The 57,369-nt window shown below is 69.5% G+C and carries 52 protein-coding genes and 1 pseudogene (1 of these 53 only partly in view); 35 read left to right on the top strand and 18 right to left on the bottom strand.

What is annotated here, in order from left to right; genetic code table 11:
- From BHU15_RS04515 to BHU15_RS04480, 9 genes are all read left to right on the top strand, one after another.
- A protein-coding gene (locus BHU15_RS04515) for a cell division protein FtsK (protein WP_069625960.1) crosses the window boundary here: on the top strand, positions 1-1,441 show its 3' portion. The gene continues 752 nt to the left of window position 1, outside the view; 1,441 of the gene's 2,193 nt are visible here — the last part of the coding sequence; its start codon lies off the left edge, out of view; it ends in the stop codon at positions 1,439-1,441.
- Between the two features lie 142 nt (positions 1,442-1,583).
- A complete protein-coding gene (locus BHU15_RS04510; RefSeq protein ID WP_069625959.1) occupies positions 1,584-1,835 on the top strand; it encodes a hypothetical protein in 252 nt (83 codons plus the stop codon).
- Between the two features lie 41 nt (positions 1,836-1,876).
- Positions 1,877-2,071, top strand: a complete 195-nt coding sequence (locus tag BHU15_RS04505) for a hypothetical protein (protein ID WP_069625958.1) — start codon at positions 1,877-1,879, stop codon at positions 2,069-2,071.
- Between the two features lie 33 nt (positions 2,072-2,104).
- Positions 2,105-2,767, top strand: coding sequence for a hypothetical protein (locus BHU15_RS39980; RefSeq protein WP_069625957.1), 663 nt, complete (start codon positions 2,105-2,107; stop codon positions 2,765-2,767).
- Positions 2,767-3,069 (top strand): DUF6303 family protein, encoded by a 303-nt coding sequence (locus BHU15_RS04495; RefSeq protein ID WP_069625956.1) that lies wholly within the window; start codon positions 2,767-2,769, stop codon positions 3,067-3,069. Before BHU15_RS39980 ends, BHU15_RS04495 begins: the two co-directional genes overlap by 1 nt.
- Complete coding sequence (locus tag BHU15_RS04490) at positions 3,066-5,066, top strand: DUF3987 domain-containing protein (protein ID WP_141726764.1); 2,001 nt, start codon at positions 3,066-3,068, stop codon at positions 5,064-5,066. The genes BHU15_RS04495 and BHU15_RS04490 overlap by 4 nt, the downstream gene beginning before the upstream one ends.
- Entirely contained in the window at positions 5,056-5,292 is a 237-nt protein-coding gene (locus BHU15_RS39650) for a hypothetical protein (RefSeq protein WP_141726763.1), read from the top strand. The genes BHU15_RS04490 and BHU15_RS39650 overlap by 11 nt, the downstream gene beginning before the upstream one ends.
- Before the next feature lie 5 nt (positions 5,293-5,297).
- Complete coding sequence (locus BHU15_RS04485) at positions 5,298-5,489, top strand: helix-turn-helix transcriptional regulator (RefSeq protein ID WP_255293018.1); 192 nt, start codon at positions 5,298-5,300, stop codon at positions 5,487-5,489.
- Positions 5,483-6,895 (top strand): tyrosine-type recombinase/integrase, encoded by a 1,413-nt coding sequence (locus BHU15_RS04480; RefSeq protein WP_069625954.1) that lies wholly within the window; start codon positions 5,483-5,485, stop codon positions 6,893-6,895. The genes BHU15_RS04485 and BHU15_RS04480 overlap by 7 nt, the downstream gene beginning before the upstream one ends.
- Positions 6,896-6,977: 82 nt before the next feature.
- Here the strand turns inward: BHU15_RS04480 and BHU15_RS04475 are convergent.
- Positions 6,978-7,631 (bottom strand): annotated as a pseudogene (locus BHU15_RS04475) (transposase).
- Between the two features lie 271 nt (positions 7,632-7,902).
- On the opposite strand from BHU15_RS04475, the gene BHU15_RS38015 reads away from it, so the two are divergent.
- Positions 7,903-10,737, top strand: a complete 2,835-nt coding sequence (locus tag BHU15_RS38015) for an NACHT domain-containing protein (protein ID WP_079127896.1) — start codon at positions 7,903-7,905, stop codon at positions 10,735-10,737.
- Positions 10,738-11,379: 642 nt separating this feature from the next.
- Here BHU15_RS38015 and BHU15_RS04470 read toward each other — a convergent pair.
- The 4 genes from BHU15_RS04470 to BHU15_RS04455 all read right to left on the bottom strand — a co-directional run bounded on the left by BHU15_RS04470 (position 11,380) and on the right by BHU15_RS04455 (position 14,301).
- A complete protein-coding gene (locus BHU15_RS04470; RefSeq protein ID WP_069625953.1) occupies positions 11,380-11,913 on the bottom strand; it encodes a TetR/AcrR family transcriptional regulator in 534 nt (177 codons plus the stop codon).
- A 22-nt stretch (positions 11,914-11,935) separates the two neighbouring features.
- Positions 11,936-12,772, bottom strand: coding sequence for an alpha/beta fold hydrolase (locus tag BHU15_RS04465; protein WP_069625952.1), 837 nt, complete (start codon positions 12,770-12,772; stop codon positions 11,936-11,938).
- Between the two features lie 69 nt (positions 12,773-12,841).
- Positions 12,842-13,444 (bottom strand): dihydrofolate reductase family protein, encoded by a 603-nt coding sequence (locus tag BHU15_RS04460; RefSeq protein WP_069625951.1) that lies wholly within the window; start codon positions 13,442-13,444, stop codon positions 12,842-12,844.
- Entirely contained in the window at positions 13,441-14,301 is an 861-nt protein-coding gene (locus BHU15_RS04455; RefSeq protein WP_069625994.1) for a metalloregulator ArsR/SmtB family transcription factor, read from the bottom strand. Before BHU15_RS04455 ends, BHU15_RS04460 begins: the two co-directional genes overlap by 4 nt.
- Positions 14,302-14,516: 215 nt before the next feature.
- Here BHU15_RS04455 and BHU15_RS04450 point away from each other — a divergent pair, with 215 nt between their 5' ends.
- Positions 14,517-16,247, top strand: coding sequence for a hydrogenase maturation protein (locus BHU15_RS04450; protein WP_069625950.1), 1,731 nt, complete (start codon positions 14,517-14,519; stop codon positions 16,245-16,247).
- A gap of 27 nt (positions 16,248-16,274) precedes the next feature.
- Here BHU15_RS04450 and BHU15_RS04445 read toward each other — a convergent pair whose 3' ends face one another.
- Positions 16,275-16,724 carry a GNAT family N-acetyltransferase gene (locus BHU15_RS04445; RefSeq protein ID WP_069625949.1) on the bottom strand — a complete coding sequence of 150 codons (450 nt, stop codon included), beginning with the start codon at positions 16,722-16,724 and terminating at the stop codon, positions 16,275-16,277.
- Between the two features lie 183 nt (positions 16,725-16,907).
- On the opposite strand from BHU15_RS04445, the gene BHU15_RS04440 reads away from it, so the two are divergent.
- The 3 genes from BHU15_RS04440 to BHU15_RS04430 are packed head-to-tail and all read left to right on the top strand — an operon-like array spanning position 16,908 to position 19,208.
- Positions 16,908-17,534 (top strand): dihydrofolate reductase family protein, encoded by a 627-nt coding sequence (locus BHU15_RS04440; protein WP_069625948.1) that lies wholly within the window; start codon positions 16,908-16,910, stop codon positions 17,532-17,534.
- 23 nt (positions 17,535-17,557) lie between these two features.
- On the top strand, positions 17,558-17,896 hold the full coding sequence (locus BHU15_RS04435; protein WP_069625947.1) for a YciI family protein: 339 nt from the start codon (positions 17,558-17,560) through the stop codon (positions 17,894-17,896).
- A 22-nt stretch (positions 17,897-17,918) separates the two neighbouring features.
- The gene (locus tag BHU15_RS04430; RefSeq protein WP_069625946.1) at positions 17,919-19,208 is read left to right on the top strand and encodes an RNA polymerase sigma factor; all 1,290 of its coding nucleotides are present in this window, start codon (positions 17,919-17,921) and stop codon (positions 19,206-19,208) included.
- On the opposite strand, the gene BHU15_RS04425 is transcribed toward BHU15_RS04430, so the two are convergent.
- Together BHU15_RS04425 and BHU15_RS04420 are read right to left on the bottom strand one after the other, a co-directional pair.
- The gene (locus tag BHU15_RS04425; protein WP_069625945.1) at positions 19,205-20,326 is read right to left on the bottom strand and encodes an asparaginase; all 1,122 of its coding nucleotides are present in this window, start codon (positions 20,324-20,326) and stop codon (positions 19,205-19,207) included. The two genes, BHU15_RS04430 and BHU15_RS04425, sit on opposite strands and share 4 nt — an antisense overlap.
- A gap of 213 nt (positions 20,327-20,539) precedes the next feature.
- Positions 20,540-22,006 carry a S1C family serine protease gene (locus BHU15_RS04420; protein WP_069625944.1) on the bottom strand — a complete coding sequence of 489 codons (1,467 nt, stop codon included), beginning with the start codon at positions 22,004-22,006 and terminating at the stop codon, positions 20,540-20,542.
- Between the two features lie 270 nt (positions 22,007-22,276).
- Between BHU15_RS04420 and BHU15_RS04415 the strand changes: the two genes are divergently transcribed.
- From BHU15_RS04415 to BHU15_RS04405, 3 genes are all read left to right on the top strand, one after another.
- Positions 22,277-23,098, top strand: a complete 822-nt coding sequence (locus tag BHU15_RS04415; protein ID WP_069625943.1) for a glycerophosphodiester phosphodiesterase — start codon at positions 22,277-22,279, stop codon at positions 23,096-23,098.
- Between the two features lie 75 nt (positions 23,099-23,173).
- Positions 23,174-23,785: an ATP-binding protein gene (locus BHU15_RS04410; protein WP_079127890.1), complete on the top strand. Its 612-nt coding sequence runs from the start codon at positions 23,174-23,176 to the stop codon at positions 23,783-23,785.
- Between the two features lie 186 nt (positions 23,786-23,971).
- Positions 23,972-24,952 carry a DUF5926 family protein gene (locus BHU15_RS04405; RefSeq protein WP_069625941.1) on the top strand — a complete coding sequence of 327 codons (981 nt, stop codon included), beginning with the start codon at positions 23,972-23,974 and terminating at the stop codon, positions 24,950-24,952.
- 283 nt (positions 24,953-25,235) lie between these two features.
- Here BHU15_RS04405 and BHU15_RS04400 read toward each other — a convergent pair whose 3' ends face one another.
- Positions 25,236-25,754: a hypothetical protein gene (locus BHU15_RS04400; protein ID WP_069625940.1), complete on the bottom strand. Its 519-nt coding sequence runs from the start codon at positions 25,752-25,754 to the stop codon at positions 25,236-25,238.
- A 228-nt stretch (positions 25,755-25,982) separates the two neighbouring features.
- Positions 25,983-26,666: a bifunctional DNA primase/polymerase gene (locus BHU15_RS04395; protein WP_031230723.1), complete on the bottom strand. Its 684-nt coding sequence runs from the start codon at positions 26,664-26,666 to the stop codon at positions 25,983-25,985.
- Between the two features lie 520 nt (positions 26,667-27,186).
- Here BHU15_RS04395 and BHU15_RS04390 point away from each other — a divergent pair.
- Positions 27,187-28,695, top strand: a complete 1,509-nt coding sequence (locus tag BHU15_RS04390; RefSeq protein WP_171908310.1) for a PP2C family protein-serine/threonine phosphatase — start codon at positions 27,187-27,189, stop codon at positions 28,693-28,695.
- A gap of 137 nt (positions 28,696-28,832) precedes the next feature.
- Positions 28,833-30,365: an aminopeptidase P family protein gene (locus BHU15_RS04385; RefSeq protein ID WP_107422782.1), complete on the top strand. Its 1,533-nt coding sequence runs from the start codon at positions 28,833-28,835 to the stop codon at positions 30,363-30,365.
- Between the two features lie 96 nt (positions 30,366-30,461).
- Here the strand turns inward: BHU15_RS04385 and BHU15_RS04380 are convergent, their stop codons facing one another.
- Positions 30,462-30,965 carry an ATP-binding protein gene (locus BHU15_RS04380; protein WP_069625939.1) on the bottom strand — a complete coding sequence of 168 codons (504 nt, stop codon included), beginning with the start codon at positions 30,963-30,965 and terminating at the stop codon, positions 30,462-30,464.
- Positions 30,966-31,157: 192 nt separating this feature from the next.
- Between BHU15_RS04380 and BHU15_RS04375 the strand changes: the two genes are divergently transcribed.
- The 9 genes from BHU15_RS04375 (at position 31,158) to BHU15_RS04335 (ending at position 41,239) form a co-directional block, all read left to right on the top strand.
- The gene (locus BHU15_RS04375) at positions 31,158-32,018 is read left to right on the top strand and encodes a hypothetical protein (protein WP_069625938.1); all 861 of its coding nucleotides are present in this window, start codon (positions 31,158-31,160) and stop codon (positions 32,016-32,018) included.
- Positions 32,019-32,248: 230 nt separating this feature from the next.
- On the top strand, positions 32,249-32,971 hold the full coding sequence (locus BHU15_RS04370) for a YcnI family copper-binding membrane protein (RefSeq protein WP_069625991.1): 723 nt from the start codon (positions 32,249-32,251) through the stop codon (positions 32,969-32,971).
- 68 nt (positions 32,972-33,039) lie between these two features.
- Positions 33,040-33,699: an SCO family protein gene (locus BHU15_RS04365; protein WP_069625937.1), complete on the top strand. Its 660-nt coding sequence runs from the start codon at positions 33,040-33,042 to the stop codon at positions 33,697-33,699.
- Positions 33,696-34,166: a copper chaperone PCu(A)C gene (locus BHU15_RS04360; protein WP_069625936.1), complete on the top strand. Its 471-nt coding sequence runs from the start codon at positions 33,696-33,698 to the stop codon at positions 34,164-34,166. The genes BHU15_RS04365 and BHU15_RS04360 overlap by 4 nt, the downstream gene beginning before the upstream one ends.
- Positions 34,167-34,180: 14 nt before the next feature.
- A complete protein-coding gene (locus BHU15_RS04355) occupies positions 34,181-36,202 on the top strand; it encodes a copper resistance CopC/CopD family protein (protein WP_069625935.1) in 2,022 nt (673 codons plus the stop codon).
- Between the two features lie 100 nt (positions 36,203-36,302).
- On the top strand, positions 36,303-37,529 hold the full coding sequence (gene efeB, locus BHU15_RS04350; RefSeq protein ID WP_069625990.1) for an iron uptake transporter deferrochelatase/peroxidase subunit: 1,227 nt from the start codon (positions 36,303-36,305) through the stop codon (positions 37,527-37,529).
- Between the two features lie 94 nt (positions 37,530-37,623).
- A complete protein-coding gene (gene pheA / locus BHU15_RS04345; protein WP_023540327.1) occupies positions 37,624-38,559 on the top strand; it encodes a prephenate dehydratase in 936 nt (311 codons plus the stop codon).
- A gap of 560 nt (positions 38,560-39,119) precedes the next feature.
- A complete protein-coding gene (serS, locus tag BHU15_RS04340; protein WP_069625934.1) occupies positions 39,120-40,409 on the top strand; it encodes a serine--tRNA ligase in 1,290 nt (429 codons plus the stop codon).
- Positions 40,406-41,239 (top strand): HAD family hydrolase, encoded by an 834-nt coding sequence (locus BHU15_RS04335; protein ID WP_069625933.1) that lies wholly within the window; start codon positions 40,406-40,408, stop codon positions 41,237-41,239. The genes serS and BHU15_RS04335 overlap by 4 nt, the downstream gene beginning before the upstream one ends.
- Positions 41,240-41,542: 303 nt before the next feature.
- Here the strand turns inward: BHU15_RS04335 and BHU15_RS04330 are convergent, their stop codons facing one another.
- The 5 genes from BHU15_RS04330 to BHU15_RS04310 form a co-directional block, all read right to left on the bottom strand.
- On the bottom strand, positions 41,543-42,238 hold the full coding sequence (locus tag BHU15_RS04330; protein ID WP_069625932.1) for a hypothetical protein: 696 nt from the start codon (positions 42,236-42,238) through the stop codon (positions 41,543-41,545).
- Positions 42,239-42,518: 280 nt separating this feature from the next.
- A complete protein-coding gene (locus BHU15_RS04325) occupies positions 42,519-43,238 on the bottom strand; it encodes an ABC transporter permease subunit (protein WP_069625931.1) in 720 nt (239 codons plus the stop codon).
- A 25-nt stretch (positions 43,239-43,263) separates the two neighbouring features.
- Positions 43,264-44,175 carry an ABC transporter ATP-binding protein gene (locus BHU15_RS04320; protein WP_069625930.1) on the bottom strand — a complete coding sequence of 304 codons (912 nt, stop codon included), beginning with the start codon at positions 44,173-44,175 and terminating at the stop codon, positions 43,264-43,266.
- Entirely contained in the window at positions 44,172-45,053 is an 882-nt protein-coding gene (locus BHU15_RS04315) for an ABC transporter permease (protein ID WP_023540321.1), read from the bottom strand. The genes BHU15_RS04320 and BHU15_RS04315 overlap by 4 nt, the downstream gene beginning before the upstream one ends.
- Positions 45,043-46,089 carry an ABC transporter ATP-binding protein gene (locus BHU15_RS04310; protein ID WP_171908309.1) on the bottom strand — a complete coding sequence of 349 codons (1,047 nt, stop codon included), beginning with the start codon at positions 46,087-46,089 and terminating at the stop codon, positions 45,043-45,045. Before BHU15_RS04310 ends, BHU15_RS04315 begins: the two co-directional genes overlap by 11 nt.
- Before the next feature lie 232 nt (positions 46,090-46,321).
- Between BHU15_RS04310 and BHU15_RS04305 the strand changes: the two genes are divergently transcribed.
- From BHU15_RS04305 to BHU15_RS04275, 7 genes are all read left to right on the top strand, one after another.
- Entirely contained in the window at positions 46,322-47,170 is an 849-nt protein-coding gene (locus tag BHU15_RS04305; RefSeq protein ID WP_069625928.1) for a M24 family metallopeptidase, read from the top strand.
- On the top strand, positions 47,170-49,098 hold the full coding sequence (locus BHU15_RS04300) for an SDR family oxidoreductase (RefSeq protein ID WP_069625927.1): 1,929 nt from the start codon (positions 47,170-47,172) through the stop codon (positions 49,096-49,098). The genes BHU15_RS04305 and BHU15_RS04300 overlap by 1 nt, the downstream gene beginning before the upstream one ends.
- Positions 49,099-49,181: 83 nt before the next feature.
- Positions 49,182-50,066: a metal-dependent hydrolase gene (locus tag BHU15_RS04295; protein WP_069625989.1), complete on the top strand. Its 885-nt coding sequence runs from the start codon at positions 49,182-49,184 to the stop codon at positions 50,064-50,066.
- Positions 50,067-50,175: 109 nt separating this feature from the next.
- Positions 50,176-51,087: a MerR family transcriptional regulator gene (locus BHU15_RS04290; protein ID WP_069625988.1), complete on the top strand. Its 912-nt coding sequence runs from the start codon at positions 50,176-50,178 to the stop codon at positions 51,085-51,087.
- 139 nt (positions 51,088-51,226) lie between these two features.
- Positions 51,227-51,805 carry an RNA 2'-phosphotransferase gene (locus tag BHU15_RS04285; protein WP_069625926.1) on the top strand — a complete coding sequence of 193 codons (579 nt, stop codon included), beginning with the start codon at positions 51,227-51,229 and terminating at the stop codon, positions 51,803-51,805.
- A 95-nt stretch (positions 51,806-51,900) separates the two neighbouring features.
- Positions 51,901-52,803, top strand: coding sequence for an LLM class flavin-dependent oxidoreductase (locus tag BHU15_RS04280; protein WP_069625925.1), 903 nt, complete (start codon positions 51,901-51,903; stop codon positions 52,801-52,803).
- 97 nt (positions 52,804-52,900) lie between these two features.
- The gene (locus tag BHU15_RS04275) at positions 52,901-53,764 is read left to right on the top strand and encodes an HAD family hydrolase (protein ID WP_069625924.1); all 864 of its coding nucleotides are present in this window, start codon (positions 52,901-52,903) and stop codon (positions 53,762-53,764) included.
- Here the strand turns inward: BHU15_RS04275 and BHU15_RS04270 are convergent.
- Positions 53,761-55,557, bottom strand: a complete 1,797-nt coding sequence (locus BHU15_RS04270) for a GAF domain-containing sensor histidine kinase (protein WP_069625923.1) — start codon at positions 55,555-55,557, stop codon at positions 53,761-53,763. The genes BHU15_RS04275 and BHU15_RS04270 overlap by 4 nt on opposite strands.
- 49 nt (positions 55,558-55,606) lie before the next feature.
- Positions 55,607-57,369, bottom strand: a 1,763-nt coding sequence (gene cydC, locus BHU15_RS04265) for a thiol reductant ABC exporter subunit CydC (RefSeq protein ID WP_069625987.1), incomplete at its 5' end; no start/stop codon positions are given.

Below are 57,369 nucleotides of genomic sequence, written 5' to 3'. Positions count from 1 at the left end.
CATCCCGGCCATCAACCAAGCCCAGTCCAAGGGCGGTCCGGGCTTCGCCTTCACCGCGCCTATCACTCGCGACGGCCCCGGCTGGCTGGCCGAGGGCGACCTTCCGTACGGCGTGACTGTCACGGACGTGGTCGACCGGCGCGACAAGTTGGCGTCCGGGCTGCGGCGCCCGCTCGGCTGCGTCTGGCCGGAGGCCGTGCCCGACGAGCACACCGGGCGGCTTCGGCTGTGGGTTGGAGACCAGGACATGTCGCTGACCAGACAAGACCCGTGGCCGCTCGCGAAATCCGGCAGCACCGACCTGTTCAAGCCGGTCGTCTGGGGCACGGACCAGCGCGGCCGGTGGGTCGGCGTCACCCTCATGTTCATCGCCGGCGTCATCGGCGCCATCCCACGCATGGGCAAGACGTTCCTCCTGCGTCTGCTGCTGCTCGTCGCCGCCCTGGACCCGCGCGCCGAGCTGCACACGTACGACCTCAAGGGCACGGGCGACCTCGACTCGGTCGGCGACCGCGTCGCGTACCGGCATCGGGCCGGCGAAGAGGACGCGGACATCGAGTACGCCATCGCCGACCTGCGAGAACTCCAAGGCGAGCTGCGTAGGCGCGCGAAGGTGATCCGCTCGCTGCCTCGGGACATCTGCCCCGAGTCGAAGGTGACCACAGAGCTTGCCTCGAAGCGGTCCCTCGGTCTGCATCCGATCGTGGTGGGGGTCGACGAGTGCCAGGTGTGGTTCGAACACCCCACGTACGGAGGGGAGTTCAAGGACATCTGCACCGACCTGGTGAAGCGCGGGCCGGCGACCGGGATCGTACTGCTGCTGGCCACACAACGGCCGGACAAGGACAGCATCCCGACCTCGATCAGCGCCAACGCCTCCGCCCGCTGGTGCCTGAAGGTCATGGGCCAGGTCGAGAACGACATGGTGCTCGGCACCGGCGCGTACAAGCGAGGCGTGCGGGCCAGCATGTTCGCCTGGGGTGACAAGGGCATCTCGTACTTCCTCGGTGAGGGCGCGGACGCCCGTATCGTCCGCTCGGCATTCATCGACGCGGTCGAGGCGGACCGGATCGCGCTCCGCGCCCGTGCACTGCGCGAGCGCGCCGGCGTCCTCGCCGGGCACGCGCTCGGCGAGCAGCCGGAGAACGGTCCCGCCGACGCCTCGTACGACTTGCTGGCCGATCTCCGCGCGGCCGTCCCCGCCGACAAGTCGAAGCTCTGGAACGAAGCCGTCGTGCCGCGCCTCGCCGAACTGCGGCCGGAGGTGTACGGCGATTGGGCACCGGAGCAACTGACGGCCGCGCTCAAGCCGTACGGCATCCGCACCGTGCAGGTGTGGGGCACGACCGAGGACGGCAAGGGCGCCAACCGGCGCGGCATCAGGCGCGCCGACGTCCTCAAGGCGCTTGCGGAACGTGACGGAACGGCCGACGCCGCATAGCTGTCGGACCGGGCTGGACCTAGCAAGCAGCCCCGCTAGGTCTAGCACCCCCGCTAGCACCCAATACCGGCTCTGAACTGGCCACTAGCTTCTAGCGGCCATCCTCGCGCACGCCCTGATTCCTGCCCTGGGAGGGGCTTCCATGCCTTCTCTGCTCACCGCTATGCCGCTCCTGATACTCCTCACGCTCTGCTACGCGACGCTGTGCGCGGCGAGCCCGTTCGGCTCCTGCCGCAAGTGCGATGGCTGGGGCCACAAGATCCGGCAGACGCGCACCGGACGGCTCAAGAGGGGCCGTGAGTGCCGCCGTTGCCGCGGCTACGGCCGACGCCTGCGCATCGGGCGCCGCCTCTACAACACCGCGTCGCGCATGCGCCACGAAGGCACCCGCTGACCCGCTTCTCTTCGCCTTTCGCTCTCAAGGAGGCCTCGCTCATGGTCCTGACCGTGTCCGCACTCGCGCTGCTCGGGCTCTTGCTGCTCCTGCTCCTGCGCTTCAAGTCCCTCGGCGTCGGCGCGGCCGTCGTCGCCGTGCTCTTCGGCTTCTACCTCGCCCGGACCGGTGCCGCCGACTCCATCGACCAGATCATGACCGCGCTCAGCGACGCGATCCGCGACTTCGCCAACTGACTCCCGCCGCCCACCCCATCAGGAGAAGTGCTGATGTCCATCCCCACCACCGCATGGTTCGACACCCTCACCGCGAGCGTGCAGGCCCTCGGCGTCGCCTCCCGCGAGTACCGCATGGCGGAGCGGGCCGCGCACAACGCACTGTGGAACACCGACCCGACCCGCGTCTTCCCCGTCGCCGGCACGGTCCGCCTCCCCCGACGGGACTCCCTCCGGCCACATCACGACGCACTGCGCCAACTCCGCGCACTGCACACCGAGATGCTTGAGCGCACGAAGACGCTCTACGAGAACACCGCCGTGGCATACGCCCACGGCGCCGCCGCCGCGCTGCACTCGGTACTCGTCGGCGAACGCCCGCAGTACGTCGAGCTGAGGCGCCGCGGCAGTCATTACGAACGACCCACGTGCGCGCTGCCCGACCTGCGGCCCCTGCTCAACGAATGGCCCGGAAACGACGCGCTCGCCACGCTGCGCGAGCAGGTGACCGAGCGGGAGCACGCCCGCGCGGTGGTCGAGGACTTCGAGTTCTTCGCGGACCTGGCGGGCTGCGTGATCCCCGAGTGGTCGCGCGCGTCCGAACAGGCGGCAGACCTGGCGGACAGGGCGCACGCATACGGCGAGACGGCCGAGAGCGCCCTTTACTTCGTGCTGCTCACGGGCCGGACCCCTCGGGATCCCGAGGACGGGCGCTGATGAACCAGTCAACTGCTCCTACTGAGTTCAGGGCGCAAATGACCCAGACGCGGAACGGCCGCTACTGGGAAATCTACGTCATGCTCCACGGCGTGCCCCACTGGCCGGACGTACAGCTGCCCGCGTCCGCCGGCATCCCGACCGTTGCGGTCCGTACGGCAGCTCTGAGGGAACTCGGCTATGCGCCCAAAGCTACGCATGGGCACTGGGACTGGATCGAGTTCAACACCATCGGCGACAGAGTAGATCTCACCGCGTTGGTGATCGTGGTTCCCCTGGACCCGCGAGGGGCCGCACAGTGACCAACGAACCTCAAGACCAGGTGAGCAGCTCTCCGCACGAGGGGTATGCCAGCGACGACGCCGCACCCCCGAACGACCAGGCCGCAGAGCAAGCGGCGCTCGGCGCCATGCTGCTGTCGAGCGACGCGATCACCGAAGTCACCGCGACGCTCTCGCTGTCCGACTACTACAGGCCTGCGCACGCGACCATCCATTCAACGATCATCGCGATGCATTCCGCCGGGCTACCGGTCGACCCGATCACCGTCGCGGCATGCCTCCGCCAAGCCGGAGATCTCAACCGCGTCGGCGGAGCGAGCTACCTGCACACGCTCGTCCAGTCCACGCCCACCGCGGCGAACGGCTCGTACTACGCCGAGATCGTCGCCGACATGGCGAAGCAGCGTCAGCTCATCGAAACCGGCGTCCGCCTGATCACCCATGGCCGCGAGGGCGCTTCCGGCGTCGAGCAGATCGCCGCTCGGGCCACCGCCGAACTCGCCACCCTCGGTGGCGCCGAGCGGTGGCCCGACCCGATCCCGCTCGGCACGCACGTGGGGCTGCCCGTCTTCCCGGTGAGCGCGCTGACGCCGTGGGTCGCCAAACACGTAGACGCCGTGGCGGAGTTCACCCAGACTCCACCGGACCTCGCGGCCACCATGGGACTCGCCGCCCTGGCTACGGCTGCCGGCGGACGCGTACAGGTCGAGGTCCGCCCCGGCTGGCGCGAGCAGTCCAATCTCTACTTGGTCTGCGCGATGCCGCCCGCCTCGCGCAAGTCAGATGTCTTCGCCGCGATGACCGAGCCCATTTACAACGTCGAGCGGCAGCTACAGGAGGAGTCGCGCGCCCGGATCTCCGAAGCGGAGACCGAGAAGGAAGCGGCTCTCGCCGAGGCAGAGGCGCTGATGGTCAAGGCCCGGAAGCCGGGCAGTACGGTCGACCGCGCGGCGCTCGTCGCCGAGGCCTCCGCCGCGAAACTCCTCGCTGAGGAGATCCACGTACCGCCACGGCCCCGCCTGACCGTCTCCGGCGACATCACCCCGGAACCGCTCGCCCAGCAACTCGCGGTGCACCGCTGCCTCGCGGCCCTGTCTCCCGAGGGCGACCTCTTCGACATCATCGCCGGGCGCTACAGCGCAAAGCCGAACCTCGGCGTCTTCCTGCAAGCCCACAAGGGTGAGCGGCTACAGACCGACCGCATCACCCGCGAGCAGCCCAGCGTCGACAAGCCCGCGCTCACCATCGGCATCACTCCGCAGCCGGCCGTACTGCAAGACCTCGCCAGCACCCCCGGTGCGCGTGACCGAGGACTGCTCGCCCGCTTCCTCTACGCGCTCCCGCCCTCAAACCTCGGCTACCGCAAGACCCGCACAGCACCCGTGCCCCGGCCAGTCGCCCAGACGTACCACGCCCGTCTGACTCAACTCCTGCACACGCTCTACGCCCTGCCCGAACCGGTCACCGTCCCGCTCACGCCTGCGGCGGACAGGGCAGTGGAAGGGCTACAGGACACGATCGAAGTTTCACTCCGCCCTGATCAGCCACTCGCCCACCTCCCGGACTGGGCCGGCAAGCTCGTCGGGCACACGCTCCGCGTCGCACTCCTGATCCACCTCGCCGACCGGGCCGCCACCGACCGATGGGGTCACCCGGTCGAAGACACCACGATCCACCGAGCAGCCGAAATCACCGCCTATTTCACACAACACGCGTTGGCTGTCTTCGACCTGATCGCCTCCGATCCCGCCACCGACGCCGCACACACCATCCTCGAATGGCTGCGGCGCCGGAAGACGGACGGCAGTTGGCGTACTGCGATCAAGCGCCGCGACGCAGTCGCAGCCTCCCGCCGCTTCCGCACGGTCGCCCAGGTCGAACCCGCCCTCGCCCTACTCGAAGCCCACGGCTACCTCCGCGCCGACGTACCGCCCAGGACCGGCCGCGCGGGACAGCCGGCCTCGGCGACGTACCGCGTACACCCCTCGCTGCGGGAGGACGACACCGATGGGAGCTGATCGTCAGCAACGTCAACGCAATGCCTCTACCTGCGAGAACACCAGCCAACACGACGTCAGCGTGCGTCAGCACGGTCAGCGCATCACGGCCAAGGTGCTGACGCTGCTGACACGCGCTGACGCCGGCCAGCCCAGCAAGTCCGCAGGTCGCCGGATTCCGCTGACGTTGCTGACGCTCCCCACCCTCCCCACAGCCCGAAACAGCCGCCGTACCAAGGGGGACTGATCACTGTGCGCCGCGAACCTCACCTCAAGCTCTGCGACCTCCTAGACGAACTCGACATGTCCCGAGCCGCCTTCTACCGCATGCGCGCCCGTGGCCAGGCACCCAAGTGCATCAGGCTCCCCAACGGCCAACTCCGCTTCCGCCGCTCCGACCTCGAAGCCTGGCTCAACGACCACGAGGAGGCGCACGCGTGCTGACCTACGATGTCGAGATCTGGAACATCCGCACCCGCAAGGACCGTCGCAAGCCCCACATGCTCCGTTGGCGGGTCGGTGCGAAAGAGCACTCGAAGAGCTACCTCACCAAGGCGCAAGCCGAGGGCCGACAGACCGAGCTGCGCGCCGCGCTGCGCAAACGCGAGCAGTTCGATACGGAGAGCGGCCTTCCCGGTTCCGAGCTGCTGGCGCTGAACTCGCCCACTTGGTACGACCATTCCCGCGCGTACGTCCTGATGAAGTGGCCGAAGATCGCGGCCAAGCACCGAGCGAGCATCGCGGAGTCGCTCGCTGGCATCGCACCGATTCTCGTCACCAGCACGAAGGGCGCCCCCGCCCCGAAGCTCCTCCGGTACGCGCTCTCCGCATGGGCCTACCGGATGGTCCGTAACGAGCAGGGCGAGCTGACGTCACTCGCGGACGTCGCATCTCCACCGGCGGACGTGGCGACCGCGCTCGCCTGGCTGAAGCAGAACTCGATGAAGGTTGAAGAGGCGGCCCGCCCGGCGAACCTCCGCCGTGCCCTTGACACCCTGTCCCTCAAGCTCAACGGCCAACCGGCTTCGGACAACACGGTCAAGCGCAAGCGCGCCGTCCTGAGCAACTGCCTGCGATACGCGGTCGAGAGGGACCACCTGCCTACTCACCCCCTGTCCAAAGTGGACTGGGAACCCCCGCAGACGGACGACGAGATCGACTTCCGGTACGTCCCCGGCCCGAAGCAGGCCAAGGTCTTGATCGAGGCCGTACGAGCCCAGGGCAACCGCGGCGAACACCTTGAGGCGTTCTTCGGCTGTATCTACTACGCGAGCATGCGCCCCTCGGAGATCGCCGCTCTCAAGCGCAAGGACTGCGTCCTCCCAGATGAAACCGGCGACTCCGCAGGCACATGGGGTGAACTTATCCTCGAAGAGAGCCGCCCCGAAGTGGGCGCCAGCTGGACCGACGACGGCGCCTCGTACGAAAAACGCGGCTTGAAGCGGCGCGCCCGCCGAGCCACCCGCTCCGTCCCCATCCCACCAATCCTCGTCCGGCTGCTACGAACACACCTCAACACCCAGGGCACGGCACCTGACGGCCGCCTCTTCCGCGCGGTACGCGGCGGCCGCGTCCGCTCCACGGAGTACTGCGAGGTGTGGGCGAAGGCGCGCAGAACGGCACTCGCGGCGGACGAGGCAAACACCCCACTCGCCGAAGTCCCCTACTCCCTCCGCCACGCGGGCATTTCCCTGTGGCTCAAGGCCGGCGTCGACCCAGTCGAAGTTGCCCGACGAGCGGGGCACAGCCTGGCCGTGCTGTACCGCTTCTACGCCAAGATCCTCCGAGGCCAGAACGGCTCGAACCAACTGATCGACGTGGTGCTGAACGAGGCCGGCGAAGAAGCCTAATCCGAGCCCTGAGCTAAGTGCTGTCCCGCAAATGATCTCCGAGCTGCCTCGCGTGTCGTTGGCCGTCGTGCGGACTGCTCGTCTATCCGGCGAGGGCGAGGTTGTGCATCCGAGCGATGCCGATCATGGCGCGGTGGACTCCGTCGCCAACGAGGCCTCAGTCTCGGAGGAGCTTCCAGGTCTTCATGCGCGCGAAGACGTGCTCAACGCGAGCGCGGTCCTGCTTGTCATGCTTCCTTCCAGCCCGGAAGGACTTCGCCTTTGGGTCGGCGGTGAGGCATGACGACCCCGGTACCGGGTCAGCCGCCGTCGGCGATCGTGAGTGTTGTGCCGACGGTGGCTTCGGCACTGTATTCCTACCAAACCTTGCAGTCTTTGCGGTTGCCGGCCAGAGGCCTGCCGACCACGACCACCAGGCGGGTGTCGTCGTCGATGACGACCGGGAGGTCTGTCGAGTTCCGGTAGTTCTTGGACTGCTCCGCCACCGTGTGGTCCCGGGTCGGGGCCAGGGCGCCGTCCCCGAGCAGCGCGAGCCGACGCATCGTCAAGTTCGTGCGCCAGTACGCCGCGACCAGCACCCGGTCCTCCAGCGGGAGGCGCTACGCGAGGCCCCCGCAGACCGCGTCCGCCCCCTCGCGCCGCCGTACCGTCACCCAGCTTGTCGAGCCGGCGAGAGCTCAGCCTGGTGAACGAGGCCATCCAGAACGGCTCCCGACGACGTGATCACACCAGTCACACCAAGATCATCTCACCCGTGACCAGCAGTTCCGGGACAGTCCTGAGGCGACCGCTAGTGGGCCGGTCGAGAGCACGCTCATGCAACATCTGCGCGTGTCATACGTGTGACCTGCGGAATGGCACCCAGCGAAGGCTTTGGTCTGAGGGACCGGGACATCGAAACACCTACAACACCAGCCGCCTTTCGGGCACTTCCCCGAAACGACCCACGTTCCCCTCCCTCAACTGTAGGATGGCTGCCCCGTATTGGCATAATCTAGGAGTAAAAAATGGACCCCATCTCACTCGCCATTGGCAAGGCCATCGGTGCGGCGCTTGGAACTGTTGCAGGGGGAGCGCTTAAGCGGGGGGGAGGAGGAATCGCGGGTCGTGTAGCAGCCCGAAAAGCACTCCAAAATACACCGGAAACATACCGGGCCGACGCACTGGAAAAGGTCGACACCTTAACTCCTGCCACACGCGAGAAGGTTGCAAATTTCATCACGACCGGCGACTTTGAACAATTCACTCTACAACTAGCCATTGCAATCTCAGCCGGCAAGTCGAAGATGCTACCTAAACTGCATCGGTCGCTGCGAGAATCTCTCCGGATTTACAGGACAGTCCCAGACGAATCTCTCGATGCAGTAACGCGAGCACTATTCGATGATATCCAGAATTCCGTCACTTTATGTTTGGCCAATTTCGGGGCTGACAAGAAATTCTCACTAGTCTCTGCAAAGATTTCCGCCGCACAGGCAGCCGCAAGCGTAAAGAACCTAGAGATCTTAACTCGCGTCAACGATTTGCATGCGTATGACGACTTTCATAAAACACTGAGCCGTCAAGTATCTCTCATTGACAGCAAAATGCGCCCTCCCCAGATTGACGCCGGGCGCCAAGTAGCAATCGATAAAATCTACGTCCCCTCCTCTCTCAAAGAGGAGGGCGAGGAAGAAGAGCTCACTTTCAGCACTCCGATACTTCTACCCAAAGATATCTTTGACCTATACCCCCGTGTGACAATTCTCGGAGATCCTGGTGGCGGAAAATCCACACTGGCCACCAAGCTTTGCGTCGATCTGGCTCGCGGACGAAATGTCGGTTCGTCCGCCAAGGTACCTTTCAAAATTTTGGTTCGCGACTATGGAACACATTTCCAGCGATCGAAAATGTCAATAATTGAGTATATTGAAAAAATGTGCACTTCGACGTACTCAGTTTCCCCACCCCAGGGCTGTATCGAATATCTCCTGCTAAATTCACGCGCTGCCGTAGTCTTCGATGGGATCGATGAACTAACTGAGACGGCACTCAGGCAGGATATGGTAAATGCCGTAGAGGCATTTTCTCTTATTTACCCAGGCGTTCCCATCCTGGTCACTTCCCGGAAGGTCGGTTATGATCTGGCGCCGCTGGATAGCGATCTGTTTGAGACCCTATCCCTTGGTCGATTTTCTAGTGACCAGCGGCAGTCCTACGTGCGCAACTGGTTCGGGTCCCTGCGCGCGGGTACCCGAATCGAGCAGGAGAGACTCGCATCGGATTTCATGGGAGAGCTCACTCACGCCGACGATCTGAGTAGTAATCCTCTGATGCTGGGCCTAATGTGCGCACTCTATCGCGGTGCTGGGTTCATCCCTCGGAACCGTCCAGAACTTTACCGGAGGTGCTCAGAATTCCTATTCGAACGGTGGGATTCCTCCAGAGGCATCACTGTAGAGAAGCCCTTTGAGCGTGGGATTCAATATGCAATGTTCGCGTTGGCATTAAATCTGATGCGAAACAGCGACTCTTCTGTCGGGTTAACAGAAAAGATGCTTGTTCGTTTTACGACAGAGCATCTCTTCGAAAGAAGGTACGAGGACTTTGATGCGGCACAGGATGCAGCTCGAAGTTTTGTTGAGTACTGCCGAGGACGCGCTTGGGTCCTCACCGATGTCGGTACCGATGCGAGTGGGAACGAACTGTACGCGTTCACACATCGAACCTTTTTGGAGTACTTTGCGGCACGCCAACTCGTACGCGAGTGCAGCGACGCAGAAACACTGAGCGAAGTGCTGCATAACAAACTCCGATCGCAAGAGTGGGATGTGGTTGCGCAGCTGAGCATCCAAACCTTGGACGAGCGCTTGCTCGACGGTTCTAATAAAACGATGCTTGCTTTGATCGCAAAAGCGCGCCAAGAAGAAGACCCTGCAGCGCAAATGGCACTCGCGGGATTCTGTGCCCGGTCAATCGAATTTATGGATCTACGGCCGGCAGTTCTGCGTGAAATCATAGATTTCTATGTGCGATGTTTCTCTCTGGGGACTTCATCGCGAGAACTTCACTCGCTGGCGGCGTCGACAACAGGAATTCTGCGAGTCGCTGAAGAGCTGCGACCTCTGATTTTGGATCAAGTCCGGAAGACCGTTTCGGACCTAGAAGGGGATCCATCAGCCATAGCTTTCGCTATCACTCTGGGAACTCAGGAAATAAGTTACAGGACTCACCACCGATCGCATGACTTCTGGGCAAATGAATGCATCAGGACTATTACGGAGTTCTGGGCCGAAATTGAACCCCTATGCATAACCGATCCATGGTTCGCCTCACGAATGTACAGGTACCACAAATTCTCGCTGGCGCAGGTGCTCAGCTGGCATGGGACAGGCGTCCTATTCAACGTGGCCTCACCCATGGGCGGGCGAGAGGATAACCTCTTCACCGGCATTCTCTATGGCAATGGGTTTCTGGATGCTCCAGGCATTGAGCATAGGAGAGATAGGCAAATATTGGCTGCCCACCTGGTGCAGTCGACCCCTCCTTGGGCTCGGCCACTTCAGTTGCATCATTGGGTACATGATGAACTGGATACGTGCCCAGACGATGGGAACGAGTTGTTTCTGAGCGTGATAAACATGATGCTGGGTGGACCTCGTATCATGAATACTATATTTAAGGACAGGAAGAGGTGGCCACACGGATCGCGCGGCGCGGTATACCGCGATGTTTGGCAGGCAAGGGAAGGAAATTTGAGCGACTCACGCTTGAGAGCTCGTCTCACTAGCCTTACCGACGATCAAGTCGATTTCATTTCGCGTTGGACTACAAGAAAAGTCGATTCGCTTCTCATCGAATAGGAAAATGGGAATTCCCTTTCAGCCCCACTGAAGGTTCTGATTTGCGGGTGGTGTTCCCGCTGAAAACCCCCGGAGGCAGAGCGCCATTCACACTACACAGCCTTTCCACGGCCTCGATAGCGGCGGGCGAACGACGAGGCCGTGGAACACCCACGCCGCTTTCACACCATCGGGGCAAGTTAACCGGCGAAGGCCAATTCGTGGAGGGCACTCGCCCTTGAGTCGGCTGGTCCGCCATCGATATCATTAGTGACACTCCCTTGACACCATCACCGTGGTGGCGTACGAGCGCGAACGGCCTGTGTTCACTAAGCCGAGGTTCCGCAGGAGAAGATCAAAATCCGGATGTATGGTCCGTGGTTGGTCCGTGCGGGCTGATTCACAGAGGTACAGCAGCGGCACAGAGTGAGACAGCACGCACGAAGGCGGGGCACCGGATGTGTCCGGTGCCCCGCCTCATCTGCGCTTATGAGGAGCTGGGCGAACTCCAACGAGTCGACAACCGTGGGGTGTTCGGGGCCGCTTCGGGTTTCAAGACCGTTCCCTTAGGCCGCTCGGGCAACCCACCCACGCCCCGCCCGACCAGCGACGGAGCGGGTACAGCGTACCGGCTGTGGCGCGTGGGTGTTTGTTCCTGGGGGGTTAGAGCGTGCGGAGGCCGCGGTCTGTGAAGGTGATCAGCCAGTCGAAGCTTTCGTCGATGTCGGCGCTCCACTGGAAGGCGTTGGCCGACTGCAACGTGGCGAAGCCGTGGAAGAGGCTGCGGATCATGCGTAGGGCGTGGTCCACGTCGGGGGGTTTGATGTCGTAGCCGCGCAGGACCGCCATGAACGCGGCGAGCAGGCAGTGGCCCGCCGTGGCCATTGGGTCGTCCGGGGTGGTGGGTTGCACGCCGATCGTCGCGGCGTAGCGGCCGGGGTGGTCAAGGACGAAGGTGCGGTAGGCGCGGGCCGCGGCCGAGAGGGCGTCGCGGCCCGCGTAGCCCTGGATCGCGACGCCGACCGCGTCCGCGGCTTGGCTCAACGCCAGGGAGGCGATGCGGTGGTTGAGGTCCTCCTGGCCGGCGACGTGCTTGTAGAGGGACGGCGTGCGTACGCCCAACCGCTCGGCCAGCGAACCCATCGTCAGCTGGGCGAGGCCCACCTCGTCGGCGAGGGCGGCTCCCGCCGCGACCACCGTTGACTGGTCCAGGCCGGCCCTAGGCACGCGCGGCGTCCGAGCCGAGGAAGGCGAGCGTGAGCGAGACCACCTCGTCGGGGAACTGGTCGTGCGGGTAGTGACCGGCGCCCTCGATCATCTTGAGGCTGCCGAGGCCGGCCGGCAGGGCCTCGACGATCGCCGAGCCCTCCGCGTGCGGGTCGGCCCAGTCGGGGTCGAGCGTGCCCATCACGATCAGGACCGGGCAGCGGACGTTGCCGAGTTGGGCGCCGGCATCGGCCGGGGCGCCGGTGCCCATGCCCTTCAGGGCCTTCATCCGGCCCGGCTCACGCAGCAGGGAGTCGATGCGGTCGAGCCGCTCGGTCCAGTCGGCCGGCTTCACACCGGGGTAGGCCACGTCGAGGTACGAGCGCCAGAGCGGCACGCTGCCGAACATGGCCGCGCCGAGCAGCCGCAGCATGCCCTGCCGCAAGCGCTTCACCCGAAGGTCGCCGAGGCGGATCGACTGCTTACGGGTGAACGGCCCGAGCTCCACTACCGCGGTGATCAGCGACGGCTCCCGCGCCGCCGCGATGGTGGCGGCGCCGCCGGAGATCGAGTGGCCGACGAGTACGGCCGGACCGCCGAGGTGACGGACCACGGCGAGCAGGTCCCCGGCGATGGCGGTACGGCTCCAGTCCGGCCAGTCGACGCTGGACTCGCCGCAGCCGCGCAGGTCGACGGCGGCGACCCGGTAACCCGCCGCCACCAGCGGCGGGATCACGGCGCGGTACGCGGCACGGCTGTCGCCCATGCCGTGCGCGAGAACGATCAGCGGACCGGATCCGGCCACCTCGTAGGCGATTGTGCCGCCGTCGACGGCGAGGTACTCGGTCATGACGCCTCCAGAAGCTAACCTGGTTAGCCAAAAGCTAATGTAGTTAGCCAGACGTGTCAATGACGGTCCTCAGCGGGCCCGGTCGTAGACCAGCGCCATCTCGCCCAGTTCGCCGGTCCGCTGGTCCGCGAGCCGCCACCGCGTGCCCGGCAGGCCGTCTTCGAACAGCCGCTGCCCGCCGCCGGCTATCTCGGGGCAGATCAAGAGATACAGCCGGTCGATCAGATCCGCGGCAAGGAGCGCTTTGATGACGGTCGGGCTGCTGTTCACAAGGATGTCGCCCTCGCCCGTGGCCTTGAGATCGGCGATGACGTCGGCGGCCGGGGCGTTCACCATGCGGGTGCGTTCCCACGGCGCCTCGGTCACGGTGGTCGACAGGACCACCTTCTCCGTGTCGACCAGCCACTTCGCGTAGCCGCGGTCACGCGGATCGGCGTTCTCGTCCTCGGCGACCGTCGGCCAGAACCCCAGGAATCCCTCGGCGTTGCGCCGGCCGAGCAGCGCCGTCGTCGCGCCCTCCCAGATGCGGGTGAGGTGGTCTCGCGCGACCTCCGTGGTCGCGTACCGGACGATCGCGCCCGCGTCGCCGGGCGCGCCGGGGCCGTTGTAACGCCCGTCGAGAGTGAGGCCGATGTTCGCGGTCACCTTGCGGGTGGGTGTCGAGTTCGTCATGGCCGAACTTCCATTCCTTCGGATTCTTGGGGTTCTTCGGGGTTTTCGGACTGAACGGCGGTGGCGAGGTGGGCGAGGCTCTGGGCGAAGCCGATCTCGATGCCCGCGACGAAGTCGGCGGAGTCGACCGTGCTGTCGGTGATCCGGCAGCGGACGTCGAGGTCCGTACCGGTCGCCGTAGGCCGCAGGTCGAAGTCGACGTGGGAGGTGAAGGCGGCGCCGCCGTCGGGGAGTTGCGGAGAGAGCCGATAGGCCAGGCGTTCACCCGGGAGCGCGTCCTCGACGACGCCCTCCCCACGGCCGGCGACCAGGTCGGAGCCGTCGGTGTCATCGACGTCGCGATACTCCAGGACGATGCGCCCGCCCGGCCGCGCCTCGAAGACCAGCTCGGAGACGCGAAGGTCGTCGGGCGTCCACCACCGGGAGAGCAGGGCGGGCTCCGTCAGATGACGCCAGATCAGCTCGGGATGCCCCGCCAGCGACCGGTGGAAGCTGAACGAGCGGCCGTCGGCCCACCCCGTTGCCTCCGCCGCCACCCGCTCCGCGTCGAGGCTGTGCCCGTAACGGTCGTAAGTCACCTGGGGGCCACCGGCCTGCTCCGCGATGTCGGCGAGCCGGCAGAGCGCAGCCGCCAGATCTCGCAGAGGAGCGGAACGCAGCGCGTAGACACGGCGCTGGCCAGTGCGCTGGGAGGTGACGACACCGGCGCGCTCAAGGGTCTGCAGGTGCTTGGTCGTCTGCGGCTGGCGCGCCTCGGCGAGCCGGGCGAGCACACCGACCGGGCGGGGGCGCTCGGCCAAGAGGCTCACGAGCCGCCAGCGGGCCGGGTCGGCCAGGGCGGTGAGGAGTTCGTCCATGACCACGAGTATTCTCCATGACGAATATTCTTGTCAAGGAATATCTCGCGTCCCGATCCCGCACGAACCTGTGCCGCGCGCCCGGCACACGGCCGTAATTCGATCCGGACCGCGGCCCTCCGGGCGGGGCTTACCGGCTCCGCCGACGACGGTGGGTCATGATCGGCCGTGGCCGGCGGCCGGTCGGCCCGGGGGCGGCGCAAAGGGAGATTGCCGTGGACATCCTGCTGGTCGCGAGTGCCTTCAACAGCCTGACCCAGCGCGTCTTCGCGGAACTCGGGGACCGCGGACACACGGTCCGCGTGGAACTGGCCCTGGGTGACGAGGCGTTGCGGGAGGCCGTACGCCGTACCGCTCCCGATCTGGTCGTCGCGCCCATGCTCAAGACTGCGATCCCCGCCGACATCTGGTCGAGCCACGTCTGTCTGATCGTCCATCCCGGACCGCTCGGCGACCGCGGGCCGTCCTCCTTGGACTGGGCCGTGCACACCGGCGCCACCGACTGGGGGGTGACCGTCCTTCAGGCCGCGCGGGAGATGGACGGCGGGGACGTCTGGGCCACGGTCCCGTGCCCGGTGCCGGCCGTCGCGAAGAGCGACCTCTACCGCAACGAGATCGCGGACGCCGCCCTGGAGGCGGTACTGCTCGCCGTGGAGCGCTTCGCCTCCGGGACGTACGTTCCGCGGCCGCAGGACACCCCGGAGACGGAGCCGGAGGCGGTGGCGTGCGTCCGGCCGTACTTCGACCAGAGTCTGCGACGCGTCGACTGGGCGTCGGACCCGACCGAGACCGTCGTACGCAAGCTGCGCGGCGCGGATTCGCAGCCCGGCGTCCTGGACGAACTCCTCGAAGAGGAGTGGTACTTGCACGGTGGCCACGCCGAGGACTCCCTGCGTGGGCGGCCGGGCGAGCTGATCGCCACCAGGTACGGCGCCGTCTGCCGGGCGACCGTGGACGGTGCGGTGTGGATTCCCGAACTGCGCCCCCGCCGTAAGGAGGGCGGCCCGGCCACGTTCAAACTGCCGGCGGTACTGGCCCTCGGGGACCGGCTGCCGGCGCTGCCGGAGATCGACACTCCCTGGGAGCTGCCCGACGGGCGGCGTACGTGGAGCGACATCCGATACCGCGAGGCGGGCGCGGTCGGCTTCCTCTCCTTCGCCTTCGCCGGCGGGGCGATGAGTACGGAGCAGTGTGGGCGCCTGCTCACGGCGTACCGGTCCGCCTGTTCACGGCCGACCTCCGTGCTGGTGCTCGGCGGGAGCCGTGACTTCTTCTCCAACGGCATCCATCTGAACGTCATCGAGGCGGCCGACGACCCCGCGCGGGAGTCCTGGGAGAACATCAACGCCATGGACGACCTCGTGGAGGCTCTGCTGACCACGACGGACCGGCTGCTCGTGAGCGCCCTGGCCGGCAACGCGGCGGCCGGCGGCGCCATGCTGGCCCTGGCCGCCGACGAGGTCTGGTGCCGGAGCGGAGCCGTACTCAACCCGCACTACCGGCTGATGGGGCTCTACGGATCGGAGTACTGGACGTACACACTGCCCCGCCGGGTGGGGGACGAGGAGGCGCAGCGCCTGACGCGTCGTGCCCTGCCGGTGACAGCCGCCCGCGCGCACGAGATCGGGCTGGTGGACGTCGTCGTCGACAGCACGCCTCAGGACTTCGGCGCGGTCGTCGCCGACCGCGCCGCGCGCCTCGCGTCGGCCCCGGCGACGCGGCGGCGCATCGGCGAGAAGAAGGCGGCGCGCGAATGGGACGAGGCAGTCGCGCCGCTGAGCACGTACCGGGAAAGGGAACTCGCCGAGATGCACAGCACGTTCTTCGACCCCGGCGCGCCGTACCACGCGCTGCGGGCCGCCTTCGTACGGAAGACGAAGCCCACGTCGACGCCGCGGCATCTTAAAGAGGGGACGTCGCGAGTCAGAACGTCCGGCGGGGCGTAGGTGGGGCGTAGGCGAGCCGTACGTCCGCTACAGCAGCCGTTCGAAGCACAGCGAATTGTCCGAGTCCGCGTAGTGACCGAAGCGCGGGATCGGTCCGTAGCCGGAGCGTGTGTAGAAGCGGACCGCGTCGGGCTGGGCATCTCCCGTCTCCAGCCGGAGACGTGACCATCCCCGCTCACGCGCCCACTCCTCCAGCGCGACCAGGACGCGCGCCGCGACGCCGGTGCCCCGGACCTCCGGCGCGACGTACATGCGCTTGATCTCGCCGACGCCCGCGCCGAGGGCGCGCAGTCCTCCGCAGCCCACGGCGGACCCGTCGTCCTCGTACGCCACGAAGAAGACCGCGATGTCCGCCTCCGAGGGCGGAACGCCGGGTTCACTGTCCGGGGTCCCGTACCGCTCGGCGATCTCCACCCGCTGCCGCCCGCGCAGGGCGAAGGCGTCCCGGTTGTCCCACGCGACCTGTTCGATCTTCATACGGCGAATTCTGCTGAACGCGTGTTTCAGGCGGGTGAAACGGGGGCGGGCCGCGTCGTACTCCTCGCGCCCGCGCCCGCGCCGGAATATTGATTCCCCTCGTCCTGTCGATCGCGGGCCTTCCCGTTCGCCGTTGTCAGTGAGCACGGAACGCCGGCAACGAACAAGAGAAGGAAACGCGCGATGCGAAAGCTGATGGTGACCACATTCGTCTCCCTCGACGGGGTCATGCAGGGGCCCGGTGGCAGTGACGAGGACCGGGACGGCGGATTCGAGCACGGCGGCTGGTCCGTGCCGCACTTCGGGCCCGATCTCATCCAGCGGATGACCGACCTGGTCCAGCGCGCCGACGCGCTGCTCGTCGGGCGCAAGACGTACGACATCTTCGCCGCCACCTGGCCGCTCGCCGAGGCCGACGACCCGATCGGGTCGAAGATGAACAGCGTGCGCAAGTACGTCGCTTCGCGGACACTGGACACCGTGTCGTGGCAGAACTCGACGCTGCTGACAGGCGACGTCGCCGAGGCGGTCGCCCGGCTCAAGCAGGAGGGCGACGGCGAGATTCAGGTCCACGGCAGCGGTGATCTGATCCAGACGCTGATCGCGCACGACCTCGTGGACGAGTTCCACGTGCTGGTCTTCCCGGTCCTCGTCGGCTCCGGCAAGCGCCTCTTTGGGAGGGGGACCGTCCCGGCCGGGCTGACGCTCGTGGACACCGCGAGGTCCGGGAGCGGTGTCGTCATCAGTACGTATGCGAGGGCGGGCAAGGTCGAGTACGGGGCCATGGGCCCGGAGACCGGCAACTGGTAGAGAGCGGACCTGAGGAGGGCGTCATGCCGCAGTACGCGATTCTGATCTACGAGAAGGAAACCCCGGGCGGCGTCGCCGACATCCCGCCCGACGTGATGGAGGCCAACCTGCGCGCCGGTGAGCAGATCGCCGCGATGGGCGTGCGTGTCGTGCACGAGCAGGGGCTCGAACCCAGCCGGTCCGCGCGGACGATCCACAAGGACGGGCTGGTCACCGACGGGCCGTTCATCGAGAGCAAGGAAGTGATCGCCGGGTTCTTCGTGGTCGAGGCGGAGGATCTCGAAACGGCGGTCGCCGTCGGCAAGTTGCTCCCGATCATGGACGGCGCCGTCGAGGTACGGCCGCTGCTCGCCGTCGAGTGATGCCGATGCCGAGTGCCGTCAAGTGACATCAGGCAGTGACGCGTCGGTCCGCCGCGCCGTCGAGGACGCGCACCGTCGCGAGTGGGCCGCCGTGCTCGCCGCGACGGTGCGCGTCACGCGCGATCTCGACCTGGCCGAGGAGTGCGTCCAGGACGCGTACGCCGCCGCCCTCATCGAGTGGGCGCGCGGCGGGGTACCTGACAGGCCCGGTGCCTGGCTGACGACCGCCGCCCGGCACAACGCCCTCGACGCGCTGCGCCGCGCCAGGACCCTCCGGTCGAAGCTGCACCTGCTGATCGAGCCGGAACCTGACAGCGAACCCGAATCCGCACCAAAGCCTGTGCCAGCTCCCGACGACCGCCTCCGGCTCGTCTTCCTCTGCTGCCACCCCGCCCTCGCCCCCGCCGCCCAGATCGCGCTCACCCTGCGCCTCGTCTGCGGCGTCCCGACCCCCTACATCGCACGGGCGTTCCTCGTCTCCGAGCCCACCATGGCGGCCCGCGTCACCCGCGCCAAGAAGAAGCTCGTCGCGGCCCGCGTCCCCTTCCGGATGCCCACCCCCGCCGAGCTGCCCGAGCGTCTCGACTCCGTCCTCACCACCATCCATCTCCTCTTCACCACCGGCCACACCGTGCCCGCGGGCCCCACAGTCACCAAGGACGACCTCGCCGGGCGCGCGCTCGATCTGGCCCGGATGCTGCACGGCCTCCTGCCGGACGAACGGGAGGTACGGGGGCTCCTGGCGCTCCTCCTCGCCAACCACGCCCGCCGGGCCACCCGTACGACCGATAACGGGCGCCCCTCGCTGCTGGCGGAGCAGGACCGTACGGCGTGGGACCAGGAGGCCATCGCCGAGGCGCACGAGCTGGTCCTCGGCGCACTCCGGGGCGGCGACCCCGGCCGGTACGCGCTCCAGGCGGCCATCGCCGCGCTGCACGCGTCCGCGCCGACGTACGCCGAGACCGACTGGGAACAGATCCTGGTCCTGTACGACGCGCTGCTGGCGATCTGGTCGTCACCGGTGGTCGCGCTCAACCGGGCCGTCGCCGTCGCCATGGTCGAAGGACCGGCGACCGCACTGGCCGAGGTCGAGGCGCTCGAACAGGACGAGCGCCTCGCCGGCTACCGCTACCTCCCCGCCGTCAAGGCCGATCTGCTGCGCCGCCTGGAGCGGCCCGCGGACGCCGCCGTCGCGTACGAGCAGGCCCTCGCGCTGGCCGACAACGACGCCGAACGCGCCTTCCTCACCGACCGTCTCGCGCAGTGCGGTGCCGCTGTCCGTGCCGCTGCGTGCAACCCTCCGCAGAGCTAACCGCGCTTCGTGAACTCCGCCGTCCCCAGCGTCGTGAACCACGAGCGGATCGTCGGCACATCGTCCGTCTTCGCCAGCGAGAGCAGCAGCAGGATGCGCGCCTTCTGCGGGCTGAGGTCCGCCGCGCCGACCACCGCGCCGCCGCTCTCCTTGTCGTAGACGGCGCCGTTGCCCGTACGCGTCGTGGACGCGAACACCACGCCCTGCTTGGTGGCGTCGGTGCGGGCCGCCGACATCGACGACGAGACGCCGCCCGCGCCCGTGCCCGCCGTGACGACACCGTCCGCGCCCGCGTCGGCGAACGCCTTCACGGCCTCGCCGCCCGCGCCCTGGTAGCTGTACGCGATCTCGACCTTCGGCAGGTCCTTCTCCGCGATCCTGCCGACGTCGAACGGCGTACGCCAGCTCGACCTGCCGCACTTCTCCACCCGCGCGGGCGCCCTGTTGATCCGTACGCGGTCCTGATCCACCACGCCCAGCGACCCGCTCGCCCCGCTGTTGAAGGTGTCCATGCGCAGCGCGTCCGTCTTGCGCACCTCGCGCGCGGCCTGGATCTCGTCGTTGAGCATGATGACGCTGCCGAAGCAGGTGGTCTTGCGGGAAGCGGCGAGCTGGATCGCGTTGTAGAGGTTCGCGGGGCCGTCCGTACCGAGGACGGTCCATGGGCGCATCGCCCCGGTCAGGACGACCGGCTTGTCGCTGCGGACGGTGAGGTCGAGCCAGTAGGCGAACTCCTCCATCGTGTCCGTGCCGGTGGTGACGACGGCCGCGTCATTCGTACGGAGGGCGTTGTCGACGGCGAGGGTCAACTCGCGGAAGTCGGCTATGGAGTAGCTGCCGGAGCCCCTGTTGCCGAACTGCACGGTGGACACGTCGGCGATCCCGTTCACCTCCGGCTCGAGGTCGCCGACCAGTTCGGAGACGGGGATCTTGCCGGACTGGTAGTCCTGGAAGTCCACCCGGCTCTCACTCACGCCGGCGATCGTGCCGCCGGTGCCGATGACCGCCACCTTCGGGCGCTTGACCGGGGACTTGTCCCTTTCGGCGGCGGTGGCCGTGCCGGCGGTCAGGGCGACGACCGCGGTCAGCAAGGCGGTTCGACGCAGGATTCCTCGCATGCCGTACCTCTTCCAGACGGGCTGAACGGACTGATCGCGTCCGATCTGGAGAAAGGTGACCGAGGCATATTTCACGGCACGGCTGTGGCGGTTAAATCAGCGTTTCGCCCCTGTCGCGTGGAGAGACGCGAGATGGGGCGCCCAAGTGGGCGCCCCATCAGGCCTGTTCGTCATGCCCTGAGCACGTACCGCCTACCGCCTACGGCGCACCGCCTACCGCGTATCGCCCTTGCGCTCGCCCAGCGTGACGTCGACCTGCGACTCCTTGCCGTCACGCGTGTACGTGATCTTGATCTTGTCACCCGGCTTGTGCGTCCAGATCTCGCTGATCAGCGTCGGTCCGCTGTCGATCGGCACGTCGTTGAACTTCGTGATCACGTCACCCGACTTGAGCCCCGCCTTCGCGGCCGGCCCGTCCGGCGTCACCGCCGGAGTGCCGCCCCCGCCGTCGCCAGAGATCGTCGCGCCGTCGCCGCCCTCCGCCATGGAGACCGTCGCGCCGATGACCGGATAGACCGGCTGACCGGTCTTGATCAGCTCCGCGGCGACCGTCTTCGCCTGGTTGATCGGGATGGCGAAGCCGAGGCCGATCGAGCCCGACTGGGACCCGCCGCCACCGCCGCCGCCACCGCCCGAGGGCTGGATGGCGGAGTTCATCCCGATGACCGCTCCCCGCGCGTCCAGCAGCGGGCCGCCGGAGTTGCCGGGGTTGATCGAGGCGTCCGTCTGGAGCGCGCTCATGTACGAGTTCTTGTCGCTCGTGCCGTCGCCGGAGGCCACCGGGCGGTTCTTGGCGCTGATGATGCCCGTCGTGACGGTGTTGGAGAGCCCGAACGGTGCGCCGATCGCGATCGTCGAGTCGCCGACGGCCACCTGGTCCGAATTGCCCAGGGCCAACGGCTTCAGCCCGGACGGCGGGTCCTTCAGCTTCACCACGGCGACGTCGTAGCCCTCGGCGCGGCCGACGACCTCGGCCGCGTACTCCTTGCCGTTGGAGAACGTCGCCGTCAGGTCGCCGCCGTCGGCGGCCGACGCCACGACGTGGTTGTTCGTGAGGATGTGGCCCTGCTTGTCGTAGATGAAGCCCGTGCCCGTACCGCCGTCGCCGCCCTGGGCCTGCGCCGTGATGGTGACGACGCTCGGGAGCGCCTTGCCGGCCACCGCCGCCGTACTGCCCGCCTCACGCTTCAGCGCGGGCGCGTCGGCCGCGGAGACCGTGGTCGAACCACCGCCGACGCTGTTGTCGCTGTTGCGGTCCGCCGCCCAGTAACCGATCCCGCCGCCGACCACACCGGCGACCAGCGCCGCCGCGAGCACCGCCGCCATCAGGCCACCGGGACGCTTACGGGACGGCTGCGGGCCGGACGCGGGCGGCTCGCCCCATCCGCCGCCACCGCCTCCGTAATGAGGCTGGGACGGCGGGGGCGGGGGCGGCGGCCATCCCGCGTCCGGGGCGGAGCCGGTGGGCCCCGCCGAGCCGGGGAGGTACGCCGGTACGGCCCCGGGCAGCTGCGTCGTGGGCTCGGATCCCTGACCGGGCTCACTGGCCCGGCCGGGCTGCTCCGGATACGGCGGCGGTGCCTGCTGCGCGGACGCGGGCGTGCCCTCGGGAGCGGCAACCGGCACGGGAGGTGCGGACGGGGCGGATGGGACCGCTGTGCCCTCGTTCTCGGTGCTCACAGTCTTTTACTCCTCAGGTTCCACATCAGTCTTCGGCAAGAGTTCCGCTGTTTTCCGCCGCGTTCAGGTGTCGGCACATGCCCTTCGACATGTACACGTCTCTCGTACGTCGCTGCCCTCAGCTTTTCCCACAGCACGTCAGGCCACGGTAAGCAGGAGCTGTGTGTCTCCCCGCCATCCTTTATTACGGGACAAACGGGGCGCATCCTCAGGACGTCCCGGAACGGGCACCGCCCCACGCTTACCCCGTCTCGGTGACACCATGGCGGGGTGACTCAAGCACGGCAGCACAGCATCCAGGTCGTCGCCCACCGAGGAGCCTCCGAGGACGCCCCTGAACACACTCTGGCCGCATACAAGAAGGCCATCGAGGACGGCGCCGACGCACTGGAATGCGATGTACGGCTGACCGCCGACGGGCACCTCGTGTGCGTACACGACCGCCGCGTGAACCGCACCTCCAACGGACGCGGCGCCGTCTCCGCCCTGGAGCTCGCCGATCTGGCCACCCTCGACTTCGGCTCGTGGATGGAGAACATGGACAGCGAGGAGAGCCCCGACTGGAAGGACCGCTCCCTCACCTCCGTACTGACGCTGGAGCGCCTGCTGGAGCTCGTCGCCGACACCGACCGGCGCATCGAGCTCGCCATCGAGACCAAACATCCCACCCGCTGGGCCGGACAGGTGGAGGAGCGGCTGCTGCACATGCTGGCGCGCTTCGGACTCGACGGCCCGGCGCCCGGCGAGGGGCCCGGCTCGTCCCCCGTACGCATCATGAGCTTCTCGGCCCGGTCGCTGCACCGCATCGCCGACGCGGCCCCGCAACTGCCGACCGTCTATCTGATGCAGTTCGTCTCGCCCCGGCTGCGCGACGGTCGACTGCCGGCGGGCGCCCGGATCGCCGGGCCCGGCATCCGCATCGTGCGCAACCAGCCGGGCTATGTGGAACGGCTTCACAAAGCGGGCCACCGTGTCCACGTCTGGACGGTGAACGAACCGGAGGACGTCGAACTCTGCGTGCGCCTCGGAGTGGAGGCAATCATCACCAACCGCCCCAAACAGGTGCTGTCCCAACTGGGACGCCTTGCCTGACTTGTCGGGGATTCGGGAGCACAGAGGGTGACGCGGAGTACACCGGCGCGTTCGGTACGTGTTCGAGGCTGTTGAGTGCGTCACCGACCTTCCCTTGGCCGGTTTCCGGTCCAGGCCATTGGGGCATTCACACCGTGGCGTGGGGCAAAGGAGGTCTCGGGGGTGGCGTTTGTGGTGGCACAGGAAGTGCCCACGTCGTCGAGCATGGCCGTTCCCCATGGCCCTGCGGGCGTGGGACAGGCGCGGCATCGGATGCGCGCGGAGCTGCGCGGCCGAGGGCTGTCGGACGCGGTCGTCGACGATGCCGTACTGATCCTCTCCGAACTGCTCAGCAATGCCTGCCGGCACGGCAGACCGCTGGGCCGTACGGAGATCGGGGACGGGGACGTACGCGCGGCCTGGGAGGTCGACCCGGAAGGGCGGCTGACGGTCGAAGTGACGGACGGTGGCGGTCCGACCCGGCCGGTTCCCGCCACGCCCTCGGTCACCGCGCGCGGCGGCCGGGGACTGAACATCATCACCTCGCTCGCCGAGGAGTGGGGCGTACGGGACAGCACGTCCGGCGAGGTCACGGTGTGGGTTCTCGTCATCACCGAAGGGCACCGCCATGACGACTTCTCTACGCGCGTCGCTGTCCCGGGGCTGGACTTCGGCGACACCTTCGACGCGGTCGACGACCTGAGCTGACATCCCGGATCCACGATCCCGGCCGATGCCCGTACCGAGGCCGCGAACTGAAGAACGGCACGGGCGGCGGATCGGCGGGCGGAGCCCGTACTCGCCCTCCCCTGCCCGGCGTTGCGCCCACGGCGATACGCGGTACGGCTAGGCTCGCGCCCGACACCGCACTGCCGCTATCGGGAGAAGCCCACCATGGCCAAGAAGCGCCCCCAGACCAAGGCCGCGAAGGCTCAGTCCGCGAAAGCTCAGCTCACGGACGGGCCGATTCCGGTCGTGGGGGCCCGCGAGCCCTGCCCGTGCGGCTCGGGCCGCCGCTACAAGGCCTGTCACGGCCGGGCAGCCGCACAGGCCGTCACCGAGCTGGTCCAGCGCCCCTTCGAGGGGCTGGCCGGCGAGTGCGACTGGATCGCGCTGCGCGAGCTGGTACCCGCCGCGACCGCCGAGCTGACCCTCAAGGGCGGCCTGCCGGAGGGCGTACCGTCCGTGACCCTGGCGACCGTCCTGCCGATGGCCTGGCCCGCGCTGCGTCGCGACGACGGCTCCGTACTCCTCGCGCTGCAGAACGACACCTCCTCCGGCGACCTCAGCCGCGACCTCGCCGACACTCTCCGTCGCGCGCTCGACGCCGAGCCCGGCAACCCGGTCACCGCACAGCGCGTTCCGGCCGACGGGCCGCGCCTTCAGGACCTGCTGGACCCCACGGCCGAGTTCGCGCCGGTCGTCCACCCGGGCTTCGAGTTCTGGGTGCCGGACGCCGAGAACGCGGCTCCCGACGTGGCCGCGTCGCTGGAGCGCGCCAACGCCGCCGCGATCCCGACGGTGAAGCTCACCGGGGTGGACGCCGCGTACTGGTGCGAGACTCCGGACAAGAACCACCTGCGCTGGGTCATGCCGCACCCCGAGGAGAAGCTGCTCGACGCGCTCGCCCGGCTGCACGCGGCCGGGACGTCGAGCCTCGGCGAGGGGACCCGGCTGGTCGGCTCCTTCCGGGCGCACGGGCTCACGGTCCCGGTCTGGGACCTGCCGAGCCCGATGCGTGCCGAGGACTGCGAGAAGCCCGCGGCGGAGCTCCAGGAGCGGCTGACCGCCGCCCTCGCGGTGGACGCGCCGCTGACCGGCGACGAGCGCCGGGCGCGCGGCGGGCTCACCAACCGACAGGTGACCCTCAGCTGAGGCTCAGATAAGGCTCAAGAAATTCATCGCCCACGGTGACAGTCGTCACAACTGCCCGTACCGGCAAGTAATTTCTTGTCCGAATACATCAGATCGAATTTGCTAACCGCCGATCTCTTGTTACCGTTCTAGAAGCCCGGTCGCTGGTGCATCCCCCGTCGCCAGCGACCGGGCGTCTTCGTTCTCCGGTGGTGTTCAGTGAAATTTTCGGAGTGAACACTGCAGGGTTGTCGCGCCGTTGCGGCGCCTCTCGGCGGTCGCTTCCGCGAACCGGCCGGACATGTCAACTGGCATACGGAGCAGTCGAGTTGCTGCCGGACCTGAGCAGCAGCGGCCCGGTTCCGTCGGCACTTCCAGCGAACTCCGCGACCGCCCAGTACCGTGCGGGCTTTCCCGCGGTGCGTTCACGCGGAGTTTCACAAGAACCCGGCTCGCCGCCGTCTCGTACCGCGCAGTGGGACTGCACGGTCCGTCCGCCGGGCCCCATCAGGCTGAGCACGGAACGCAATTCCTCACCTGATGCATTCCGGTAGTACGTACGGCCCCAGGTGTCCCCGTTCTCGGTGAGAACACAGGTCTGGGCCTCGATCCCGTCACGCGACGTGAGCGCCGGACCGCAGCGTTCAACGGCCCTCACATCACCGTTCCCGGACTTCTGGATGACGGGGGCCCGAGGCACCGCGCGGGGCGCGTCGGGCGCCGCGTGCCCGGCGGGGCCGCCCGCGGGACCCGCCGAGGCGGCCAGCGGGAGCAGGGTGGTGAACACCACGACGGCGGCGAGCCCGATCACACGGAGATTCATGGGGCCCACCTGCCGCTGCCGAAAAGATCTTGACCGTCGGCCGACGATATCGGCGAAATCGGGCCACCCGGCGCGCCGCACGCCCATTTCCCCTACAACTCGCGCTCCCTCGCACCCGTACGAGTGACAGCCGGCACGGAAACCGGGCCGCACCTCTCAGGCGCGGCCCGGCAATGCGGATGGCGTATGTACGCCACCGGCGTGGGGCGTACATACGCCCCCGAGGGTTCAGTACGCGAGCCTGCTGCCGCCGTCCGGCGCGCTCGTGCTCGCCTCGACCAGCGCGTCCACGACCGCCTCGACGTCCGGCAGCCACGGCGACGCCGACCCGGGCAGTGGCGCCCGCTCCCAGCGCACCTGACCGCCGACCGCCTCGGACGGCGGGAGCACCAGATAGCCGCCCTCGCCGTGGAAGCGGAGCGAACTGGGCACCCAGTCCTTGGCGAAGAGCAGCTCACCGAGCCGCTCCAGGGTGTACGGGGCGACCAGCAGCGACCAGCGCGTGGGGGTCGCCACGACCGGGCCGAGGCGCATGCCCATCTGGTCCAGTGCCACCAGCGCACGCTCCCCGGCGGCAGCGGGCAGACTCACCGCGCACGGCGCGGTGCCTCCGGTGGCCATCACGATCGGTGCCGCCGGCCGGTTGGCCCACCACCAGCGCACCATGCGCGCGTCGGTGGTCGCGGCCAGCAGACCGGGGTCGAAGGGATGCGCGCCGGGTACGGCGCACTCGGGATCCGGGCAGGCGCAGCCCTGGCCACGGTCGCCCCGGCCGCCGGACGTCTTCAGGCCGGCTCCGGGAAGTACGGGCCACTGCCATGCCGTGGCGCACGTCAGTGCCGCTTCGAGTGGGGCAGGCATCCCCTTGCGCCTGAACAGGAGCCTGCGTCGCCTTCCGAGGATCTCGCGCATGAGCGCTCGTTCCTTTCCGTTGAACGCCGAGGTCCACATGCCACACCGGAAAATCTGTGTGCATGGCTTCACTGTGCGTATCGCTGTGCGTACAGTCGACGTATGTCGTCGACGCTCCGCCGCCCCTTTGGACGGGGCGCGGCCGGACTTCGCCAACCTGCGGCTGGGCTCACCGCTCCTGGGCCGAACGCAGTGTGTCTTCGTTAACGCGTAGCGACGGGTGGCGCACTCAATGGTCTGTCGATCTCGCTGTGACAGCCCCACCACTCCGGGATGGCGCGCGGGCTACGACGGATAAGACGCCGAAGCCGTCCGTCAGGTTCCGGGACAGTCCCAACTGCCCCCGTCCGTCACCGTTTACGTACCCATCACGTGCGGGATGACGCTCCTCCACGATGTCGCCTGGGCTTCACCGGGGAGTCTCCTGTCGAGCCCTCTCAGTCGATCGCAGAATACTGCGCTGGGGTCATTTTCTCGCCAAGATAACCGTCGCACAGACACCAGCAGTTCCGCCAGGACAATGCTGGACATCGCCTCAGTTGTGCGTGTACATGTGGATGCACTGATAGTGGCGCAGTATCACCTGGTGGTTTGCAATGCTATTGCGCGAAACGCACCAGTCAGAAAGCCGGTTGCCATGAGCGCTCCGCACATGCCGAAAGTGGCTGGAATCGATTCAGCAGTTCCGGCTCCCGCGCACACTGCCCCGCCCCTCGACGAGTCCGCCGGTGCGCCCGTGGTCATGATCCAGGACCGGCTGGCCGGCTGGGTCTCCGATCTGACCACCCTCCACGAGCTCACGGAACGCCTGGTCAGGACAGGCTCGGTCGCTGCCGCGGTGGCTGAGGTCGTACGGGCGGGAGCCGCCCTCGTCGGCTCGTCGCGCGGCCTGGTCGTCCTCGAACCGGCGCCCCGCGCGGACGAGCACATCCCCCGCACCACCGTCGGACTCGGTCTCAGCCATGCCGATCTCGGCCAGCTGGAGACCGTACCGCGCGACGCGACCTCCTACGGACGGCTCCTCGACGACACCGGAGTGCCCAGGGCTGCGGCCGAGTCCGTCGGCGACGTGCTCGGCGACCCGGACCTGGACCCGCTGCACCGCGACGTGGCCCGCAGGCTCGGCTACCGCGCCACGTACGCGGTCTCCCTGACATCCGAGACGGCGGGCCGGATCGGCGCCGCGGTCTGGTTTTACGACGAACCCGCCGAACCGGTGGAAAGGCAGCGCCATCTGGTGGGTCTCTACGCCCGGTACGCCGCCGAGCATCTGGCGCGCCTCCTGGAGCTGGAGACCGCCCGCGCGCGTGAGGCCACGATCGCCGACGAGCTGCTGCCCAGCCGGCTCCCCCGCGTACCGGGGGTACGGCTCGCCGTACGGCACCGTACGAACGGACGCGGAGGCGGCGACTGGTACGACGCGCTGCCCCTGCCCGAGGGTGCGCTGGGGCTCGCCGTCGGGTCGGTGAGCGGGTCGGGACCGAGCGCCCTGGCCGCCATGGGGCGGCTGCGCGCCTCCCTGCGGGCGTACGCGGTGATGGAGGGCGAGGATCCCGTCGCCGTCCTGTCCGACCTCGAACTGCTCCTGCGGCTGACCGAACCGGCGCGCACCGCCACCGCGCTCTTCGCCTACGCCGAACCGGCGCCGCGCAAGATCCTGCTCGCCGGGGCCGGTCACGCGCCACCGCTGATCGTGGGGGAGCGGCGGACGGAGTTCGTCGAGACGACGCTGTCGGCGCCGCTGGGCATGCTGTCCTGCTGGGAGGCGCCGAGCGTGGAGCTGTCTCCCGCACCGGGAGAAACGGTGCTGCTGTACACGGACGGGCTGCTGCGGCGTACCGGCGACCCGATGGACCGGGCTTTCGCGCGGCTGCACGCGGCGGCGGCGAGCGTGCCCAGGAGCCTGCGGGACGACCCGGGGGCCGTCGCCGACCACGTACTGCGGCTGGTGCTGCCCGACGGGCTCGACGAGCCCGCCCCCGGCGCCGACGCGGAGGATGTGGTGATCCTCGCCGCGCTCTTCGACTGAAGCGGACTGTCGCCCTCCGGCCGCCCTCCGAGTTGTCCACAGGCCCCCTGGCCTGTCTCCCGTACAGACATACGATGGGGCCTGGACCCGAAAGGTCCAATCCCGAAAGGTCCAATGTCGTACAGAGGAGGCAGACCGTGGCCGAGGAGCTCATCCCGGAAACACCGGAGACCCCGGAATCGCTGGGAGATCAGGACACCGTGCTCGATGACGCCGACGAGGCGTCGGCCGAGAAGCCCATCAAGAAGCGCAAGAACGGCCTTTACATGAGCGTGTCCGACGAGCTGGCCGAGAACATGAAGTCGGGCTGGGCCGACACGGAGCTCCACGACCTGGAGCCCATCGCACAGGCGTCGCACACCGCGGCCCGCCGTGCCGCACTGTCCGCGCGATTCCCGGGCGACCGTCTGGTGATCCCCGCGGGCGGCCTGAAGACCCGGTCCAACGACACCGAGTACAGCTTCCGTCCCTCCACGGAATACGCGTATCTCACCGGCGACCACACCGAGGACGGCGTCCTCGTGCTGGAGCCGACGCCCGGCGGCGACGGCCACCGGGCGACGATCTATCTCACCCCCCGCTCCAACCGGGGCAACGGCGAGTTCTGGCTCGACGGCCGCCAGGGCGAGCTGTGGGTCGGCCGCCGGCACTCGCTCGCCGAGGCCGAGCAGCTGATCGGCCTGCCCGCGAAGGACGTCCGGGAGCTGGCCCAGGCGCTGCGCGAGGCGACGGGCCCCGTGCGGGCCGTCCGCGGGCACGACGCGGCCATCGAGGCCGCGCTGGCCGACAAGGTCACGGCTGAGCGCGACGAGGAGCTGCGCGTCTATCTCTCCGAAGCGCGCGCCGTGAAGGACGAGTTCGAGATCGGCGAGCTCCAGAAGGCCGTCGACTCCACCGTCCGCGGCTTCGAGGACGTCGTACGGATCCTCGACAAGGCGGAGGCGACCAGCGAGCGCTACATCGAGGGCACGTTCTTCCTGCGCGCCCGCGTCGAGGGCAACGACATCGGTTACGGCTCGATCTGCGCCGCGGGCCCGCACGCCACCACCCTGCACTGGGTGCGCAACGACGGCGACGTGCGCTCCGGTGATCTGCTGCTGCTCGACGCCGGCGTGGAGACCCACACCCTCTACACCGCCGACGTCACCCGCACCCTGCCGATCAACGGCCGGTTCAACGAGTTGCAGCGCAAGATCTACGACGCGGTGTACGAGTCGCAGGAGGCCGGTATCGCCGCGGTGAAGCCGGGCGCGAAGTACCGGGACTTCCACGACGCCTCGCAGCGCGTGCTCGCCGAGAGGCTCGTCGAGTGGGGACTGCTCGACGGACCGGTCGAGCGCGTCCTCGAGCTGGGTCTCCAGCGCCGCTGGACGCTGCACGGCACCGGGCACATGCTCGGCCTGGACGTCCACGACTGCGCCGCCGCGCGCACGGAGGCGTACGTGGACGGGACGCTGGAGCCCGGCATGTGTCTGACCGTCGAGCCGGGGCTGTACTTCCAGGCGGACGACCTCACGGTGCCCGAGGAGTACCGGGGCATCGGCGTCCGCATCGAGGACGACATCCTGGTCACGGAGGACGGCAACCGGAATCTGTCGGCAGGGCTGCCGCGTACCTCCGCCGACGTCGAGGCGTGGATGGCCACCGTCAAGGCCACCGAGCGGGGCTGAGCCGGACAGCCGTCGGCCCGGCCGCGCGTCTCGCGCGGCCGGGCCGTCCGGGTAAGAGGTCTCTTCCGGGCCTTGGGAACCTGGTGCCCCGACCGGTCAGACTCCGGCGGCCGTGCCGCCCAGGGCCACCAGCGGGGTCTCCTCGCGCCACTTCAGGATCTTGTCGAAGCTGATCACCGCGCCGCGCCCCGGCCGGTTGCGCCAGTGGACATGGTCGGCCAGCTGCTCGATCAGCGACAGCCCCCGCCCGTCCTCGGCGGACTCGGCAGCAAGCGGGGTGGGCCGCCTTTCCGCCCCTCGGGAGGGGAACCCCGGCCCGGAGTCGGACACTTCGATACGGCACTTCTCGCCGTCCAGATACGCGGTCACCCGGTACGCCTCCGACGCCGGGGACGTCACGCCGGACCCCTCGGGACCCTCGTGCCCGCCGCCACCACCGTGCTCGACGGCGTTCGCGCATGCCTCGGTCAGGGCGATGGACAGGTCGAAGGAGATGTCGGGGTCGACGCCCGCGGTCTCCATCGTGCCGATCAGAAGACGGCGCGCCAGCGGGACGCTCGCGGCCTCGCGCCGCAAATGGAGGGACCACCAGATGCTCATGCTCCAGCCTCCTGGCCACAGCTCGACATACCGATACGTATTGCCCTGGTAGGCGACTCGTAAGCACATCGATCACGTGAAAGAACTCATTCGGCGGACGCGCATGGACGGCCCTCCGTTGTATGGGACAGAGGGTGATCTTCCGGACCTGCCGTACGAAGCCACCGACCGCAGTGCGATGATGACCCGGCCATGCCGGATCGTGTCGCACACACCGGAGCCGGTCTGCGGCTCCTCAGGACCGCGGTGTTCACCGCGGTCTGTGTCGTGCTGGCCGGGACCGGACATGTGATCGCGGCCTGTCAGGCCGTCCCGTGGTGGACGCTCGTCGTCGGATTCGGCGGTGTCTTCGCCGTGGCCGCGCCGCTCGCCGGACGCGCCCGCTCGCTGCCCGCCATAGCGCTCGCCCTGACGGGTGGACAGCTCGCGCTGCACACCCTGTTCGGGATGAGCCAGCATCACCTGACCATGCGCCCGGGCGCCGACGACGTACTGATCCGCATGGCGGCGAAGCTGATCTGCGGCGCCGGTCCGGCCTCGCTGAGCGCGGGCGACGCCCACCGCATCGTGACCGACGCCGGGATCGACCCCGCCACCCTCGGCGCCGGGCCCGCGCAGGGCGGTCACCTGCACGATGGCATGTCCGCCGCAACGACCGCCCAGGCGGCGGCCGATGGGACCGGCGGGGCGGCGGCACTGCTGCCGGAGCTGCCGAGCCTGCCCATGTTCCTCACCCACCTGCTGGCCGCCCTGGCGACCGGCTGGCTCATGCGCCGCGGCGACCTCGCGCTCGCGCGGCTCGCCACGCTCTCGTCCCAGGGCCTCGGCGACGGCTTCGGCGAGGCCGTCGCCGACAACGCGCGGCTGCGGGCGCTCCGGGCCGCCCTCGGTCTCGTACGGGCCCTGCGCGCCGGGCTGCCGGTCACGCCGGCCCCCGGACCGCTCGCCAGGCCCACCCCCCGGCGCGACGCCCCGCCGTCGTACGCGGAGGAGACACTCCAGCATTCGGTGATCAGGCGCGGCCCGCCGGCCGTATTCACTCTCGCCGCCTGACGCGACGACACGCCCCGTACGTAGTACGGAGGACGGTGCCGTCGCGATGCCGACGCGTATCCGCGCACGGCTCACCGTCTCTCCCACACCCGTGGAGTGTCTCTGTCATGAACGCCTCTCGTACGAACACGTCTCGTCGCGGTGTCTCGCGGCCGTCCACCGTCGGCCGTACGCGCACCGCGCGCCGTGCGGCAGTCGTCGGCGGCGTCGCCGCGTCCGCCGTCGTACTGATGGCCGGTCCCGCCCTCGCGCACGTCGGCGTACAGCCGGTCGGCGAAGCCGCCAAGGGCGGCTACGCGACGGTCAACTTCAAGGTGCCGAACGAGCGCGACGACGCCTCGACGGTCAAGCTCGAAGTCAACTTCCCGACCGAGCACCCGCTGGCGTCGGTGGCGCCGCAGACCGTGCCCGGCTGGAAGATCGTCGTCACCAAGAGCAAGCTCGCCAAGCCGATCGAGATGCACGGCAAGCAGATCACCGAAGCCGTCTCGAAGGTCACCTGGACCGCCACGGGCGACGGCGGGGTCGCGCCCGGCTACTTCCAGCAGTTCCCGCTCTCCATCGGCCAGCTGCCCGAGAACGCCGACCAGCTGGTGTTCAAGACCCTCCAGACGTACGACAACGACGAGGTCGTGCGCTGGATCGACGCGCCCGTCGAGGGCGCCGAGCCCGAGAGCCCGGCGCCGGTCCTGACGCTGACCGCCGCCTCCGAGGACGGCCATGGCGCACCCGCCGGCGACAAGGCGGGCGACGACGCCAAGGGCGGCGCGGACCACGCGTCCGACGAGAGCGCGGACCACAAGACCGCGAGCGCCGCCTCCTCCGACAGCAGCGACGGAACGGCCCGTGGCCTCGGCATCGCCGGCATCGTCATCGGCATCGCCGGTGTCGCCTACGGCGTCCTGGCCGGCCGCCGCCGTACCCCGTCGTCCACCGACACCCCCGCCAGCTGATCAGCGGGCGCGGGCCCGTCGAAGGGCCCGCGCCCGGAGCCCGTAATCCACCAATGGGAACTATCTCCATGCGCAAGAAGACCGTGCTCACCGCCGCCGCACTCACGGCGGTGGCGGCACTCACCCTGTCCGCCTGCGGAAGCGGCGACGACGACTCGTCGAAGCCCGTGGCCGATGTCTCCACCCAGCCGAAGACGCAGGCGGCGACCGTGCTCGACAAGCCCTTCGAGAAGCCGAACCTCGTCCTGAAGGACACGAAGGGCAAGACGTACGACTTCCGCGAGGAGACCAAGGGCAAGCCGACGCTGATCTACTTCGGCTACACGCACTGCCCCGACGTCTGCCCGCTGACGATGAGCAACATCGCCATCGCCCGGAAGGCACTGCCCAAGGCCGACCAGGACAAGCTCCAGGTCGTGTTCGTCACCACCGACCCCGAACGGGACACCTCCGCCGAGCTGGCCAAGTGGCTGCCCAGCGCGGGCGACCCGTCCTTCGTCGGTCTCACCGGCGACTTCGCGACCATCCAGGCGGGCGCGCGCCAGGTCGGCATCGGCATCGAACCGGCGACCAAGGAGAAGGACGGCACCGTCGTCTCCATGCACGGCGCCCAGGTCATCGCCTTCTCACCGAAGACGGACGGCGGTTACGTCCTGTACGGGGAGGACACGACCGCCGACGACTACGCGAAGGACCTGCCCAAGCTCGTCAAGGGCGAGACCCCGTGAGGCGGCGCGGCGCTCCCACGGCCGCCGCAGCGGCGCTCGCGTCGCTGCTGTCAGTGGTGGCGCTCGCCGGGTGCTCGTCGGCGGACGCCGCCGAGGACACACCTCAGTTGAAGGTCACCGGAGCGTTCATGCCGCAGCCCGTCAGCGACATGGCGTCCGGCTTCCTCACGGTCACCAACAGCGGCGGCGCGGCGGACAAGCTCACGTCCGTCACCAGCGACATCTCCGACGAGGTCACGATCCACGAGACCAAGGACCAGAAGATGCGGCAGGTGAAGTCCTTCGACATCCCGGCCGGCGGCGAGCTGAGTCTGGCGCGCGGCGGCAGCCATCTGATGTTCATGGGCCTGAAGACGAAGCCCGAACAAGGCCAGCGGATCTCCGTGGAACTGCACTTCGAGAAGACCGACCCCATCAAGGTCGACCTTCCCGTCAAGGAGACCACCTACAACCCCACGCAGCACTGAGGGACTGACTCACCATGACGGCCATCGCCCCCCGCTTCGGACCACAGCTGATACGGCTGCTGCTCGTCACCGCCGTACTGACCGTCGGCCTCCTCGGCGCGCTCGCCGGTACGGCGTCGGCGCACGCGGCGCTCACGGGCAGCGATCCGAAGGACGGGGCGGTGGTCGACGTCGCTCCACGGGAGGTCACCCTCACCTTCTCCGAACAGATCGCCATGGGCGACGACTCCATCCGGGTCCTCGACCCCAGCAGCAAACGTGTCGACGTCGCGAAGATGCGGGACCTGAGCCAGGGCGGCACCGTCCGCTACGCCGTCGGCCTGAAGCCCGGACTGCCCGACGGCACGTACACCGTCGCCTGGCAGGCGGTCTCCGCCGACAGCCATCCCGTGTCCGGCGCCTTCACCTTCTCCGTCGGGGCGCCGTCGGCGACCACGGCCACCGTGCCCGACCAGGAGGCCGGAGGCGGACTGGTCGGCACGCTGTACGACACGGTGCGCTACATCTCGTACGCCGGGTTCATCCTGCTCGTCGGCGGTGCGGCGTTCGTCCTGGCCTGCTGGCAGCGGGGCGCGTCCGTACGGCCGTTGCAACGGCTCGTCGTCGGCGGCTGGGTCACGCTGACCGCGGCGACACTCGTCCTCCTCCTACTGAGGACGCCGTACACCGGGTCCGGCAAGCTCGGCGACATGTTCGACCTCGGCGGTCTTTCGGACGTACTGGACACCAAGACGGGCGCCGCGCTCGTGTCGCGGCTGCTGCTGCTCGGGGCCGCCGCGCTCTTCATCGCCGTGCTGTTCGGCGCGTACGCGAAGCGCGTCACGGAAGCAGAAGCGGAAGCGGAAGCGGAAGCGGAGATGGACGGGGAGGGCAACGCGGAGGCGGGGAAGGCGAAGGCCGATCTCGCCTTCGGGCTGAGCCTGGGCGGCACGGTCGTCGCCGCCGGGATCGCCGGGACCTGGGCGCTGTCCGAGCACGCGTCGACCGGGATCCAGACCGGCCTCGCCATGCCGCTCGACGTCCTGCATCTGCTGGCCGTCGCCGCGTGGCTCGGCGGCCTCGTGTCGCTGCTGGTCGCCCTCTACCGGGTGCCGGACCTCGAACGGGCCGCCGTGCGGCGCTTCTCGCGGATCGCCTTCACCAGCGTCGTCGTGCTGGCCGTGACCGGGGTGTACCAGTCGTGGCGGCAGGTCGGCTCCTGGGACGCGTGGACCGGTACGTCGTACGGGCAGCTCCTGCTGGTCAAGATCGGGCTGATCGCCGTCCTGCTCGGTGCCGCCTGGTTCTCGCGGCGCTGGACGGGGCTGCTGGGCGAGGACGCGAAGACCGCGAAGACCGCGGAGGCGGGCGCCGAAGCCGACGCCGAAGCAGGCGTGAAAGTCGGTGTGAAAGCCGGCGTCGACGTGGTGGAGGAGACGGCCGAGAAGGACGTGGCGGAGGCCGGCACCGCTGCCGACCCCGAGCGTGCCGCCCAACTCGCCCGCCAGCGCACCGCGCTGGCCACCGCCCGCAAGAAGCGCGACCGCGACGCCGACACCGAGCGGTCCGGACTGCGCCGCTCCGTACTGATCGAGGCGTGCGTCGCCCTGGTGGTGCTCGCCGTCACGACCGCCCTGACGGGCACCGAGCCGGGCCGTACGCAGGAGAAGGAGGTCAGCCGCACCGGCACCGAGGCCGCCGCTCCCGCGCCCGCCCGCCCCGTCAACCTCACCGAGCCCTTCGACACCGGCGGTACGAAGGGCAAGGGCACCCTGCGGCTCACCATCGACCCCGCCCGCCCCGGCACCAACCTCATGCACGTCTGGATCGACGGCCCGGACGGCAAGCCGATGGACGTGCCCGAGGTGAAGGTCGCGTACACCCTGAAGTCCCAGCAGATCGGACCGCTTCCCGTCGTGCCCGAGCGGCTCGCGGCGGGACACTGGAGCGCGGGCAACGTACAGATCCCGATGCCCGGCGACTGGCACCTCCAGGTGACCGTGCGGACGTCGGACATCGACCAGACCACCATCGAGAAGAACGTGAAGATCGGCTGACCTCGTGAGCGACACCCGTACGACCGGCGGCACCGGAAACGGAACCGGAACCGGAACCGGAACCGGAACTGATGCGCCTTCCGCCGACGCCAGGCCCGCGATCTCGCGGCGGCGCCTGATCGGTACGGCCGGCGCCGCCGGCGCCGCGGGCCTCGTCGCCGGGGCGGCCGGCGGGAGCGCCGCGTACGCCGCGACCCGCCCCGACGAACCGACCGCGCTCGCCACGGTCGGCTCGGCCACCGTCGCCTTCCACGGCGCCCACCAGGCCGGCATCACCACCCCGCTCCAGGCCCGCGGCCATCTCGTGGGCCTCGATCTGGCTCCGGGAGCCGGGCGCAAGGAGGCCGCCGCGCTGCTGCGCCGCTGGTCGGGGACCGCGCGGCGGCTCATGGCGGGCGAACCGGCCGGCGAGGGCGACACCGGCATCGCGCTGGACGCCGGGCCCTCCGCGCTGACGGTCACCTTCGGCTTCGGCCGGACCTTCTTCGACGTGACGAAGCTGGCCGACCGCCGCCCCTCGGCGCTCGACCCGCTGCCGGCCTTCTCCTCGGACCATCTCGACGCCCGCCGCAGCAACGGCGATCTGTGGGTCCAGATCGGCTCGGACGACTCGCTCGTCGCCTTCCACGCGCTGCGCGCCCTCCTTAAGGAGGCGGGCGACGCGGCGCGCGTACGGTGGCAGATGAACGGCTTCAACCGTTCGCCCGGCGCCACCGCCCGGCCCATGACGGCCCGTAATCTGATGGGCCAGGTCGACGGCACCAACAACCCGAAGCCGACGGACGCCGACTTCGACCGGCGGATCTTCGTTCCGGCGAAGCCGCCGGCCGGGACACCCGACTGGATGGCGGGTGGCTCGTACGCCGTCGTACGCCGCATCCGGATGCTGCTCGACGACTGGGACGCCCTGCCGGTCGACCGCCAGGAACTGGTCATCGGCCGCCGCAAGTCCGACGGCGCCCCGCTCACCGGCGGCACGGAGACGACCGCGCTCGCCCTGGACAAGACCGGACCCGACGGCAAGCTCGTCATCCCGGACAACGCGCACGCGCGGATCTCGGCGCCGGAGCAGAACGGCGGGGCCGCGATGCTGCGCCGCCCGTTCTCCTTCCACGACGGGCTCGCGGCGGACGGCACCCCGGACGCGGGTCTGCTGTTCATCTGCTGGCAGGCCGATCCGCTGCGGGGCTTCGTGCCGGTGCAGCGCAAGCTCGACCGGGGTGACGCGCTGTCGGCTTTCGTACGGCACGAGTCGAGCGGCCTGTACGCGGTGCCCGGCGGGCCGCGCGAGGGCGAGTACGTGGGCCAGCGGCTGCTGGAGTCCTGAGGGGGCGGGGAGGCCGGTCAGAGCCGAGGACGGCCCGGGAGCGGCGTCGGAGCTGAGGTCCTGGGCCGTCCACCGGTCGGACTAAGGTGACCACATGTCGGCCACGCGCTATACGTACCTGGGCCCCGAGGGCACCTTCACCGAAGCCGCCCTCCGCACCCTTCCGGAAGCCGCCACCCGGGAGCTGATCCCGATGGTCTCGGTGCCCGCCGCCCTCGATGCCGTACGGCACGGGGACGCCGCGGCTGCCCTCGTACCGATCGAGAACTCGGTGGAGGGCGGAGTCACCGCGACCCTCGACGAACTCGCGTCGGGCGAGCCGCTGATGATCTACCGCGAGGTGGTCCTGCCGATCGCCTTCGCGCTTCTCGTCAGGCCGGGCACGGCCCTTACCGACATCAAGACGGTGACCGGACATCCGGTGGCGCAGCCGCAGGTGCGCAACTGGCTGCGGGCCCATCTGCCGAACGCCCTGTGGGAGTCTGCCGCGTCGAACGCGGACGGCGCGCGGCTGGTCCAGGAGGGCCGGTTCGACGCCGCCTTCGCGGGTGAGTTCGCGGCGGCGACGTACGGGCTGGAAGCCCTGGTCACCGAGATCCACGACGCCGAGAACGCGGAGACGCGTTTCGTCCTGGTGGGCAGGCCCGCGCGGCCGGCGGCGCCGACCGGGGCGGACAAGACGTCGGTGGTGGTCTGGCTCGGCGAGGACCATCCGGGCGCGCTGCTCGAACTGCTTCAGGAGTTCGCCGTCCGCGGGGTCAACCTGATGCTCATCCAGTCACGGCCGACGGGCGCGGGCATCGGTAACTACTGCTTCGCCGTGGACGCCGAGGGCCATATCTCGGACCGGCGGGTGGGCGAGGCGCTGATGGGGCTGAAGCGGATCAGTCCGAAGGTGCGGTTCCTGGGGTCGTACCCGAGGGCCGGTGTGACTCCGCAGGACGTACGGCCGCTGCGCGCGGGGACGTCGGACGGGGAGTTCATGGACGCCGCCGACTGGCTGGCCCGCAGCCAGGACGGGCGGATCTGAGCCGACGGCGGCGGTGGGGCGACGGGGATGGGCCCTGTTGTCCACAGAGTTATCCACAGGACGGTCGGCCACCCTGGGGACAAGTCGACAGCGCCGGACGGCAGGGTCGACAAATCTCCTCAGCGACAGCGCTTCCGTCCACAGGACGCACAGCCGGCCCGTGTCACCTCTATTCCATTGATCAACTCGTTGGAGGGACCAAGTCCCACCCGAACGAGTATGTGAAGCGGGTCCTGGCGGAGAATCCCCCCACCTCCACGGGGACTTTCACCGTGCGGCCCCTCGCGATCCACAGATTCCCCACACAGCCTGTGGATAACTTTTGAAGCCGGTGCGCCTCTGTGGACAACGTCGCCCCAAGTGCCCTGCGCCGTAAGGGAAATGAGTCAACCCGGCATCGCCGGTGCCCCTTTCCGGGGAATTGGCCACCTGTTATTGACGTAAGGGGCCCTCCCCTTTCACCCTTTCCCCACTCTCCTCAATTGCGGCAATTCAGACAAAGCATCACACGCTGAAATATGGGGTGGGGTGGCGGAAGCACGCACCGGTAGCCTGGTGGGGTGATTGACCTTCGCCTGCTCCGAGACGACCCCGACCGTGTCCGCGCCTCGCAGCGCGCCCGTGGAGAGGACGTCGCCGTCGTCGACGCCCTGCTCTCCGCCGACGAGCGGCGCAGGGCCTCCGGCGTCCGCTTCGACGAGCTGCGCAACGAGCAGAAGACGCTCGGCAAACTCGTCCCCAAGGCCGCCGGCGACGAGAAGACCGAGCTGCTGGCCCGTACGCGAGAGCTGTCGGCGGCCGTGAAGGCCGCCGACGCCGCGCAGCACGAGGCGGACGAGGAGGCCAGGCGGCTGCTCCTCCAACTGGGCAACGTCGTGCACCCGGACGTGCCCGTGGGCGGCGAGGAGGACTTCGTCGTCCTCGACACGATCGGCACCCCGCGCGACTTCGCCGCCGAGGGCTTCGAGCCCAAGGACCACCTGGAGCTCGGCGAGGCGCTCGGCGCCATCGACATGGAGCGCGGCGCGAAGGTCTCCGGCTCGCGCTTCTACTACCTGACGGGCATCGGCGCGCTGCTCGAACTCGCCCTGGTGAACGCGGCGATCGCGCAGGCGACCGAGGCCGGCTTCATCCCGATGATGACTCCCGCGCTGGTGCGCCCGCGCGCGATGGAGGGCACGGGCTTCCTCGGCCAGGCGGCGGAGAACGTGTATCACCTGGAGAAGGACGACTTCTACCTGGTCGGTACGTCGGAGGTGCCGCTCGCCGCGTACCACATGGACGAGATCATCGACGCCGACAAGCTGCCCCTGCGGTACGCGGGCTTCTCGCCCTGCTTCCGCCGTGAGGCGGGGACGTACGGCAAGGACACCCGGGGCATCTTCCGGGTGCACCAGTTCGACAAGGTCGAGATGTTCTCGTACGTCGACCCGGCGGACGCCGAGGCCGAGCACACACGGCTCCTGGAGTGGGAGAAGCAGTGGCTCACCGGCCTCGGGCTGCCCTTCCAGGTGATCGACGTGGCCACGGGCGACCTCGGTGCCTCGGCCTCGCGCAAGTTCGACTGCGAGGCGTGGATCCCGACGCAGGGCAAGTACCGCGAGCTGACGTCCGCGTCCAACTGCGACGGCTTCCAGGCCCGTCGGCTCTCCGTACGGATGCGTGAGGCGAAGGACGGCAAGCAGCAGGTGCGGCCACTCGCGACGCTGAACGGCACGCTCTGCGCGGTCACGCGCACGATCGTGGCGCTGCTGGAGAACCACCAGCAGGCCGACGGTTCGGTGTGGGTGCCGGAAGTGCTCCGTCCCTACCTGGGCGGGCGCGAGACGCTGGAGCCGATCGCCAAGTGAGCGCCGCCGCCCCCGCACCCGCCGCCGGCTTCCCGTACAAGCTCGTCGCGACCGACCTCGACGGCACGCTGCTGGGCGAGGACCACACGGTCTCCGCCCGTACGCGTGAGGCGCTCACCGCCGCGACGGCGGCGGGGGCGGCGCACATCATCGTCACCGGGCGGGCCGTGCCCTGGACGCGCGGCATCCTCGACGATCTCGGGTACGACGGGTTGGCGGTCTGTGGTCAGGGCGCGCAGGTTTACCACGCCGGTGAGCACAGACTGCTGACGTCGGTGACGCTCGACCGGCAGGTGGCCGTCGTCGCGCTGTCGAAGATCGAGGCGGAGGTGGGCCCGCTGGCGCTGGCCGCGAGCCGTGACGGTCTCGACGGTGACGTACTGATCGGGCCCGGCTACCAGGTCCAGGACGGCCCGCTGCCCTCGCTGCGCCTCGACGACCGCGCGGAGATGTGGACCCAGCCGATCAACAAGGTCTACATACAGCACCCCGAGCTGAGCGACGACGCGTTGGCGAAGGTCGCGCGGGAGACGGCCGGCGGCATGGTGGCCGTGGTCATGGCGGGGCCGGGGGTCGTGGAGATCCTGCCGCTGGGTCTGAGCAAGGCCACGGGGCTCTCGCTGGCCGCGCGGCGGCTCGGCGTGACGGCGGCCGACACGATCGCGTTCGGCGACATGCCCAACGACATCCCGATGTTCGGCTGGGCGAGGCACGGTGTGGCGATGGCCAACGCGCACGAGGCGCTGAAGGCCGTGGCGGACGAGGTGACCGCGTCGAACGAGGACGACGGTATCGCCGTGGTGCTGGAGAAGCTGCTTCAGCGGAGCTGACGCGACTCGGTCGGTCGGTCGCGGTGGTCGATGTGCTCGATGTATGTGCCCGATCGTCCCGGGGGAAGGGGGCGGTCCGCGCGCGAACGCGCGCTCGAAGCGACCGCCCCCTTGGGCGGGTCACCGTCGGCTGCGCGGAGCGGAAGTGGTTACTCCGGTGCCGGCTCGGGACTGCCCTGTCGGGAACTCGACGGACTCGAACCATCAGTCATCGCCGCGCTCCTCTCCCGGTCCAGTGATACCTGACACCACCACTGTGCACCGGGGCGGGAGTTCGGCGCCACCGAGTTGTTCGCGAACGGATCAGCGGCGCCTACGGCCGCGGCGCAGATCCTTCAACTGATGGACGACGTCGTCCACCCGGGCGTCGACGCGGTTGATGTCCTCGGACATCTGGCACAGCCGGTTGCTGATTGCCGCGACGACCTGGTTGGTGGCGTCGAGCCGCCGGTCCAGGCTGTCGAGCCGGTGCGACATCCGGTTGAGAACCGGCCCCAGTTCCTGGAGCGCCACGCCGACTCCGCCAAGGCACGACTCCACGGCGGTGACGCGGCGGTCGAGGGAGGCGTACGCCTCGCGCCAGCCCTCCTCGGCGTCGAGGAGGTACGTACGGACGCAGCGGGCGATGTCGCTGTCGCGGAGCAGCATCGCGATGTTGAGGACGGTCCGGCGGGTGTGGAGCGTGAGCTGGGTGACCGCCTGTGGATAACTCTCCCCCTTCTCCGTGCCCCATAGTGACACCATGTCACTATGAAAGCGCCGCAGGTCAGGGCCTCGCAGCACTCGCATCCCGTTCTCGGCCAGCTCCGCGCGATGCCGTGCGGTCAACTGCCTGATGACGCCTGTGGATACTTCGAAGTAGCGCGCGACCCCGTCCGTGGTGCAGTGCGCGCCGTCCGGGAGCATGACCAGGGCCTTCACCTTGTCGAGCGCGTCGACGCGCCCCAGATGCTCGACGCGCATGGTGCGCGATTCGAGCAAGGTGACTTCCGATGGCATGGGTGTGCCTTCCGTTCGTGAACCGATGAGGGACGGCCCTCTCCCCGGGCATCAGGGGCGGAGGTCGGCTCACGGTGGCTACTCACTCAATGACCGGTGCGGCTTTCGAGCCGGCTCCGGCAATCCCCAGTTTCACGAACGCTCGACGTCACGAACTCCAGTTGCCTCCACGCACGCGGAACAACGAGCCGATAAACGTACAGTTACGCGGCGACCCCCGCCCGATGGGCGGGGGTCGCGGCGCCGCGCGGCTCAGCGTGCGGCGATGACGAGCCCGCGCTCACTCCTCGCCGGCGAGCGTCAGCGTCCGCAGCTTCTGGCCCGCGTACCACGTCGCGACGACCGTCACCCCGACCAACAGCACGATGGCGAGCGGCAGGCCGACGTCCGACGCGATCAGGCCGTCGCCGGCGGTCCTCTCCGCGACCGCCAGGGACCACTGCTGGACGCTGAGCGTCCGCGCGCCCGCGACCAGGCTGCCGAAGAGCGTCTCCCACACCAGCGCGTACACGAGGCCGATGACGACCGCGTGCCGGCTGACCGTGCCGAGCAGCAGGAACAGGGCGCTGTAGGCGATGGAGGCGACCAGCGCGGCGATGGTGTAGGACACCGCGATCTGCTGGCCGTTGCCGTTGAGGATGAATCCGGCGATGAAGGTGGGGACCGCGGAGAAGACCATCGTCACGGCGATGGCGACGATCAGTTTGGTGAAGATGATCGTCGGCCGTGGCAGCGGCTTCGCCAGCAGGTAGACGATCGAACCGTCGTCGATCTCGGGGCCGATGGCGCCCGTTCCCGCGATCACGCCGATCAGCGGGATCATCGTGGCGAGGGCGAAGCCGCCCAGGACGTCCGACGCGGTCTGGTCGTCCACGCCGCTGAAGGCGCGTACGGCCACGGCGATGAAGATCAGCAGGACCGGCAGGATGAGGAGGACGGCGGCCCGGCGCCGGCCGAGCAGGGCCCGGTAGGTGAGCCGGGCGACTGTGGGGTCGTACATGACGTCACAGCTCCTTTCTGGGCGCTCAGGCCGTTACGAGGTACGAGAAGACGGATTCGAGGGATTCGTCGGACGGCGAGACCGAGAGCAGCCGGATGGAGTGCTCGCGGGCGACCCTCGGCAGCAGTTCGGTGAAGCGCCCGAAGTCGACGGCCTGGATGCGCAGCGCGCCCTCGGTGACGTCGACCTCGATGCCTGCGGTGGAGGGGTCGGCGATCAGCGCGGCGGCGAGGACGCGGTCGTCGCTGGACCGTACGAGATAGCGGTGCGGCCGGTCGGTCATGAGCCGGCGGATCTTGCGGAAGTCGCCGGACGCGGCGTGCCGGCCGGCGACGATCACCTCGATGTGCGCGGCGAGTTGCTCGACCTCCTCAAGGATGTGCGAGGAGAACAGGACCGTACGGCCCGAGTCGCCCATCTTCCGCAGCAGGTCCATCAGTTGCATGCGCTGGCGTGGGTCCATGCCGTTGAACGGCTCGTCCAGGAGCAGCACGGACGGCTCGTGGACGAGCGCGGACGCCATCTTGACGCGCTGGCGCATGCCTTTGCTGTACGTCGCGATCTTGCGGTCCTGCGCGTACTCCATCTCGACGGTGGCGAGCGCCTTGTGGGCCGCCTCCTTACCGAGGCCGTGCAGTTCGGCGTTGGCGACGACGAATTCGAGCCCGGTGAGGAAGTCGTACATGCCCTCCCGCTCGGGGACGATGCCGATCTTGCGGTAGACGGACTCGTTGCGCCAGATCGCGTCGCCGTCGAGGGTGACGCTTCCGTTGGAGGGGGCCAGGAACCCGCCCATCATGTTGATGAGCGTGGACTTGCCCGCGCCGTTGGGTCCGAGCAGCCCGGTAACGCCGGGGCCGACGGTCATCGTGACGTCGTTGACGGCGACGACGTTGCCGAACCAGCGTGACGCGTGCTCGATGTTGATGGTGGTCACAGCCCGACCTTCCGGTAACGGCCCATGAGGACGGCGTACGAGCCGAGGATGAGCGCGAGAACGACCAGCAGATAGACGACACCGACACCGGCCGAGGGGCCCGCCTCGCCGGGGAACGACGAGGTGGCGCCGAGGAACGCGGTCTGTACGCCGTCGATGAGCGTGATGGGTGAGAAGAGGCCGAGCCACTGGACGGCGCCGTCCGCGTCGCTCGCGGAGGCGATGGCCTGGACGGTGGAGACGGCGCCGTAGGTGATGGTCAGTGTGGCGATCACGGCGGCGACGCCGAAGCCGCGGCGCGGGGTGAGGGCGGCCATAACCAGGCCGAGTCCGCCGAAGAGCAGTGAGAGCAGTGCCACGGAGAGGAGCCCCTGGCCGAAGCCCTTGGTCTGGTCGAGGAAGTCCATCTTGGCGAGCAGCGAACCGAGGTAGAGGACCACCAGTGGGGCGGCGGTCAGGATGAAGAGGGAGGAGGCCATCGCGCCGTACTTGGCGAGGACGTAGTCGACGCGCTCGATGGGACGGGAGAAGTACAGCGGCACCGTCTTGAAGCGCAGGTCGCGTGAGACGGACTGCGGCGCCTGGGCGGCCAGGAAGAGCGCGATGATGGCCTGGGTGAAGATCGCGTACCGCGTGTACGAGACCGGCAGGTCCTTGAGGTCGGTGGCGACGGCGACGGCGACCATGATCGCCGCCGGTACGCACATCACGGCGAACAGGATCATCGGCAGGATCTTGGACTTGGCGGACCTGCCGAGGCCGTAGGAGCCGCGCAGGGACTGCGAGTAGAGGGAGCGGCGGGCGTAGGCGCGGCCGAGCCGCGGGCCGTCGTAGTTGCGGTAGCCGATGTTGTGGATCCGGGTGAGGTCAGTGCTCATCGCTGCCGCCTCCCTTCTGAAGTGCGAGTTCCGCGGTGCCGCTCTGGGCCGGTACGGGCTGCCCGTCGGGGCCGGCCGGGGCGGCGCCCTTCGAGGCGTCCTTCGTACGGAAGACCTCCGCGATGTGGTGGCGGCGCTGTTCCATCCGTACGAGGCCGAGCCCGAGTCCGGCGACGGTGTCGCGTACGACGTCGTACGTCTCCTCGCCCGTCGCCTCGATGAGCAGGATGTGGCCGGCGCCAGGCAGGCCGTCCTCCTCGCCCAGGTGGAGCGAGAGCCCGGCCGCGGTGAGGGCCTCGCGCAGGGCGCGGGTGCCGTCGGGGTGGGTGTCGGTGTCGGTGACCTCGACGGCGAGCGTCGCCGTGTTCTGCGTGAAGTCGCTCGTGGAGCTGGAGCGCAGCAGCGTGCCGCCGTCGATGACGACGACATGGTCACAGGTGCGTTCGAGCTCGCCGAGGAGGTGCGAGGTCACGAGGACGGAGATGCCGAAGTCGGTGTACACGCGGCGGATCAGGTTGAGCATCTCGTCGCGGCCGACGGGGTCGAGGCCGTTCGTCGGCTCGTCGAGGAGGACGAGTTTGGGGTCGTGGACCAGTGCCTGCGCGAGTTTGACGCGCTGCTTCATGCCGGTCGAGTAGCCGCCGATGGGGCGGTACCGCTCCTCGTACAGGCCGACGTGGCGCAGTGTGTCCGCGGTGCGTTCGCGGGCGGCGGTCGGGGGGAGTCCGGACATGCGCGCCATGTGGACGACGAGTTCGGTCGCCGAGACGTCGGGCGGCAGGCAGTCGTGCTCGGGCATGTATCCGACGCTCTCGCGGATGGCGGCGCCGTCGGTGGCGACGTCGAACCCGAGCACGGTGGCCCGGCCTTCCGTGGCGGGGGACAGACCCAGCAGGATCTTGATCATGGTGGACTTGCCGGCTCCGTTGGCACCCACCAGACCGGTCACGCCCGGTCCGATGTCCAAGGAGAGCCGGTCAAGCGCGGTTACCCGGGGGAACCGCTTACTCAGGCCTTCAGTAGCGATCACAGTCACGTTTAAGACGGTAGTGGCGCACCCCACAGCGGACGTCAGCCCTGGCGGCTGTCTCGGGGTCCGCCTTGAGGCGTACGGACCCGTAAGGGCAGCATAAAAAGTTATGCCGAAAGTTATGGGGGCGGAGAGTTTTCCACAGGCTGGACGCGGGCCTTGACGCAGCCGCCGGACATTGTCACATTCATCAGTGTCACGTTACGAACGCGTAGCGCGATCGGGTCGGAGGTGCGGCATGGCTTCAGCGTTGACGGGCGAACGGGCCGCGGAGCTGCGGGGATTCAGCTCCGCGCAGCGGCTGGCCTACGAGTGCGCCGAAGCGGTGGCCGCGCGCCTGCGGCCGGGGGTCACGGAGCGCGAGGCCGCCCGGATGCAGCGCGACTGGTTGCGGGCGCGCGGGGTGCGCGACTGGTTCCATCTGCCCTTCGCCTGGTTCGGGGACCGTACGGCCTTCACGGGGTTCCGGATCCCGCTCCAGTTCTTCCCCACCAACCGGAGGCTGGAGGAGGGGATGCCGTTCATCCTCGATCTGGCGCCGGTCCACCGGGGTTTCCCCGCCGACGTCGGGTATTCGGGCTGTCTGGGCCCCGGCCCACACCCGCTGCACGACAAACTCCTCGCCGATCTTCAGGCGCACCGCGAGCTGCTGCTGCGCGAGGTGCGCGAGCGCCGCCCGCTGCGGGAGATATACGAGGACGTGGACCGGCTGATGGTCCGCCAGGGATACGAGAACAGACACCGGGCCTACCCCTTCGGGGTGATCGCCCACAAGATCGGCCGTGTGAGCGACCGGCGCTGGTCGCCGCATGTCCTCGGTTTCGGTACGCAGGCGCTCAAGGGCCTGGCGAGCGACGCGCTGCACGGGCACCGGGACGGCTGGTCACCGCTGTGGAGCCCGTACAGATTCTCCGACCACCCGCCCAGACCGGGGCTGTGGGCGGTGGAGCCGCACCTCGGATTCCGGGGTACGGGCGCCAAGTTCGAGGAAATCCTGGTGGTCACCGACTCCGGGGACCCGGCCGAGAGCGCGTTCTGGCTGGATGACGATCTGCCGCATGTGCGGCGTTGGGCGAAGGGTGCGTGATGTCGCTTCAGTCAGTTCCGTCTGTTCCGTCGCCGTCGGGCAGGCCCGTGGAGGTGCGTGAGCGCCGGGTGCGCACGGGCGGGATCGAGCTGTGCGTGGCCGAGCTGGGTGACCCGCGGCGGCCGACGGTCCTGCTCGTGCACGGGTATCCCGACAGCAAAGAGGTCTGGTCCCAGGTCGCGGAGCGGCTCGCCGAGCGGTTCCATGTGGTGCTGTACGACGTCCGGGGCCACGGCGGGTCGACGGCCCCGAAGCCACTGCGCGGCGGCTTCACCCTGGAGAAGCTGACGGACGACTTCCTGGCGGTCGCCGACGCGGTGAGCCCGGACCGGCCGGTCCATCTGGTGGGCCACGACTGGGGGTCCGTACAGGGCTGGGAGTTCGTGACCGTACGGCGCACGAAGGGCCGTATCGCCTCCTTCACCTCGATGTCGGGACCGTCGCTGGACCACTTCGGGCACTGGATCAAACGCCGGATGACCCGCCCCACCCCGCGCGCGCTGGGCCAACTGCTCGGTCAGGGCGCCAAGTCCTGGTACGTGTATCTGCTGCACACGCCGGTGCTGCCCGAGCTGGCATGGCGCGGGCCGCTCGGCAGGCGGTGGCCGAAGATCCTCGACCGGTTCGAGAAGGTGCCGCCGGCGCGGGCGGACGCGGGGGGCACGGGGAGCGCGGGCGCGTATCCGACCGCCTCACTGCCGGAGGACGCGGCGCACGGCGCCTGGCTCTACCGGGACAACATCAACGCCCGGCTGCGCCGACCACGGGCCGACGCGCACGCGCACGTGCCGGTCCAGCTGATCACCCCGACCGGTGACGCCTTCCTCTCCGAGCGGCTCTACGACGACCTGGAGCGGTGGGTGCCCCAGCTGGTACGCCGTACGCTCCCCGCCAAGCACTGGGTGCCGCGTACGCGACCGGATCAACTGGCTTTCTGGATCACCGAGTTCGTCAGCGCGCACGAGCCCGAGCCGGAGAGCGCGAAGGACGGGGACGGCGGGGACGACGCGGCCGGCGACGCGGTGGCTGTCGGGCCGGCCGGCAAGGCGCGCCGGGAGAGCCGGGCCCGCCGGGCGCGGGACCTGGTGGCGAGCGGCCCCTACGGGGAGCGGTTCGGCGGGCAGCTCGTCCTGGTGACCGGCGCGGCGAGCGGCATCGGACGGGCCACCGCTTTCGCGTTCGCCGAGTCGGGCGCCCGCGTCGTCGTGGTCGACCGCGACGGTGAAGGGACCGCCAGGACCGCCGAGATGGCCCGGCTGATCGGCGCGCCACGGGCGTGGGCCGAGACCGTCGACGTCGGCGACGAGGAGGCGATGGAGAAGCTGGCCGAGAAGGTCGCCGCCGAGTACGGCACGGTGGACGTCCTGGTGAACAACGCGGGGATCGGGCTCTCGGGGCCGTTCCTGGACACCACGAGCGAGGACTGGAAGAAGGTCCTGGACGTCAATCTCTGGGGCGTCATCCACGGCTGCCGGATATTCGGTGGCCAGATGGCGGCGCGCGGACAGGGCGGCCACATCGTCAACACCGCGTCGGCCGCCGCCTATCAGCCCTCGCGCGCGCTGCCCGCCTACAGCACCTCCAAGGCGGCGGTGCTGATGCTCAGCGAGTGCCTGCGCGCCGAGCTGGCCGGGCAGGGCATCGGGGTCAGCGCCATCTGCCCCGGCTTCGTCAACACCGCCATCACGTCCACCGCCCGGTTCACCGGGGTGTCGGCGGAGGAGGAGAAGCGACGGAGGAAGCGGACCGCACGGCTGTACGGGCTGCGCAACTACCCGCCGGAGAAGGTCGCCGACGCGATCCTGCGCGCCGTCGTCCGCAACGAGGCCGTCGTACCGGTCACGCCGGAGGCCCGCGGCGCCCGGCTGCTGTCCCGCTTCGCGCCCAGGACGCTGCGCGCGATCGCCCGTCTGGAGCCACCGCTGTGACCGCCGACGAAGACGACAGGACGAATGCCGGGGAGGCCGGGGATGCCGGGCGGGACGGCGACGGTCCGGGCGAGCAGTACGTCATCGCGCCCCGGCGCGTGTCGTTCGACTGGCGCGGGACCGCGCTGCACTGGATACCGGACGAGCCCACCGCCACGCACGTCGTCAACGTGCTGCATCTGCTGCTCCCCGCTGGCGAGCGCTGGTTCGTCAAGGTCTTCAAGGAGGCCCTGCCACTGGTCGACGACCCGGTGCTGCTCAAGGACGTCAAGGGCTTCATGGGCCAGGAGGCCACGCACAGCGTGCAGCACGCGTATGTGCTGAACCACCTGGCGGAGCAGCGGCTGGACACCGAGCCGTACACGCGGCACGTCGACTATCTCTTCGAGGTGCTCCTCGGCGAGAAGCCGCCGTTCGGAGTGCCGTGGCCGCCGAAGGACTGGCTGCGCTTCCGGTTGGGGATCGTCGCGGCGATAGAGCAGTTCACGGCGGTCCTGGGGGACTGGGTGCTGCGCGCCGACGCGCTGGACGACGCGGGCGCCGACGAGATCATGCTCGACCTGCTGCGCTGGCACGGCGCCGAGGAGGTCGAACACCGGGCGGTGGCCTTCGACATGTACCAGCACTGCGGCGGCCCCGATCCGGTGCGCTACGCCCGCCGCCTGGAGACGATGATCGTCGCGGCGCCGGTGATGGTCTGGTTCTGGGCGCGGGGGGCGGCGTATCTGATCCGGCACGACCCGCAGCTGGCCGGCCGGCTGCGCTACTCGCTGCGCGAGCACAACCGCGCTGTGGCCAAGGGCCTGTTGCCCACCTGGCGGGAGCTGGGTTCGGCGGTGCCCCGCTACTTCCGGCGGTCGTACCATCCCTCGCAGGAGGGTTCGCTCCGCAGGGCCGTCGACTATCTGGCGACCTCGCCCGCGGCCCGCGCGGCGGCCGGGGCGGTCGGCCGCGCCGCCCTGGGTTAGCGCCGTGCCGGGGGCCGAGGGAGGAATGAGCGTGCCGGAGAACGCGGATACGGCGGCGGGGACGGCGAGGACCCCCACCGGTGGTGGCACGGGCCGTGGCCGGTACCGGATCGAGGATCTGGCGCACGCGAGCGGCGCCACGGTCCGGACCATCCGCGGCTACCAGGACCGCGGCCTGCTCCCCGCCCCGGAGCGGCGGGGCCGCGCCAATGTGTACGGGGACCCGCATCTGACCCGGCTGCGGCAGATCGCCGACCTCCTCGAACGGGGCTACACGCTCGCGTCCATCAAGGAGCTGCTGGAGGCATGGGACGCCGGGCGCGGTCTCGGCGGCGTGCTCGGCCTGGTCACCGAGGTGCACGGCCCGTGGAGCGACGAGCGGGCCGCCCGGATCAGCCGCGCCGAGCTGGACGAGCGGTTCGGCGGCTCCCCCGACGAGGCGGCGCTCGCCGAGGCGGTGGAGCTTGGCGTACTGGAGCGGGTCCCCGGGCGGGACGACGAGTTCCTCGTACCGAGCCCTCAAGAGCTCGCGGTGGCAGCCGAGTTGTACGCGGCCGGGGTGCCGCTGGCCGCGATCTCCGCCCATCTGCGGGAACTTCGCGGACAGGTCGAGCACATCGCCGAGCGATTCATGGAGTTCACGACCGAGCACGTCTTCGCGCGGTATCTGGGTCATCGCCCACCGACGGAGGCGGACGCCGCCGAGGCGGTGACGCTCGTACGCCGTCTGCGCCCCCTCGCGCGGCAGACGGTCGACGCCGAACTGGCGCGCGCGATGCGGCTGTTCGCGACCCGGCATCTCCAGCGGCACCTGCTGGTGGAGGACCCGGAGCCGACGGGCCCGGAGACCCGTTCCGTGGCCCTGCCCGCCGGGACGATCAACGCGGTGCGGGCGCTGGTTGGCGAGGAGAACGCCCCGGCGTTCATCGCGGCGGCGGCCGAACGAGAGGTGCGGGCAAGGGAGTTGGACGTGCTCACCACAACCCACAGACAGAGCGGCCAAATTGATCAAATCGGTTAATTGAAGAGGAGGTTGTCCACAGAATCGCCAACCAGCCTGTGGATAAGTCAAGTTGACTGTGGATCAAACATTTCAGCACTGATCATTTTCGGACCGAAACAAGTGGCGCCCTTCCGACGCCACCGGGCACGCTGTGCGCATGACCACATCACGCACGACCCCGGGCGCGGGAACGCCCGACGAGCGACGCACCGTGAAGGTGTCGAAGTACCTCTCCAAGCATCTGCGGCACCAGCCCGAGCGGATCGGACTCACGCTCGACCCGAACGGCTGGGTGGAGGTCGACGCGCTGCTGCGCGCCACCGCCGACCACCGGTTCCCCGTCACCCGCGCCGAGCTGGACCACGTCGTGGCCGTCAACGACAAGCGGCGCTTCACCATCGAGGGCAGCCGGATCCGCGCCAACCAGGGTCACACCGTCGAGGTCGACCTGGACCTGCCGCCGGCCGAGCCGCCCGCGTACCTCTACCACGGCACCGTCGCCCGCAGTCTCGACGCGATCCGCGCCGAGGGCCTGCGGCCCATGGCCCGCCACCACGTCCATCTCTCCCCCGACCGCGAGACGGCGACCCGCGTCGGCGCCCGCCGCGGCCGGCCCGTGGTGCTGCCCGTGGACTCGGGCGCGATGCACCGCGACGGCCACATCTTCCGGGTGAGCGCCAACGGCGTCTGGCTCGCCGACGCCGTACCGCCGCGCTACCTCCGCTTCGGCGGCTGAGCCGCCACGAGGCGGTCGGTACGCGGAGCGCGTGGCCTGGTGGCACGATCGGCGGGCAGTGCGGTGAGACATGCGGTGAGACGTAGGCTCGGAGCATGAGTCTGCGCCTGAGCACCGTGATCCTCCCTGTCGACCGCTGGCACGAAGGGGGCCGTGCGAAGTGGCAGCGCGCCGAGGAACTCGGCTTCCACGCGGCGTACACCTACGACCACCTCTCCTGGCGCACCTTCCGCGACGGCCCCTGGTTCGGGGCCCTGCCCACCCTCACCGCCGCCGCCACGGCCACCGACCGCCTCCGCCTGGGCACCCTCGTCACGTCGCCGAACTTCCGCCACCCCGTGACGCTCGCCAAGGAATTGATCTCCCTCGACGACATCTCCGGCGGGCGGATCACGCTCGGGATCGGTGCGGGCGGGAACGGCTTCGACGCGACGGCGCTCGGGCAGGAGGCGTGGACTCCGCGTGAGCGCGCCGACAGGTTCGGCGAGTTCGTCCCCCTTCTCGACCAGCTGCTCACCGAAGGGGCGGTCACCGAGCACGGGGCCCGCTACTCCGCCGTCGAGGCGCGCAACATCCCCGGCTGCGTCCAGCGCCCCCGGCTCCCCTTCGCCGTCGCCGCCACCGGCCCGCGCGGGCTGAAGCTCGCCGCGCGCCACGGCCAGGCGTGGGTGACCACCGGCGACCCGAGCCTGTACGAGGAGGGCACCCCGCAGCAGTCGGTGGAGGCGATCCGCGGCCAGGTCGAGAAGCTCGGCGGCGCCTGCGCGGAGATCGGGCGCGACGTGGCCGAGCTGGAGAAGATCCTGCTCACCGGCTTCACCCCGGACCGGCGCCGCCCGCTGGATTCCGTGGACGAGTTCGTCGACTTCGCGGGCCGGCACCAGGAGCTCGGCATCACGGAACTGGTGGTCCACTGGCCGGTCCCCGATTCGGACTTCGCCGTGGACCAGGTGGTCTTCGAGAAGATCGTCACCGAGGCCCCCGCCCAGCTGCGCTGAACCGCTTCCCGGCCAAAGCCCGTGGGCGTACGAGAGAGAGGTCTCATATGTGCGCCCCTCCGCACTCCCGTGCACATGTGTGCGGGAGGATGGGCGGGTGACCTCAGCTACCGATTCCCCGCTTCCCGCCCGTCCCCGGCTGATCGCCACCGATCTTGACGGAACGTTGCTGCGCGACGACAAGACCGTCTCCGACCGCACCGTCGCCGCGCTCGCCGCAGCCGAGGAGGCCGGGATCGAGGTCTTCTTCGTCACCGGGCGGCCGGTGAAGTGGATGGGCGTCGTCAGCGACCATGTGCACCGGCACGGTCTCGCGATCTGCGCCAACGGCGCCGTCGTCGTCGATCTGCACGGTGGTGAGAAGCTGGTCAAGGTCCGCGGCCTGGACCGGGCCGCCGCGCTCGACGTCGTACAGGCCCTGCGGGACGCGGCGCCGGGCACGGTTTTCGCCGTCGAGAAGACGACGAGCTTCGGCTACGAGCCGCTGTACCCGCCCTTCCAGGACGACCCGGGCACGGAGGTCGCCCCGGCGGAGAAGCTTCTTCAGGAGGCGGGGGAGGCCGACGGCGACGCGGTGGTCAAGCTGCTGGCGCACCACCCGACCCTGACGCCGGACAGCTTCCTCACCCTGGCCCGTACGACCGCCGGCCACCTCGCGTCCGTCACGCGCTCCAGCCCGACCGCGCTGCTCGAAATCAGCGGCCTCGGGGTGAGCAAGGCGAGCACGCTGGCGCTCTGCTGCGCCGAGCGCGGCATCTCCTCCGACGAGGTCGTCGCCTTCGGGGACATGCCGAACGACGTGGAGATGCTGGGCTGGGCCGGTACGTCGTACGCGATGGGCAACGCGCACCCGGACGTGATCGCGGCGGCGTCGGGGCGGACCGTGGCGAACAACGAGGACGGGGTCGCGGTGATCATCGAGCAGCTGGTGGCACGTGCGCGGACGCGGGACACGGCCTAGAGCGGGGCCTGCCAGATCACCGTCGTACCGCCGCCGTCCTCCGCCAGACCCGGTCCGACCTCGCTCGATCCGCCGAGCGACTCGGCACGCCGCCGCAGATTCCGCAGGCCACTGCGTCGGCCGCCCTCCGGGATGCCCACGCCGTCGTCGGCGACCGACAGGCGTACGGCGGGTGTGCCGTCGGGCAGTTCGGCGTTCGCGTCCACCGTGACCTCGATCCGGGACGCCCGCGCGTGCCGGAAGGTGTTGGAGAGGGCTTCGCGGAGCGCCGCGATGAGGTTCTTGCCGGTGAGTTCACCGACCGACGAGTCGATCGCGCCGGCGAAGCGGTGGGTGGGCCTGAAGCCGAGCGGCACGGCCGCCATGTTGATCTCGCGCAGTACGCGGGTGCGCAGCCCGGACGGTGCCTCGGCCGGGCCCTGCTGCAGGGCGAAGATGGCCGTACGGATCTCCTGGATGGTGACGTCCAGTTCGTCGACGGCCTTGCCGACGCCCGCCCGCACCTCGGGCACCTGCGACTGCCGCTGCGCGGTCTCCAGCATCATCCCTGCGGCGTACAGGCGCTGGATGACCAGGTCGTGGAGGTCGCGGGCGATCCGGTCGCGGTCCTCGAACACCGCGATCCGTTCCCGGTCGCGCTGCGCCTCGGCCATCATCAGGGCGAGTGCCGCCTGCGAGGCGAACTGGGTGGCGAGGGTGCGTTCCGCCTCGGTGAAGGGGCGGGCGCCGATCGCGCGGGGTGTCACGAGTACGCCGAGCACCCGGCCGTCGCTGTGCAGGGGCAGCATCATGGCCGGGCCGTAGCGGGCGGACAGCGGGGAGATGAGGCGCGGGTCGGTGCTGGAGTCCGTCACATGGACGGACTCGCCCGTCAGCAGCTTGGCGACCACCGGGCTGCGGGCCGGGACGCGGGTGCCGATGGACACGTCCGTGGTGTCGGACGAGACGGCGACCACCTCCAGTCCGCCTTCGGGCGTGGGCAGCATGACGATGCCGGCCGCGGAGTCGGCGAGCCTGCGGGCGTGTTCGGCGACGACGGTGAGGGCGTGCTGTGCGTGGTGGCTGAAGTCGGCGTGAACGGCGGTGTCCGCGTGCTCGGCGTGGCCGTGGTCGTGGTCGTCGGGACCTGTGGGTTCTTCCGCGTCCTCGGTGCCCGCGCCGGAGAGCAGGGCGGTCGTGACGGCGACCGAGCCGTCGATCCAGCGCTCGCGCTGCCGGGCCGCCTCGTACAGCCGCGCGTTGCCGATGGCGAGGCCCGCCTCGGTGGCCAGGACCCGCACCATGTGCTGGTCGTGGTCGGTGAATTCGGCGCCGTCGTGCTTCTCGCAGAGGTAGAGATTCCCGAGGATCTCGCCCTGGACGCGGATGGGTACGCCGAGGAACGTCCGCATCGGCGGGTGGTGCGGCGGGAATCCGGCCGACCGCGGATCGGCGGTGAGGTCCGCGAGCCGGAGGGGTTCGGGGTGGCGGATGAGTTCGCCGAGCAGTCCGGTGTGGCCGTCCGGGCGGCGGCCGATCCGCCGGGCGGTCTCGGGGTCCACGCCGAAGGTGACGAAGTCCGAGAGACCGCCGCCCGCCTCGCCCACGACGCCGAGCGCGGCGTAGCGGGCGCCGACGAGACGGGCCGCCGTCTCGCAGATCCGGTCGAGGGTGGCGTGCAGTTCGAGACCGGTGCCGACGGAGCGCATCGCTTCGAGCAGTTGCGGGACGCGGGCGGTGAGTTCGGTGGACAGGCCCTGGAGCCGCCGGGCGTCGTCGGTCTCCGCACGGTCCTGGGGTTCGGGCGCTGTCATAGCCTTGACCCTAGTTAGTCCCATTTGGGATGGAAAGTCGGTCGCCGGATCACACGGGCTGCCCCACGAGCCCGCCGACCGGTCCCCGCTCCCGCTCCCACATCCTGCGCAGCGGCCCCTCCACCGCGACCAGCTCGGCGTACGGCCCGCGCTGCGCCACCCGCCCGCCGTCCAGCACGATCACCTCGTCGACCGCGTCGAGTCCCTGGAGCCGGTGGGTGATGAGCAGCGTCGTACGCCCCTCGGTCACGGCCAGCAGGTCCGCCGTCAGCGCGTCGGCCGTGGGCAGGTCGAGGTGTTCGGCGGGCTCGTCCAGTACGAGGACGGGGAAGTCGGCGAGGAGCGCGCGGGCCAGCGCCAGGCGCTGCCGCTGCCCCCCGGAGAGCCGCGCGCCGTGCTCGCCGACGAGGGTGTCCAGGCCGACGGGCAGACCGTCCACCCAGTCCAGCAGGCGGGCGCGGCGCAGGGCGTCGCGGAGGTCGTCGTCGGTCGCGTCCCTGCGGGCGAGGGCGAGGTTCTCACGTACGGAACTGTCGAAGAGGTGCGCGTCCTGCGCGCACAGCCCGACGAAGCGGCGCACCGTGTCGCCGTCCAGCGCCGCCGCGTCCGTGCCACCGAGCCGGACGCCGCCCTCGCGTGCGTCCAGGAAACGCAGCAGGACCTGCGCGAGGGTCGTCTTGCCGGCGCCGGACGGCCCCACGACGGCCACCCGCTTCCCGGCGGTCAGCGTCAGGTCGACGCCGGTGAGCGCGTCGCGCTCCTGCCCCGCGTACCGGGCCGAGAGCCCACGTACCTCCAGCGGGAACGGGGTCTCGGGAGCCGCGGCCGGGTGGGCGGGCTCGCGTACGGGGACGGGCGCGTCCAGCACCTCGCAGACCCGCTCGGCGCTGCGGGCGGCCCGCTGCCGGTACTGCACGGCGAGCGGCAGACCGGCGACCGCCTCGAACGCGGCGAGCGGGGTGAGTACGACGACGGCCAGCGCGACACCTTCGAGCCGCCCGTCGTGTACGGCGCCCACACCGGCGTACGCGGCTGCCGCCACGGTCAGGCCGCAGATCAGCGCGGACAGGCCACCGCCGAGTGCGGTGGCGGCGGCGCCGCGCGAGGCGATGGCCGTCAGCGTCGCGTCGGCGTCGCGGGCCGCGCGGACACGGCTCCGGAGCGCGCCGGCGACGGTCAGTTCGGCGCAGCCGTCGAGGAGTTCGGCGACCCGGTTCGCCAACAGGCCGCGCGCGGGGGCGAGTCGCCGCTCGGCACGGCGCGCTCGGGCGCCGCTCACCAGCGGCACGCAGACGCCTGCGGCGAGCAGCCCGACGGCCAGCACGGCGCCCGCCTCGGGAAGCAGCCAGGCGGTGAACCCGACGGCGCCCGCGCCGACGAGCACGGCGGAACCGACGGGCAGCAGCCAGCGGAGCCAGTAGTCCTGGAGGGCGTCGACGTCGGCGACGAGCCGGGAGAGCAGATCGCCGCGACGGGCCTCGCGCAGGCCGGCGGGGGCGAGCCGTTCGAGCCGCCGGTAGACGGAGACGCGCAGGTCGGCGAGCATCCGCAGCACGGCGTCGTGGGAGACGAGCCGCTCGGCGTACCGGAAGACGGCGCGCCCGATCCCGAAGGCGCGGGTCGCGGTGACGGCGACCATCAGATACAGCACGGGCGGCTGCTCGGACGCACGCGAGATGAGCCACCCGGAAACGGCCATGAGCCCCACGGCGGACCCGAGCGCCAGACTCCCCAGCACCAGGGCCAGCACGAACCGCCCCCGCAACCGCCCGACGGCGGCACGCATCCGCGCGAGGGGGTGCGCGGGGCGGT

This window comes from Streptomyces niveus, assembly GCF_001723055.1.
Taxonomy (GTDB): Bacteria; Actinomycetota; Actinomycetes; order Streptomycetales; family Streptomycetaceae; genus Streptomyces; species Streptomyces niveus.
Note: the sequence above shows the minus strand (reverse complement) of the source record. Positions and strands in the feature narration are given on the sequence as shown.

Bases quoted from the DNA above. Each gene is read 5' to 3' on its own strand.
- BHU15_RS04455 (WP_069625994.1), bottom strand. From the start codon at position 14,301: ATGGACGAACTCCTCACCGCCCTGGCCGACCCGGCCCGCTGGCGGCTC.
- BHU15_RS04495 (WP_069625956.1), top strand. From the start codon at position 2,767: ATGAACCAGTCAACTGCTCCTACTGAGTTCAGGGCGCAAATGACCCAG.
- BHU15_RS04505 (WP_069625958.1), top strand. From the start codon at position 1,877: ATGGTCCTGACCGTGTCCGCACTCGCGCTGCTCGGGCTCTTGCTGCTC.
- BHU15_RS04445 (WP_069625949.1), bottom strand. From the start codon at position 16,724: ATGAAGATCGAACAGGTCGCGTGGGACAACCGGGACGCCTTCGCCCTG.
- BHU15_RS04370 (WP_069625991.1), top strand. From the start codon at position 32,249: ATGGCCGGTCCCGCCCTCGCGCACGTCGGCGTACAGCCGGTCGGCGAA.
- BHU15_RS04355 (WP_069625935.1), top strand. From the start codon at position 34,181: ATGACGGCCATCGCCCCCCGCTTCGGACCACAGCTGATACGGCTGCTG.
- BHU15_RS04440 (WP_069625948.1), top strand. From the start codon at position 16,908: ATGCGAAAGCTGATGGTGACCACATTCGTCTCCCTCGACGGGGTCATG.
- BHU15_RS38015 (WP_079127896.1), top strand. From the start codon at position 7,903: ATGGACCCCATCTCACTCGCCATTGGCAAGGCCATCGGTGCGGCGCTT.
- BHU15_RS04330 (WP_069625932.1), bottom strand. From the start codon at position 42,238: ATGCCATCGGAAGTCACCTTGCTCGAATCGCGCACCATGCGCGTCGAG.
- BHU15_RS04400 (WP_069625940.1), bottom strand. From the start codon at position 25,754: ATGAATCTCCGTGTGATCGGGCTCGCCGCCGTCGTGGTGTTCACCACC.
- pheA (WP_023540327.1), top strand. From the start codon at position 37,624: ATGTCGGCCACGCGCTATACGTACCTGGGCCCCGAGGGCACCTTCACC.
- BHU15_RS04465 (WP_069625952.1), bottom strand. From the start codon at position 12,772: ATGACCGAGTACCTCGCCGTCGACGGCGGCACAATCGCCTACGAGGTG.
- BHU15_RS04405 (WP_069625941.1), top strand. From the start codon at position 23,972: ATGGCCAAGAAGCGCCCCCAGACCAAGGCCGCGAAGGCTCAGTCCGCG.
- BHU15_RS04300 (WP_069625927.1), top strand. From the start codon at position 47,170: ATGTCGCTTCAGTCAGTTCCGTCTGTTCCGTCGCCGTCGGGCAGGCCC.
- BHU15_RS04305 (WP_069625928.1), top strand. From the start codon at position 46,322: ATGGCTTCAGCGTTGACGGGCGAACGGGCCGCGGAGCTGCGGGGATTC.
- BHU15_RS04375 (WP_069625938.1), top strand. From the start codon at position 31,158: ATGCCGGATCGTGTCGCACACACCGGAGCCGGTCTGCGGCTCCTCAGG.
- BHU15_RS04380 (WP_069625939.1), bottom strand. From the start codon at position 30,965: ATGAGCATCTGGTGGTCCCTCCATTTGCGGCGCGAGGCCGCGAGCGTC.
- BHU15_RS04435 (WP_069625947.1), top strand. From the start codon at position 17,558: ATGCCGCAGTACGCGATTCTGATCTACGAGAAGGAAACCCCGGGCGGC.
- BHU15_RS04315 (WP_023540321.1), bottom strand. From the start codon at position 45,053: ATGAGCACTGACCTCACCCGGATCCACAACATCGGCTACCGCAACTAC.
- BHU15_RS04325 (WP_069625931.1), bottom strand. From the start codon at position 43,238: ATGTACGACCCCACAGTCGCCCGGCTCACCTACCGGGCCCTGCTCGGC.
- BHU15_RS04510 (WP_069625959.1), top strand. From the start codon at position 1,584: ATGCCTTCTCTGCTCACCGCTATGCCGCTCCTGATACTCCTCACGCTC.
- BHU15_RS04285 (WP_069625926.1), top strand. From the start codon at position 51,227: ATGACCACATCACGCACGACCCCGGGCGCGGGAACGCCCGACGAGCGA.
- BHU15_RS04425 (WP_069625945.1), bottom strand. From the start codon at position 20,326: ATGCGAGGAATCCTGCGTCGAACCGCCTTGCTGACCGCGGTCGTCGCC.
- BHU15_RS04280 (WP_069625925.1), top strand. From the start codon at position 51,901: ATGAGTCTGCGCCTGAGCACCGTGATCCTCCCTGTCGACCGCTGGCAC.
- BHU15_RS04395 (WP_031230723.1), bottom strand. From the start codon at position 26,666: ATGCGCGAGATCCTCGGAAGGCGACGCAGGCTCCTGTTCAGGCGCAAG.
- BHU15_RS04365 (WP_069625937.1), top strand. From the start codon at position 33,040: ATGCGCAAGAAGACCGTGCTCACCGCCGCCGCACTCACGGCGGTGGCG.
- BHU15_RS04390 (WP_171908310.1), top strand. From the start codon at position 27,187: ATGCTGGACATCGCCTCAGTTGTGCGTGTACATGTGGATGCACTGATA.
- BHU15_RS04460 (WP_069625951.1), bottom strand. From the start codon at position 13,444: ATGACGAACTCGACACCCACCCGCAAGGTGACCGCGAACATCGGCCTC.
- BHU15_RS39650 (WP_141726763.1), top strand. From the start codon at position 5,056: ATGGGAGCTGATCGTCAGCAACGTCAACGCAATGCCTCTACCTGCGAG.
- BHU15_RS39980 (WP_069625957.1), top strand. From the start codon at position 2,105: ATGTCCATCCCCACCACCGCATGGTTCGACACCCTCACCGCGAGCGTG.
- BHU15_RS04270 (WP_069625923.1), bottom strand. From the start codon at position 55,557: ATGACAGCGCCCGAACCCCAGGACCGTGCGGAGACCGACGACGCCCGG.